52 protein-coding genes and 1 other RNA gene (2 of these 53 running past the window's edge) are annotated in these 57,671 nt (G+C 51.4%); 23 read left to right on the plus strand and 30 right to left on the minus strand.

Translation table 11 applies throughout. The annotated features are described in order from the left end of the window. Positions 1–1,280 carry the 3' end of a PAS domain-containing protein gene (locus FH871_RS05565; protein WP_138990363.1) on the plus strand. It extends 1,717 nt beyond the left edge of the window, so 1,280 of the gene's 2,997 nt are visible here — the last part of the coding sequence; its start codon lies off the left edge, out of view; it ends in the stop codon at positions 1,278–1,280. Between the two features lie 250 nt (positions 1,281–1,530). Then, positions 1,531–2,082, plus strand: coding sequence for a cupin domain-containing protein (locus FH871_RS05570; protein ID WP_138990364.1), 552 nt, complete (start codon positions 1,531–1,533; stop codon positions 2,080–2,082). Between the two features lie 53 nt (positions 2,083–2,135). On the opposite strand, the gene FH871_RS05575 is transcribed toward FH871_RS05570, so the two are convergent. The 3 genes from FH871_RS05575 to FH871_RS05585 all read right to left on the minus strand — a co-directional run bounded on the left by FH871_RS05575 (position 2,136) and on the right by FH871_RS05585 (position 4,574). Beyond that, positions 2,136–3,128, minus strand: coding sequence for an aldo/keto reductase (locus tag FH871_RS05575; protein ID WP_138990365.1), 993 nt, complete (start codon positions 3,126–3,128; stop codon positions 2,136–2,138). 108 nt (positions 3,129–3,236) lie between these two features. Next, positions 3,237–4,118 (minus strand): 1-aminocyclopropane-1-carboxylate deaminase/D-cysteine desulfhydrase, encoded by an 882-nt coding sequence (locus FH871_RS05580; protein ID WP_138990366.1) that lies wholly within the window; start codon positions 4,116–4,118, stop codon positions 3,237–3,239. A gap of 6 nt (positions 4,119–4,124) precedes the next feature. Then, positions 4,125–4,574: a hypothetical protein gene (locus tag FH871_RS05585; protein ID WP_138990367.1), complete on the minus strand. Its 450-nt coding sequence runs from the start codon at positions 4,572–4,574 to the stop codon at positions 4,125–4,127. Between the two features lie 140 nt (positions 4,575–4,714). Here FH871_RS05585 and FH871_RS05590 point away from each other — a divergent pair, with 140 nt between their 5' ends. The 3 genes from FH871_RS05590 (at position 4,715) to FH871_RS05600 (ending at position 8,624) form a co-directional block, all read left to right on the plus strand. Further along, a complete protein-coding gene (locus FH871_RS05590; RefSeq protein WP_138990968.1) occupies positions 4,715–5,755 on the plus strand; it encodes an RluA family pseudouridine synthase in 1,041 nt (346 codons plus the stop codon). Positions 5,756–5,916: 161 nt separating this feature from the next. Beyond that, a complete protein-coding gene (locus FH871_RS05595; protein ID WP_138990368.1) occupies positions 5,917–6,366 on the plus strand; it encodes a GNAT family N-acetyltransferase in 450 nt (149 codons plus the stop codon). Positions 6,367–6,431: 65 nt separating this feature from the next. Beyond that, positions 6,432–8,624 (plus strand): transglycosylase domain-containing protein, encoded by a 2,193-nt coding sequence (locus FH871_RS05600; RefSeq protein ID WP_138990369.1) that lies wholly within the window; start codon positions 6,432–6,434, stop codon positions 8,622–8,624. 21 nt (positions 8,625–8,645) lie between these two features. Here FH871_RS05600 and trmD read toward each other — a convergent pair whose 3' ends face one another. The 10 genes from trmD to fabG form a co-directional block, all read right to left on the minus strand. Continuing rightward, positions 8,646–9,320 carry a tRNA (guanosine(37)-N1)-methyltransferase TrmD gene (gene trmD / locus FH871_RS05605; RefSeq protein ID WP_138990370.1) on the minus strand — a complete coding sequence of 225 codons (675 nt, stop codon included), beginning with the start codon at positions 9,318–9,320 and terminating at the stop codon, positions 8,646–8,648. Next, positions 9,310–9,900 carry a ribosome maturation factor RimM gene (rimM, locus tag FH871_RS05610; protein WP_138990371.1) on the minus strand — a complete coding sequence of 197 codons (591 nt, stop codon included), beginning with the start codon at positions 9,898–9,900 and terminating at the stop codon, positions 9,310–9,312. The genes trmD and rimM overlap by 11 nt, the downstream gene beginning before the upstream one ends. A 123-nt stretch (positions 9,901–10,023) precedes the next feature. Then, complete coding sequence (locus tag FH871_RS05615) at positions 10,024–10,758, minus strand: 30S ribosomal protein S16 (RefSeq protein ID WP_138990372.1); 735 nt, start codon at positions 10,756–10,758, stop codon at positions 10,024–10,026. Positions 10,759–11,031: 273 nt separating this feature from the next. Beyond that, on the minus strand, positions 11,032–12,579 hold the full coding sequence (locus tag FH871_RS05620) for an OmpA family protein (RefSeq protein ID WP_229312067.1): 1,548 nt from the start codon (positions 12,577–12,579) through the stop codon (positions 11,032–11,034). Positions 12,580–12,687: 108 nt separating this feature from the next. Then, an RNA gene (rnpB, locus tag FH871_RS05625) (RNase P RNA component class A) lies at positions 12,688–13,142 on the minus strand. Between the two features lie 125 nt (positions 13,143–13,267). Further along, positions 13,268–14,668 carry a DUF4403 family protein gene (locus tag FH871_RS05630; protein ID WP_306439228.1) on the minus strand — a complete coding sequence of 467 codons (1,401 nt, stop codon included), beginning with the start codon at positions 14,666–14,668 and terminating at the stop codon, positions 13,268–13,270. 16 nt (positions 14,669–14,684) lie between these two features. Next, positions 14,685–15,698: a Smr/MutS family protein gene (locus FH871_RS05635; protein ID WP_138990374.1), complete on the minus strand. Its 1,014-nt coding sequence runs from the start codon at positions 15,696–15,698 to the stop codon at positions 14,685–14,687. Between the two features lie 15 nt (positions 15,699–15,713). After that, complete coding sequence (locus FH871_RS05640; RefSeq protein ID WP_138990375.1) at positions 15,714–16,676, minus strand: DUF2279 domain-containing protein; 963 nt, start codon at positions 16,674–16,676, stop codon at positions 15,714–15,716. Continuing rightward, entirely contained in the window at positions 16,663–18,747 is a 2,085-nt protein-coding gene (locus FH871_RS05645) for a vWA domain-containing protein (RefSeq protein ID WP_138990376.1), read from the minus strand. The genes FH871_RS05640 and FH871_RS05645 overlap by 14 nt, the downstream gene beginning before the upstream one ends. 94 nt (positions 18,748–18,841) lie before the next feature. Beyond that, on the minus strand, positions 18,842–19,588 hold the full coding sequence (gene fabG / locus FH871_RS05650; RefSeq protein ID WP_138990377.1) for a 3-oxoacyl-[acyl-carrier-protein] reductase: 747 nt from the start codon (positions 19,586–19,588) through the stop codon (positions 18,842–18,844). 198 nt (positions 19,589–19,786) lie between these two features. On the opposite strand from fabG, the gene FH871_RS05655 reads away from it, so the two are divergent. Next, positions 19,787–20,560: a phosphatidylinositol-specific phospholipase C/glycerophosphodiester phosphodiesterase family protein gene (locus FH871_RS05655; RefSeq protein WP_138990378.1), complete on the plus strand. Its 774-nt coding sequence runs from the start codon at positions 19,787–19,789 to the stop codon at positions 20,558–20,560. A 17-nt stretch (positions 20,561–20,577) separates the two neighbouring features. Here FH871_RS05655 and FH871_RS05660 read toward each other — a convergent pair whose 3' ends face one another. Further along, positions 20,578–21,723: a hypothetical protein gene (locus FH871_RS05660; protein WP_138990379.1), complete on the minus strand. Its 1,146-nt coding sequence runs from the start codon at positions 21,721–21,723 to the stop codon at positions 20,578–20,580. A 229-nt stretch (positions 21,724–21,952) separates the two neighbouring features. Between FH871_RS05660 and FH871_RS05665 the strand changes: the two genes are divergently transcribed. Then, positions 21,953–22,876, plus strand: a complete 924-nt coding sequence (locus FH871_RS05665; protein ID WP_138990380.1) for an alpha/beta fold hydrolase — start codon at positions 21,953–21,955, stop codon at positions 22,874–22,876. An 11-nt stretch (positions 22,877–22,887) separates the two neighbouring features. Here the strand turns inward: FH871_RS05665 and FH871_RS05670 are convergent, their stop codons facing one another. From FH871_RS05670 to FH871_RS05680, 3 genes are all read right to left on the minus strand, one after another. Then, complete coding sequence (locus tag FH871_RS05670; protein ID WP_138990381.1) at positions 22,888–24,036, minus strand: hypothetical protein; 1,149 nt, start codon at positions 24,034–24,036, stop codon at positions 22,888–22,890. Between the two features lie 152 nt (positions 24,037–24,188). Then, the gene (locus tag FH871_RS05675; RefSeq protein ID WP_138990382.1) at positions 24,189–26,717 is read right to left on the minus strand and encodes an ATP-dependent Clp protease ATP-binding subunit; all 2,529 of its coding nucleotides are present in this window, start codon (positions 26,715–26,717) and stop codon (positions 24,189–24,191) included. 65 nt (positions 26,718–26,782) lie between these two features. Next, the gene (locus FH871_RS05680; protein ID WP_229317081.1) at positions 26,783–27,502 is read right to left on the minus strand and encodes a WbqC family protein; all 720 of its coding nucleotides are present in this window, start codon (positions 27,500–27,502) and stop codon (positions 26,783–26,785) included. 49 nt (positions 27,503–27,551) lie between these two features. On the opposite strand from FH871_RS05680, the gene FH871_RS05685 reads away from it, so the two are divergent. After that, the gene (locus FH871_RS05685) at positions 27,552–28,427 is read left to right on the plus strand and encodes a lysophospholipid acyltransferase family protein (RefSeq protein WP_138990383.1); all 876 of its coding nucleotides are present in this window, start codon (positions 27,552–27,554) and stop codon (positions 28,425–28,427) included. Between the two features lie 150 nt (positions 28,428–28,577). On the opposite strand, the gene FH871_RS05690 is transcribed toward FH871_RS05685, so the two are convergent. The 7 genes from FH871_RS05690 to FH871_RS05720 all read right to left on the minus strand — a co-directional run bounded on the left by FH871_RS05690 (position 28,578) and on the right by FH871_RS05720 (position 35,573). Continuing rightward, on the minus strand, positions 28,578–29,612 hold the full coding sequence (locus tag FH871_RS05690) for a hypothetical protein (RefSeq protein WP_229317083.1): 1,035 nt from the start codon (positions 29,610–29,612) through the stop codon (positions 28,578–28,580). Positions 29,613–29,840: 228 nt separating this feature from the next. After that, positions 29,841–30,461, minus strand: coding sequence for an L-threonylcarbamoyladenylate synthase (locus FH871_RS05695; protein WP_138990384.1), 621 nt, complete (start codon positions 30,459–30,461; stop codon positions 29,841–29,843). Between the two features lie 155 nt (positions 30,462–30,616). Continuing rightward, on the minus strand, positions 30,617–31,663 hold the full coding sequence (locus FH871_RS05700) for a glycosyltransferase (RefSeq protein ID WP_138990385.1): 1,047 nt from the start codon (positions 31,661–31,663) through the stop codon (positions 30,617–30,619). A 259-nt stretch (positions 31,664–31,922) separates the two neighbouring features. Beyond that, positions 31,923–32,876, minus strand: coding sequence for a YihY/virulence factor BrkB family protein (locus FH871_RS05705; RefSeq protein WP_138990386.1), 954 nt, complete (start codon positions 32,874–32,876; stop codon positions 31,923–31,925). Positions 32,877–32,902: 26 nt separating this feature from the next. Further along, positions 32,903–33,322 carry a thioesterase family protein gene (locus tag FH871_RS05710; RefSeq protein WP_138990387.1) on the minus strand — a complete coding sequence of 140 codons (420 nt, stop codon included), beginning with the start codon at positions 33,320–33,322 and terminating at the stop codon, positions 32,903–32,905. Positions 33,323–33,422: 100 nt separating this feature from the next. Then, positions 33,423–34,460: an endolytic transglycosylase MltG gene (gene mltG, locus FH871_RS05715; protein WP_138990388.1), complete on the minus strand. Its 1,038-nt coding sequence runs from the start codon at positions 34,458–34,460 to the stop codon at positions 33,423–33,425. Between the two features lie 42 nt (positions 34,461–34,502). Then, positions 34,503–35,573 (minus strand): Ldh family oxidoreductase, encoded by a 1,071-nt coding sequence (locus tag FH871_RS05720; RefSeq protein WP_138990389.1) that lies wholly within the window; start codon positions 35,571–35,573, stop codon positions 34,503–34,505. Positions 35,574–35,748: 175 nt separating this feature from the next. Between FH871_RS05720 and FH871_RS05725 the strand changes: the two genes are divergently transcribed. From FH871_RS05725 to FH871_RS05765, 9 genes are all read left to right on the plus strand, one after another. Then, positions 35,749–37,368 (plus strand): DUF4139 domain-containing protein, encoded by a 1,620-nt coding sequence (locus tag FH871_RS05725; RefSeq protein ID WP_138990390.1) that lies wholly within the window; start codon positions 35,749–35,751, stop codon positions 37,366–37,368. Positions 37,369–37,500: 132 nt separating this feature from the next. Beyond that, positions 37,501–38,094 (plus strand): hypothetical protein, encoded by a 594-nt coding sequence (locus tag FH871_RS05730; RefSeq protein ID WP_138990391.1) that lies wholly within the window; start codon positions 37,501–37,503, stop codon positions 38,092–38,094. A 207-nt stretch (positions 38,095–38,301) separates the two neighbouring features. Further along, entirely contained in the window at positions 38,302–39,540 is a 1,239-nt protein-coding gene (locus FH871_RS05735; protein WP_138990392.1) for a 3-phosphoshikimate 1-carboxyvinyltransferase, read from the plus strand. A gap of 97 nt (positions 39,541–39,637) precedes the next feature. Beyond that, positions 39,638–41,176 carry an FMN-binding glutamate synthase family protein gene (locus FH871_RS05740; protein WP_138990393.1) on the plus strand — a complete coding sequence of 513 codons (1,539 nt, stop codon included), beginning with the start codon at positions 39,638–39,640 and terminating at the stop codon, positions 41,174–41,176. 114 nt (positions 41,177–41,290) lie between these two features. Further along, the gene (locus FH871_RS05745; protein WP_138990394.1) at positions 41,291–41,812 is read left to right on the plus strand and encodes a hypothetical protein; all 522 of its coding nucleotides are present in this window, start codon (positions 41,291–41,293) and stop codon (positions 41,810–41,812) included. Positions 41,813–41,914: 102 nt separating this feature from the next. After that, positions 41,915–42,835 carry an NAD-dependent epimerase/dehydratase family protein gene (locus FH871_RS05750; RefSeq protein WP_138990395.1) on the plus strand — a complete coding sequence of 307 codons (921 nt, stop codon included), beginning with the start codon at positions 41,915–41,917 and terminating at the stop codon, positions 42,833–42,835. Between the two features lie 17 nt (positions 42,836–42,852). Next, the gene (locus FH871_RS05755) at positions 42,853–43,209 is read left to right on the plus strand and encodes a DUF4180 domain-containing protein (RefSeq protein ID WP_138990396.1); all 357 of its coding nucleotides are present in this window, start codon (positions 42,853–42,855) and stop codon (positions 43,207–43,209) included. A gap of 57 nt (positions 43,210–43,266) precedes the next feature. After that, positions 43,267–43,725 carry a DUF1569 domain-containing protein gene (locus FH871_RS05760; protein ID WP_138990397.1) on the plus strand — a complete coding sequence of 153 codons (459 nt, stop codon included), beginning with the start codon at positions 43,267–43,269 and terminating at the stop codon, positions 43,723–43,725. Between the two features lie 104 nt (positions 43,726–43,829). Next, positions 43,830–44,249 (plus strand): DUF4260 domain-containing protein, encoded by a 420-nt coding sequence (locus tag FH871_RS05765; protein ID WP_138990398.1) that lies wholly within the window; start codon positions 43,830–43,832, stop codon positions 44,247–44,249. Here FH871_RS05765 and FH871_RS05770 read toward each other — a convergent pair. The 3 genes from FH871_RS05770 to FH871_RS05780 form a co-directional block, all read right to left on the minus strand. Continuing rightward, positions 44,185–45,222: an AraC family transcriptional regulator gene (locus tag FH871_RS05770; protein WP_138990399.1), complete on the minus strand. Its 1,038-nt coding sequence runs from the start codon at positions 45,220–45,222 to the stop codon at positions 44,185–44,187. The genes FH871_RS05765 and FH871_RS05770 overlap by 65 nt on opposite strands. A 41-nt stretch (positions 45,223–45,263) precedes the next feature. Beyond that, positions 45,264–45,941, minus strand: a complete 678-nt coding sequence (locus FH871_RS05775) for a hypothetical protein (RefSeq protein ID WP_138990400.1) — start codon at positions 45,939–45,941, stop codon at positions 45,264–45,266. Positions 45,942–46,126: 185 nt separating this feature from the next. Next, positions 46,127–46,642 (minus strand): DUF2911 domain-containing protein, encoded by a 516-nt coding sequence (locus tag FH871_RS05780; RefSeq protein ID WP_138990401.1) that lies wholly within the window; start codon positions 46,640–46,642, stop codon positions 46,127–46,129. 120 nt (positions 46,643–46,762) lie between these two features. Between FH871_RS05780 and FH871_RS05785 the strand changes: the two genes are divergently transcribed. Then, the gene (locus FH871_RS05785; RefSeq protein WP_138990402.1) at positions 46,763–48,031 is read left to right on the plus strand and encodes a hypothetical protein; all 1,269 of its coding nucleotides are present in this window, start codon (positions 46,763–46,765) and stop codon (positions 48,029–48,031) included. On the opposite strand, the gene FH871_RS05790 is transcribed toward FH871_RS05785, so the two are convergent. Next, the gene (locus FH871_RS05790) at positions 48,023–48,772 is read right to left on the minus strand and encodes an ABC transporter substrate-binding protein (protein ID WP_138990403.1); all 750 of its coding nucleotides are present in this window, start codon (positions 48,770–48,772) and stop codon (positions 48,023–48,025) included. The two genes, FH871_RS05785 and FH871_RS05790, sit on opposite strands and share 9 nt — an antisense overlap. A 36-nt stretch (positions 48,773–48,808) precedes the next feature. Here FH871_RS05790 and FH871_RS05795 point away from each other — a divergent pair, with 36 nt between their 5' ends. The 3 genes from FH871_RS05795 to FH871_RS05805 all read left to right on the plus strand — a co-directional run bounded on the left by FH871_RS05795 (position 48,809) and on the right by FH871_RS05805 (position 52,224). Beyond that, entirely contained in the window at positions 48,809–49,540 is a 732-nt protein-coding gene (locus tag FH871_RS05795; RefSeq protein WP_138990404.1) for a class I SAM-dependent methyltransferase, read from the plus strand. A 132-nt stretch (positions 49,541–49,672) separates the two neighbouring features. Further along, the gene (locus FH871_RS05800; RefSeq protein ID WP_138990405.1) at positions 49,673–51,355 is read left to right on the plus strand and encodes an ELWxxDGT repeat protein; all 1,683 of its coding nucleotides are present in this window, start codon (positions 49,673–49,675) and stop codon (positions 51,353–51,355) included. 92 nt (positions 51,356–51,447) lie between these two features. Then, positions 51,448–52,224 carry a hypothetical protein gene (locus tag FH871_RS05805; protein ID WP_138990406.1) on the plus strand — a complete coding sequence of 259 codons (777 nt, stop codon included), beginning with the start codon at positions 51,448–51,450 and terminating at the stop codon, positions 52,222–52,224. Between the two features lie 8 nt (positions 52,225–52,232). Here the strand turns inward: FH871_RS05805 and FH871_RS05810 are convergent, their stop codons facing one another. Both FH871_RS05810 and FH871_RS05815 read right to left on the minus strand, forming a co-directional pair. Further along, on the minus strand, positions 52,233–52,910 hold the full coding sequence (locus FH871_RS05810) for a response regulator transcription factor (RefSeq protein WP_138990407.1): 678 nt from the start codon (positions 52,908–52,910) through the stop codon (positions 52,233–52,235). Between the two features lie 108 nt (positions 52,911–53,018). After that, positions 53,019–54,527, minus strand: coding sequence for a HAMP domain-containing sensor histidine kinase (locus FH871_RS05815; RefSeq protein WP_229317085.1), 1,509 nt, complete (start codon positions 54,525–54,527; stop codon positions 53,019–53,021). Between the two features lie 111 nt (positions 54,528–54,638). On the opposite strand from FH871_RS05815, the gene FH871_RS05820 reads away from it, so the two are divergent. Beyond that, complete coding sequence (locus tag FH871_RS05820; RefSeq protein ID WP_138990408.1) at positions 54,639–55,475, plus strand: GLPGLI family protein; 837 nt, start codon at positions 54,639–54,641, stop codon at positions 55,473–55,475. A 9-nt stretch (positions 55,476–55,484) separates the two neighbouring features. Further along, on the plus strand, positions 55,485–57,671 hold the 5' portion of the coding sequence (locus FH871_RS05825; RefSeq protein WP_138990409.1) for an outer membrane beta-barrel protein. Its footprint extends 687 nt past the window's final position; 2,187 of the gene's 2,874 nt are visible here — the first part of the coding sequence; its start codon is at positions 55,485–55,487; its stop codon lies off the right edge, out of view.

Consider the following 57,671-nt stretch of genomic DNA (forward strand, 5'->3'; position numbering starts at 1 on the left):
TGGGCAAATATTACCTTGATTTTGAATATGCTCCCCTCTTTGGAACCGACCAAACGGTTTCCGGTATCATGGTTACCGTCAACGATGTGACGGAGAAAGTGGAAGCCCGCATTACCATTTATGAGGCCGAACAGCGATCCCGGCTGGCCGTTGAAGCCGCCGAAATGGGAACATACGACTGGGACATCGAGCATGGCCTCTTTAAGTATTCGGACCGGCTCGTGGAAATTTTCGGATTGGCCCCAAATCAGCCGCATCAGCATTCTGAATTTAGTGGAGCCATTCACCCGGATGACCTGCCAATTCGGGCCAAAGCGCACGAAGAGGCTTTCAGAACGGGTCGTTTGCACTACGAAGCCCGGCTGGCCCAACCCGACCATGGCGTTCACTGGATACGGGCAATTGGAAAAGTGATTTTTGATGCCCAACAAAAACCCGTCCGGCTGCTGGGGTCGGCCATCGACATTACGCAGCAGGTGGTAGCCCGGAAGAATCTGGAGGAAATTGCCGAGGAATTGGAAAAACGGGTGGCGGAGCGAACGCTCGAACTTCGGAATACAAACGCCGAACTGGTTCGCACCAACCACGAACTGGAGCAATTTGCCTACATCGCCAGCCATGACTTGCAGGAACCGCTGCGGAAGATCCAAACGTTTACGGAACTGTTAACCGACACTGCTCACGATGAAGAATCGTCGAAGCATCTGCTGTCTAAAATCAGTTCTTCGGCGCAGCGCATGTCGGCTTTAATCAAAGATGTGCTGGAATATTCGCGCCTTTCCAGAACGGATGAACTCTTTATAAAAACCGATCTCAATTTGATTTTGGCGAATGTTAAAACTGATTTCGAGCTATTAATTGAGCAAAAAAAAGCAGTTATTATTCAGGATGAATTACCGATCTTAAACGCAATTCCACAGCAATTAAATCAGCTTTTTTCCAATCTGATTGGCAATTCACTCAAGTTTTCGGAAAAGAATCCTGAAATCCGTGTTTCATCAACCCTTCTTTTGCCGGAAGAAGTTCGAGCTATGCCGAATCTACAACCCGACCGGGCTTACGTGAAACTGAATTTTAAAGACAATGGTATCGGTTTTGATCAGCAGTATGCCGAACAGATTTTCACCATTTTCCACCGATTAAACGGGCGAAAATCATACAGTGGAACGGGCATTGGCCTGGCATTATGCAAAAAAATTGTTGAAAACCACCAGGGATTGATCACCGCCGAAAGTGAATTAAACAAAGGAGCCTCTTTCACGATTTATTTGCCGGTTTGAGTTGGAATTCAACTTCATTATTCGTTATTCAACTTCGTTATTCGTTATTCATTATTCATTATTCGTTATTCATTACTTGCTATCCTTTATTTTAACTTCATGAATATTTTAATATCGAATGATGAATATTGAATAACGAATATCGAAGTTAAAACAAGGTCCTGGGGCTCAAATCATCAACCGCTTCCTAACAATGTCTTGGTATCTGCGAACAGGCCCTGCTATCTTCGCCTGACAACAAATACACACCATGGCACATAAAGGAAAAGAAATTCGGAACCCGAAAACCGGGCAGATCATTCAGTTTATCCAGACACAAGCCGATACCAACGGCGAGCTTCTGGAGCTGATAACGACTTATGAAGCGCATTCCAAAGAGCCCCTGGCCCATTACCATCCGCACCAGGACGAATATTTTGAAGTGTTGCAAGGCGCATTAACCATTCGTTTGGGTGGCAACCTTCAGACACTCCAGCCCGGCGACAAAATCCACATTAGAAAAAATACCGTTCATTCCATGTGGAATGCCACCGACGACAAAACCGTTGTTGCCTGGAAAACGATTCCAGCGATGGATACAGAATACTTGCTGGAGCTAAACACCGGGCTGGCGAGTGATGGCAAAACCAATGCCGACGGGGTGCCGGGCCTTTTGCAGGTAGCCCTCATGATGAATCATTTTGACCAGGTGTTCCGTCTGGCCAAACCGCCCTTTGCCGTTCAGAAAATTGTGTTTGGGCTCCTGACGCCGTTTGCATTGCTGCTCGGCTACCGGCCGTTTTACCGGAAATACCTGAAGTAACCCAACCCTGTCAGGGTCTTCGACCGTACGACGGCCCTGACAGGGTTGCCCTCTTAAACCAACGCAACCGCTTCCAGTTGCTGGTTGATAAAAGCCATCTCTTCCGCCGTCAGTCGGACGTCGATGGCTTTGGCGTTTTGAACCGCCTGTTCGGCGTTCCGGGCACCCACGAGGGCGACGGTGATGCCGGGTTGGTCGATCGTCCAGCGAATCACCAACTGACTCAGGCTTACCTGCTTCTGTTCGGCCAGGGGAATGATTTTATCCAGGAAGGGCCACACACGCGCGATGTTCCCGTCTTTGAAAGCCTTGTAGTTGACCCGGTGATCTCCCTCGGCAAACTGATGCCCCGGTTTGATTTTGCCCGCCAGCAAACCGCGTTCCAGCGGGCTGTAAGCCAGAATCGACTTCCGATTTTCGAGGCAATACGGCACCAGGCCGGCTTCAATCTCACGTTTGACCATGCTGTAGGAAACCTGATTAGAAACCAGTTTCAACGTTTGTTCAGCCTCCTTCATCTGCTCGACACTGTAGTTGGAAACACCGGCCTGCCGGATTTTCCCCTGCTCGATCAACCGGCTCACAGCTTCCATCGTTTCTGAAATCGGGGTGGTAACATCCGGCCAGTGAATCTGGTACAGGTCAATGTAATCCGTTCCGAGTCGTTTCAGGCTGTCTTCGCATTCTTTGATGATGCTTTCCTTCGCGGCATATTTGTACACATCGATCGGCGTTCCGTCGTTGTTTTTCGTATGAAAAGCCAGTGTTCCTTTCGCCAGGTCCCACCGCATCCCGTACTTGGTCAGAATCTGCACCCGATCGCGGGGAATGCTTTTGATGGCTTCTCCGACAATTTCTTCGCTCGTTCCCTGGCCGTAAACCGGGGCCGTGTCGATGGACGTAACGCCCAGATCATACGCTGCCTGAATGGCTTCGATGGCCTCCTTTCGCTCCGTTCCGCCCCACATCCAGCCGCCAACTGCCCAGGCACCAAAGGCGATGGCCGAAACCGTTACGTCCGACTCGCCCAATTTCCGATATTCCATCCGTTTATTCTGTGGTTATTGATTTTACTTTAAAAGAAGACTGGCTGATGATTTTACTTGTCTTCGGACCTGTCCTCAAAGCCCGGACAGAACGTTGGAAAGGAGGCTTTACCCATCCAGTTCGTTACTTCTTCCCTGCAAGCCGCCGGTGTGAATCGCGATAATTTTACTGTCTGGTAAAAAGATTTTTTTTCGGGCTAAATCGTAAATACCGTACAGCATTTTTCCGGTATACACCTGCTCGATTCGCACGCCGGTTTTCTGTTCAAAGCTGCGAAGGAAGGTCAGCAATTCGGGAGTCGTTTTGGCATATCCGCCAAAATGGTAATCAGTTTGCACATTTCCGGGCCGGTTTAGCTCAGGAATGAATCCTTTCAGAGACGAGAAGCCCAACACCTTCAAGCCATTCGGGGCCGATCGTTCCAGACCCGCCAGTGTTCCGCCCGTGCCGACCGGACAACAGATGTAGTCTGGTAAAGAACTGATTTGCTGCAAAATTTCCGGGATAATTTCCGCCGTTCCCCGCACGGCCAACGCGTTGGTGCCGCCTTCCGGCAGGTCGTAGTAGGTACCGAAGCGTTGCCGAAGATCCTGTTGAAAAACCGCATCGCTTAGGTTCCGGAACTGCTGCCGGGTGACGAAATGAAGCTGCATTCCCTGCGAACGGGCAAAGGCCAGCGTTGGGGTGTCACGCTCCCGGTGGTCTTGCCCCCGGATGACGCCAATGGTCGAAAAACCGTATTCGCGACCGGCGGCCGCAACGGCATAAATGTGGTTGGAATAGGCCCCGCCGTAGGTCAATAGCGTTTGGTGACCCAACCGACGCGCTTCGACGAGGTTGTATTTGAGCTTGCGCCATTTGTTGCCCGACACCGCCGGATGTAACTCATCGTCCCGCTTCAGGTAGAGCTGAACGGGCACCGCTTCCGGAAAAGGGTTCGGCAGAAATTGCAGTCGGGAAAATTCAGAAACCGCCGGCAAGTCATTCACGTGCGTTTATTTTCCGTCGCCCTGTTTTTTCGCGAAAACCGATCCGGCATACCCATTATGTCCATTGATGGAATAGCGCAGAACCAGGGTTTCGTCGATGAGTTCCCCCTCACCGGAAATGGTATACTTGTCACCTAAATAGTTGGTAAAAGCCTGGTCCACAATCACCAGTTTGTTGTTTGTTACCGTCGCCTGAAGCGGTTCTTTGACCAGATTGGCCAGATTTTCGATGGTAAATGTTTTCGCTTTTTCCGGATTTTTACGCAGCGTCAACAAATAACTTTCCTTCGGATCGGCTTCCTGCACGGTAAAAATACCGCCATATTCGATTTCTGGGATAACGACGGCATCCGGTTCGCAACTGGAAAGGGTCGTCAGTGCGAAGGGCAGAATGAGGGCAATTTTCAGACAGGTAGCCTTTAAAGGCCACATGCGGGGTGGGATAGACATTTTCATTTGTATCAGGTTGCAACACGTCGTTTTCCTTACGACGACACAAAAGTAACAAGGTCACGCGATATTTTAACAAAAACCAGTGACCGTTCGCTAAAACGTCTGATTCTTGGTACTTTTGTAAGATGTTACAACCTGAGACCATGGCCCGGCAGGACGAGGAGCCGGTGCTTGCTGACCCGGACGAAGACGAGCTTTACGAACATTTCCGCATCGTGGTCGATCCCGGCCAGAACCTGTTGCGGATTGACCGGTTTTTGACCGAACGATTGCCGAACGCAACCCGAACCAAAATTCAGAACGGAATTGATACGGAAGCGGTGAAGGTCAACGGCAACGCCATCAAGGCGAGTTATAAAATCAAACCGCAGGATGTCATTACGGTTTCGTTGCCCCATCCGCCCCGCGATACGGATATTCTGCCGGAAAACATTCCGCTGAACATCGTTTACGAAGATGATGAAGTGCTGGTGCTGAACAAACCGGCTGGCATGGTGGTGCATCCGGCGTATAGCAACTGGACCGGTACGCTGGTGAACGCGCTGGTGTATCATTTTCAGAACTTGCCCACCTCGCGCAACGGCAGCATCCGCCCCGGTCTGGTACACCGGATCGACAAGGACACGTCAGGTTTGATGGTGATTGCCAAAACCGAATATGCCATGACCCACCTCGGCCGCCAGTTTTTTGAACACACCATCGAGCGAACCTACAACGCCCTGGCCTGGGGTGAACTGAAAGAAAGCGAAGGCACCATCGATGGCAACATTGGCCGGAGTCTCCGCGACCGGAAAGTGCAGGCGGTTTTTCCCGACGGCAGCCAGGGCAAACGCGCCGTGACTCACTACAAAGTCCTGAAAGCACTGCATTACGTTTCGTTGGTGGAATGCAAACTCGAAACCGGGCGAACCCATCAGATCCGGGCGCACATGCAGTACCTGGGGCATCCGCTTTTCAGCGACGCCACATATGGCGGTGACCGCATTCTGCGTGGCAATGCCAACGGTTCCTACAAATCGTTTGTTCAGAACTGTTTTACCCTGATGCCCCGGCAGGCCCTCCACGCCAAATCGCTTGGTTTCGAACACCCCCGAACCCGCGAATGGCTCCAGTTTGACTCTGAACTCCCGGATGATTTCCGGTCGGTGCTGGAGAAATGGGAAAAATACCTCGAAAACCGGTAATTGCCTTATTCGATATTCGGTGTTCTTTATTCGATATTCACTATTTAAACACTGGTAAATAATATCGAATAATGAATAAAGAACACCGAATATCGAAATACAAATAACGAAACACCGAAAGTTTAGAAAATTCAATTTTGAACATTACCCCGTCTCTCCGAATGACCATCCGCAAAGGTATCCCCGCCGATGTTCCGCAGTTGTTTGAACTGGTTCAGGAACTGGCCCTGTACGAAAAAGCACCCCACGAAGTGACCAATACCCCCGAACAGATGCTGAAAGACGGTTTTGGCGACAATCCGCTTTTCGGAGTGCTGGTGGCCGAAATCGAAAACAAGATTGTGGCCATGTCGTTGTATTATTACCGGTATTCGACCTGGAAAGGCAAGCGGTTGTATCTGGAAGATATTATTGTTAACGAAAACTTTCGGGGCCGGGGGTTGGGTAAGGCGTTGTTCGATGCCACCATTACAGAAGGCCGCCAAACGGATTGTACGGGCATGATGTGGCAGGTGCTGGACTGGAACGAGCCCGCCATCCAGTTTTACAAGCAATTTAACACCCGCTTCGATACCGGTTGGTGGAATTGCCACCTGGATTTTGATAAATAGCCGTAACTTCGCACCACACCATGAAAGTGCCGGAATGCCTTTTCGGACCACTTTACTAGCTTACAATGCAAGTCAATAAAAAACGTATACTGATTATTTCAGGCTGGGTGCTGCTGGGATTTTTTGTTCTGGGGGCCATTGGAGCCGGTATTATCTACACCAAACGGGAAGCACTGCTGAAAGAAGGGCTCGCCAGAGGCATCCGGAAAGCGAAGCGGGACTATAACCTGACCGTTACCATTGGGAAAGCCCAATTTACGGGCTTATCAACCGTGGCGTTTTCCAATATCACCGTCGTACCGGATTCGCGCGACAGTCTGCTGCGGGTCGGCAAAACGGAAGTTGGGGTCAGCATCTGGCCGCTTTTGTTTGGTCGGGTAGCGGTTTCGTCCCTCACCCTGCAAAATGGCCTCGCCCACATCGTCCGGCGGGACAGCACTTCCAACATCGACTTTCTGCTCAAATCACAGAAAAAGGATTCGACGGCTTCGGCCAGTGATACCGAAACCAGCACGCGCCGGGTCGATCTGGCGGACGTGGCCGAAAATCTGGTCGATAACCTGCTGGCCAAGATTCCGGACAACATGGACATTCAGAATCTGGAACTTCGGCTGACCGACGACGACCGTCAACTGAGCTTTCTGACAGAAACCGCCACCATTGACGACGAAGAACTGACGTCGACCATTCGGATCAACGGCAACGAGTCGGTCTGGCACCTGATGGGCACGGTAGCGGCCTCGGATCAGGAAGCCAACGTGGCCCTCTACGCCGACGGAAAACCGCTCGAATTACCGTATCTGGAACAACGCTTCAAGTTGAAACTGCAGGCCGATACGCTGCGGGCCGAACTCCGCGATGTGGCCAGTTCCGGCGGTGAGTTCAAGATCGAAGGCGCCGGAGCCGTTCGGAATCTGCGCATCAATCACCCGGCCGTGGCGCTGGGCGATGTGGTGGTGGAACGGGCCGCCATGGACGCCAATCTTTTTTTTGGGGAGAATTACATCGGAATCGACAGTTCCTCCACCATTTACCTCGGAAAAGCCAAAGCCCGGCCTTTCATCAAATACACGGTTTCGCCCGTCAAAATCTACGACGTTCAAATTCACACCGACCCGCTCGACGCACAGGATCTGTTCGATGCCTTTCCGCAGGGCCTTTTTGAATCGCTGGAAGGCATGAAGGTTGCCGGCAAACTGAAATATGATGCGGTGCTTCACCTCGACAGCTCCCTCCCCGATTCGGTGCAGTTCAACTCCAGCCTGACCCCGGATCAGTTCAAGATTCTGAAATTTGGGAAGGAGGATTTCAGTCGGGTCAACAAACCGTTTGAGCATGAGGTCTACGAAAAAGACAAGCTGGTGCGCAAGTTCATCGTCGGCCCCGCCAACCCGGATTTCACGCCCCTCAACGCCATTTCGCCCAACCTGCGCAATGCCATTCTGACGGCGGAGGATTACAACTTTTTCACCCACAACGGTTTCAACGAGAAAGCGTTTCGGGTGTCGCTGGCAACCAACTTTAAAACCAAAAAGTTCAAACGCGGGGCCAGCACCATTTCGATGCAGTTCGTGAAAAATGCGTTTTTGAATCGAAATAAAACGCTTTCCCGGAAAGCCGAAGAAATCCTGATCGTGTGGCTCATTGAAAACCAGCGCATTATCAGCAAAGAACGGATGTACGAAATTTACCTCAACTTCATCGAGTGGGGTCGAAACATCTACGGTATTGGGGAAGCGTCGCGGTATTATTTTGCCAAAAGTCCGTCCAATCTCGACATTGGTGAAAGCATTCTTTTATCATACGTCGTTCCTTCGCCGAAAGCCACCCTGAGCCGGTTTTATCCGGATGGATCTGTCAGAACGTATTTGCGGGGTTATTTCAGGCTGATTGGCCGGATCATGGCTTCGCGGGGATTGACCCCCTATGACACAACGGCGTATGGATTCTACGGTGTGCGACTGCGGGAAGGATTGCGGCAGGAAGTGGCGCCGGTCGACTCCATCGAAATCGACTCGCTGATGATGCCGGAAGAAGAAACGGACGAAGCCGCCAACGGCATCAACGATTTCTTCCGCCGGGTTTTAGGACGCGACCGGGCCGAGCCTGAAGTAGTCACGCCCGAGCAGGAACCCGCCAAGGGAGCCGCCGTTCAAACCGATTCAATCCCGAAATCGCGTCGGCAATTGCGCAAGGAACGGCGGGAACAACGGCGAAAGGAAAAAGAAGCCCAGGAAAACAATCCGCCGTCGCAGTGAGCCAACGCCTGTCGCCCGGTTTCAGGACAGCAAGTCCGGGCGACGCTGTTTGGTCCGCTCCAGGGCTTTTTCAAACCGCCATTCGTTGATCTTTGCTTCGTGGCCTGAGAGCAGGATGTCGGGCACCGTATGCCCTTCAAATTCGGCCGGGCGGGTATAGACGGGAGGAGCCAGCAAATCATCCTGAAAAGAATCCGTCAGGGCCGAGGTTTCGTCGTTCAGAACGCCGGGCAACAAGCGGATGATGGCGTCGGAAATAACCGCAGCGGGGAGTTCTCCCCCCGACAGCACATAATCTCCCACACTGATTTCTTTGGTAATAAACAGCTCCCGAACCCGCTCATCGACGCCTTTGTAGTGGCCACACAAGATGATCAGGTTCCGAACTAACGAAAGCCGGTTGGCCATACGTTGCTCAAACCGCTCGCCGTCGGGCGTCACATAGATCACTTCATCGTAGGAACGTTCACTTTGGAGGGTACGGATGCAGCGGGCAATGGGTTCGATGGACATCACCATGCCGGCCCCGCCCCCAAAGGCATAGTCGTCGACCCGCCGGTGTTTGTCGAGCGTATAATCGCGCAGGTCATGAACAACCACTTCCACAAAACCGCCCTGCTGGGCACGTTGCAAAATGGAATGTGCAAAGAAACTGTCCAGCAAGCGGGGCAGGCAGGTTAAAATATCAATCCTCATCAAGCAATTCCTCTTCGTCGTCTTCGTTGGTTTTCTTCCCGATTTTAGCGGATGGTTCTTCGAGGTAAATATCGACCAGGCCATCCGGCAGTCGAACGTGCAGGATTTTGTGTACTTTATCCGCGGAGGGAGTCAGTTCGTCATTCACCGGAATCAGGACTTCCTTGCCCTGGTAATCCATCGAAATTAAATTCTGGGGAGCCACATTGTATACGGTACGAACCGTTCCGAGATCGCCCAGTTTTTCGTCCCGAACCAGAAAACCGACAATTTCGTGGAAATAAAACTGCCCTTCATCCAGTTCGTCCAGGTTGTCGAGGGGTAAAAACAAGTCACAGTTCACCAGCTTCTGCGCTTCTTCAATCGTCTCCACGCCTTCCAGTGCCACGATACCCCGGTTGCGGTTTACCGAAATCGACTCGATAAAATACGGAACCAGATCGCCTTTCACTTCGATCAGAACGGAATCCATTTCGGCGTAGAGTTCCGGCATATCGACATCCAGAAAGAACACCAGTTCGCCCCGAACCCCGTGCGTTTTCGTTATTTTTCCTAATTGAAAACAATCGTCTTTGGTCACGACTTACAACGTTTTGCATCCCGCCGATGGCTCGGGATAGGTCTATATAAAACAACAACTGACAGAATTCCATTTCAAGAAACAGACTTCCATCAGTTGTCAACTCAAATTTCTTACGAAATACTAAGCCTTTGCTTCACCCTCATCAGCGGGTTTTTCATCGGCGACTGGTGCTTCGGCAACCGGTGCTTCAGCAGCAGGGGCTTCAACAACCGGTGCGGCTTCAGCTACGGGTTCAGCAACCGGAGCGGCTTCAGCAACAGGTTCAACAGCAGGTGCTTCAACCGGAGCGGCTTCGGCTACGGGTTCAGCGGCTGGTGCTTCAACGGCGGCTTCGGCAACCGGTGCTTCCACTTCAGCTTCTTCAACCACTTCCGGTGCCTCAACAACGGGTTCTTCAACCACGTTTTTCTTGGCAATAGCCAGCGCACGCGCTTCGTTCACTTTTTTCTCAGCTTCCAGGCGGGCCTTTTTGGCGTCGGCTTTCAGTTGGGATTTGGTGTCGGCACTGCCTTGCTTCCGGCCTTCTTTGCCTTCTTTCCAGTCTTCGAACTTAGCATCTGCCTGTTCTTGCGAGATGGCGCCTTTGATGACACCTACTTGCAGGTGTTTTTTCAACATCACGCCTTCGTGTGACAAAATTGAACGGGCCGTATCGGTCGGTTGTGCCCCTTTCATCAGCCAATCTACAGCCCGGTCGCTTTTCAGGACCACGGTAGACGGATCAGTGTTCGGGTTGTACGAACCGATTTTTTCAATAAAGCTACCATCACGTGGTGCTCTGGCATCGGCTACAACGATGTCGTAAATAGCCAGTTTTTTGCGTCCCCGACGCGATAAACGGATTTTAACTGCCATTTTATTGGTTTGTTTTCTGAGGGATACGGTTGGCTCACAAAAGTGAGGCCGTCCTTCAGTAGAATTAGGGTGCAAAGGTACTAATTTTTTTCTTGAAACAGAGGGGCAAAATCAGAAAATGATAAATGTAAAATGAGGAGCGTCAAATGTAAAAGTGTTTTAAACGTTCCATCCTACTTTTACATTTAACGTTCCTCATTTTACATTTATCATTACCTACAAAACAACAAAACCCCGACAAATGCCGGGGTTTTGCATACTTGATTTCAAATATTATCTCGGTTCTCTTGAGTCGAACCGTTGACCGGACTGGTACGGAGACCGGAGCATGTTCATCGGCACAATCTTGATTTCGACCCGACGGTTTCGCTGGAGATTATCTCCCGATGTGTTTGGCGCAATCGGTCGATACTCACCGTAATACTCGACCGTCACCCGGCTTGGGTCGGTCAAACCGGCACGGGTCAAATACCGCTTGGCTGCATCCACCCGACGTTTCGACAATTGTATGTTGTACCCATAAGAAGCCCGGTAATCGGCGTGTCCAACGAGGATGATACCGCAGTTGGTTTTCAGGTTCAACAATTCAACCACCTTCTTCATGATGTCCTGCGAAGCCGGCCGAATCGTCGCTTTATCGGTATCGAATTCGATGTTACTAAACAGGGCTTCGCATTCCGGGGCGAATTTTCCGCGCAGGATCGAACTGATGATGCTGTCCAGGTTCATGGCAACCCCGGCACCGGATACGATACTTCCGGCTGGCGTAGCGGGCTCTTTGTCAAACAGGTCGGCAACACCGTCGTTATCCGTATCCGTATACAGACGGGGATCGACCGGTTTTGGCATGTTGGCTTTGGCAATCGAATCCGCATCGTTCATCGTTGGGTTGTAGGGTTCTTTCAGCAGATCTTTCGGATCGGCCCAACGCAGGTGGTAACGGCCTTTCGCAGGGTCATACACACCATCTTTTCCAACCCGAACCGCATCTTTCCCAATCTTGTAGGTCAGTGACAGGCCCAGACCAGCCCATTTGTCCAAACCGGAGTCACCCCGTCTCCAACCGTACACGTTACCCGCTTTCGAGTTATCAACTCCTCCGACGGTCATATCCAGTTTCTCGGTATTGACCATATACAAGGTTGCATCAAGGCCGATGTCCAGCCGCGACGTCAGTTCATAATGCAGTGCCGATCCCAGCGGGAAAACGAACTCACGGGTATAAACGGAACCGTCACTTTCCCATTTTCCCTGGGTAACGGAACTGTAGTCGCGCCGGTCGTTGCTATACCGGATCATTTCGCCGGTGGTCAGGTCATACACCCGGGTATCGAACCACATCAAACCGGCCCCGGCGTGCAGATCCCATTTCCAGCGTTTCAGCTTGCGGGTTCCAAACAGCAGTGATTTCATGTTGACGTTGGCGTTCAGCGTTCCCTGCAGGAAATTTGAACGGAACGAAGCATTGTAGAGTGACTGTTTCGACCCCCGCAGCGAGCCGATGTGGAAATCGGCCGAGGCCCCAAAAAGATGGCTAAGCTGTTTGTTGATCGACACGCCAAGCGCACCGGTGGTTTTGGTGTTAGGCCCTTTTTGCGGGAATCCTTTGTAAAAACCGTAATTGTCCAGGTCGCCAAAGAAACGGGTGAGCGCAGGTGTGACGGTCACTGACCAGGTGTTCATTTTGTAGTCGCCTTCGTAGGAGCGATTACGGTTCGATGTTCCGGCCGAGGAACGGGTGGTGGTGTCAGTTTGGGCATACCCGACAGCTTGCGTCAGTAACAGAAGCGTCAGAGAAGCGAAAATGGAAATTTTCTTCATGAGAACTCAGGTTTAATTCATAAGCCTTTAACGTAGAACAATCGCTCGGCAAGCCGGCGCTACGGCGGACCGTTTAAAAACTACTCTTTTTCATTCATCGGCAACTTTCCGCGAAGTAAATCTATAAGCCGGATTCTGTCTCCGATCAGATTGCCGAAACAACCCTCTTCGGGTTCTTATCATTTATCTCGATTCCGAATCACTCCGGAACTCTATCGATCTACCCGCATCAGCATCATTTCGACCGGGGCCAAAACTACGGGAACGAGTCGCCCCCATTCTGATGCCTATTTGATCTTTCAGCCCATAAGGTTTACCCTGCCCCGGCTGTCACCAGTCGGGCGGTGGGCTCTTACCCCACCTTTTCACCCTTACCGTCGATTCGTTTAGAAACTAAACGCAGCGACGGCGGTTCGTTTTCTGTGGCACTTTCTGTCAAATGGCCGTCAGCGCGAGCGCCTTCCACCACCTGCCTTCCCGTTAGGAAGTATGGTACTCTGTGCTGTCCGGACTTTCCTCCCCGGTTCGGTAAACCGTTCCGGAGCGATAAGACAATTTACCTCGCGTTGGTTGCCATTCCGTGATTACCGCAAATCTATAAATACTTAGGTTCTTTAAAAACCTGGTATCGAAAAACTGCAAATTTTTCGAGCCTATTGCCAAAAAAGATGCATCAATCCGGGTTTAACTATAATCCTTCGACCTTCAAATTGATTCGACCGGACGCATATACGACCGCCAGCATCGATTCCTGTGTCAAGTAAACCTGATCCGGCGATACTTGTTCGAGCTTCCCGTTGATAATAACTCCCTTTGTGATTTGATTGTTCGTTAATCGGGCCTGAAGCGACTTTCTGGCTTCATCAATTTGGCTGCCGACCGGAATCGTCAGTTGTTTTTCCAACGTGCGTGCAAAGCTACCCTGTAATAACCAACTCGCCGTTTTATACAGGATATTTTTTGTGTCCAGGTCATAATGCAGGTCCCGCAACGAGATCGTCCGGGTCTGCTGGTCATAAAAAGGTTGTCCCCGCAGATAAATAGCGCCGTTGATGCTGCCTTCCAGCGTGGCTTTGATGATTAAATTGTTGTTTTGTCCGTACAACTCGATGCCCCGGATCGTAATCTTGTAACGTCCGTCTCGAAATTCGTAGGACTGCCCCACAAATTCGTCCGAAACCACCTTCGCTGCTTCGGCGTAAGTCGCTTCGCTGAGCAAACCGATGCGAAACTGATCGGGGATGTCTTTTGTAACGATTAATTCCGGAATAGTAACTGCCGGTCGCACATCAGGTTTGGCTCCGGTCTGGGTCAAGGTATACCCTTCGATGCCAATTGTCGACCGAATGGCTCCCTTTTCAAACCGAAAAGGCGTGATTAGAATGCGTTTGGGAACTACCAGCAACCAGGTGCGGTATTTTTCGGAAACCAGGTAAGGCTGGCGGATGGTATTCCAGGCCGTCAGCACCGGGGTTCGAAGATCGATTTGCTTATGGATCTGTTCATCGAGGGCTTTGGTGATCTTGCCCAAGTTCTTATCGATGAGCCGTCCTACGATGTTGGTTACCGGAACGTCGAAACCCGCAATTTTTAAGGCCGGTTTTTTCACCCAGTCGTAGCCCTGAGCGGTGGTCTGGGTGCTGGCGGTCCAATCCTTGCTGATGGAAAACCGGGTGGCAAATTTAAGGTTCAGCTCAAATTCCGTCTCCTGGTATTTTGTAAAGCCCAGCACGGACATCCCGGCTTTGGCCCAGATTTTCAGCGGAACCTGAAAGAAAAAGAGACTATCCTGCGCCGTCACCTGGATGGGAGCCCGCTTCCAGACTTTGGTCATAAACTGATCGTCGTCGTTGTCGGTCAGGCTATTGTCTTCATACACCAGGCCGTTTACCTGACTGTTGATCTGCCGCTCGACGTCGGTCAGCGCAATGGATACAGGAATATTTACAGTCGATAAAAACTTGTCGTTCTGTACCTCCATTTTGGTTACCGAATAGGCGGCTTTCGGCGCCTTCGGATTTGTCGTAGCGGTGTGTTTGCAAGCCTGTACTGCCAGAAAAACCAGCAGTAGACTCAGGAATCGGGTCAATGTAGTAAAAATAATTTTATTTAATCTTAACCTTGGTCGCACCGTAGCCAAATTTTTCCTTCTGAGCATCTTCAAAATAGGCAACGCCGGGGTATTTGCCAAGTCGCCGATGGAGTTCGTTTCGCAAAACGCCGTTGCCAACCCCGTGAATAAACGTAATGTCGTCCATGCCGCTGGCAATCGCTTTTTCCAAATTTTTCTCGAACTCCTGAAGCTGAACCTCCAGTAACTCGGCATTGGTTCGGCTTCCAAATCCGTTGGGCAGCAGTTTATCAATGTGCAAGTCGATGATCGACGACGGCCTTACCAACTTAGCCGGTTCCTGGGCCGACAGTTCCTTTTTCCCGGTATTTCCCATCAAACTTTCGCGCAGAGCCGTGGCATCCAGCGGTTTGGCCGCTTCCTTCGTAACCGGTTTTTCTTCCTCGATATCCTCCACATCAAGCTGAAAAACATGACCCGTCTGGTTCAACACCGGAATCGGGCCACTATTGGCCTGAAACGACTGCGTGCGGCACTTGAGTCGCCGGATCAATGGTTCGCGTAACGAAACGGCACCACGCCGGTGCCAGAGCGCCTGAACCAAAAAAGTCGGCCAGTTCTCGAAGGTGGCCAGCGCATACGGCTGGCCCAGTTTAAAAAAGGAGCGCGCTTTCAGTACTTCCGCATAGAGACCCGAATAGCGGTTTTCGCGTTCTTCACCAATGGAAAAGGGCAAATCCCAGTCGGTATTGTTCACCAGATAGGCAACAACTATTTTCAGGTTACCGGGGCCATTTTGTGGAACAAAAGCCAGGTAAATGCCTGCACTGCTGATAATTTCGGGTTTCGCCGGTTTCTGGGCTTCGATACCGGGAGCGGACTGAAACCGCATTGATTCCAGGGCCGACACCACCACGATCTCCGACCGCAAAACCGGAATCCGAAAACCGTCTTCAATTTCAATTTCTACCTGATTGCCGGGCAGGAAGCGCGTAACGACCCCCTGTTCCTTCGCCCGCAACATGCGCACTTTATCACCAATATTCATAGCTAATGTACTCTACTAAAAGTATAACGCATGAAACTGAAAACCGTTCCGACCATTGTATTCCAGCGTCGGTGCGGGCATTTTCAGCGTATTCAACAAAAAGAACAACGTTTTCAAGCCTTTTTTTCGGGTGGGTATCCGGGTAAAATCAAGGTCCAGCGACAGGTAATACTGCCGGTAGGGCCTGTACCCTAGCTCGATGCTTTTTGACGTTTCCGCTGCGACCATATCCTGAATCCCATACCCCACGGCAATATTCAGCCATTTGGGCAATTTTGAGTCCCGCCGGGCAAAGGTCGACGGATTAATCGATAACCAATACGTTTGCCCGTTATAATCTTTCAGCCACCGCTCATTCCAGCGACTGCCCAGCAAGTTTGGCCGCACTTTCGCCAACGCGGTGTTGTGAAACGAAAATTTCGGCTGAATCCGCAGTTCACCCCAGGTCAGGTATTGTCCCGTATACAACGCGGGGCCTGCCATATTGGCAATCATGTCCCCCACCGAAAAACCGTATTCGGGCGAAAAACCGTCCAGGATTTCGATGGGTGTCTGGAAGACCAGACCAGTAATCCCGGCATAAATAGCCGCTTTCCGATCCGACAAACCCGCCCAGCGATACGCCTGTGCCGAAACGCGGGCAATCTGGTAGGCCGTCACCATGTGGCCCACCTTGTCGATTTGCAGCCACTCCCGGTTGTCGTTAAAAAATTGAAAATTGGTCAGCGGGTTGTCATACCAGGCCCGACTCAGGCCGTAAATGGTACTCCCGTAGACGACGGTTTCGGCAATGAGCAAATTCCGGAGACGGCAACGGTAGCAGGGTTCAGTCGACCTCAGGCTGGTCGTGTCCTGCGCAAAAGACGGGGAAATGGAAAAATGAAAGAGCGAAAAGAACACAATGCCCATCCAGACGTGTCGCCTTCTTTTCCCCATTCCGTTGCTTCCTCCAGCTTCATGCTTTCTAATACGCTCCATGATATTTGCGCAATCCCCACTCGGCACTGATCAGAATGACGATCAGGAAAAACAACCAACGTAAATTGATGAGTTCGTTCAGTTCTTCATTGCTGCTCAGCCGTCCGGGTGGTTTGTTCTTCACCAGATCATCCGCCAGCGATGCCAGCGTCGACGCATTGTAGAAACGGCCACCGGTTTGCTGTGCCAGCTGCCGGAGCATCATATGGTCGGCGGTGGTGTTGATGGCTTCAAACTGCTGCTCCCGCACGATGAATTCGCCACTGGCGGTTTCCGTCCGGCCGTTGAGTGAGGCTGTGGCGCGGAAACGATACACGCCCTCCGGCAAATTGCTCACCTCAAACCGGGAATTGCTGCCGGTCGGTGTATAGTTAAAACTCCGCGGAACCGCCCGCTCGTTGGTGATTTCCAGCCGAACCGGCCGATCGAACAGCTTTTCGTAAATGTCGTTGTACATCTCGGTCTCGAACGTCACTTTCTCGCCCGCCAGAAATTCGTTCCGAATCGGATACACCCGCAGTTTCCGGCGGTCTTCCTTGATCGAAACCAATTGCATCACCTTCTGGATCAGCTCGTCCACCACGGCCTGGTTGTCGGTCAGGGCAAACTCTTCGAGACGCCATTCCCAAAATCCCTCCCCCGCCAGAACGGCGGCTTTGCGTGGCGTTGTGATGTTAATGGCCAACAACGGTTTGCTCGTCCGAACGCTTCCAACCTGCTGCCACAGCACCACTTCACTACCCGGCGACAGTTTGTAGTCGCCGAACGGAACCAGCATGGGCGGCAGTCGATCCAGCAGGGTCAGTTTCTGCGCATCCAGGTTCAGTTGCCGGAAATCGGGATTAAACCGCCCAGTTACCTTGTCGGTCTGGCCACCACCCGCCACCACCTGAACCACCGGATTCAGGCCGTTAAACGATTGCAGGCCCGACTGAGTCCCCAGGATGAACAGCAGGGGCGTATTTTTTTGCATGACGCGCTGCACCACGGAAGCACCGGCATTCTGGTTATCCGGCAGTTGATGAAGAATCACCAGATCGTAGACTTTATCGGGAATCTCGGCGGTTCCGCCGTTCAGAATGCGGATGTCGAGCTCGTAGTTCTGGTTTTTCTCAATAATGCTGCGTAGGGCTTTCACGTCCGGGTGCGGACTCAGGGCCAGCAGCAGGATTTTCTCCTTGCCGTCGATGATGTCGATATACACATCCCGGCGGTTGTTGCGGGGCGTAAATTCGCCGTCCTGGGGCAGCACTTCGACGACGTAATGCTGCATGCCCTTCTGGTTCGAAAACGCCTGAAAAGTCAGTTGCTGAAAGGTTTCGGCCTGGCTGAAATTGACGGTTTGCCGACTCAGTTCCTTGCCGTTCTGCCGCAACACCACGGTTCCGCTACGGCCCTGAAAACCGTAGCTGACCACATCGGCCTGAATCGGAAACTGGTTGCCGAGGTAGGCGATTTTGTTGGCAACGGCGTCTTTCAGTTGTACATCGCGCTTCGGAATGGTGTCGCCCACGCCCACGGTGTGCAGGGCAAAATTATACCGCCCAAACGTTGGCGAAAGCCCCTGGTTGGCAATACCGTCCGAAATCAGCACCACGTCGGTCAGGTTCCGGCCTTCGTAGGCATTCCGAATGCCACCCAGCAGGTTCGACAAGTCGGTGGTTCGCTGGGTGAACGGAATCGTTTTCAGGTCACCGGTTACCAGGCTGTCGCCCAGTGTTTGCACCGAAACGTCGATGTCGTCGCTCGTCAGCCGCTCGCGCAGTTGGTTGGCGGCTTCGAGGGCGCGGTCGAGTTGGGGTCTTCCGCCCACCATCATCGACTCCGAATTATCAATCGCCAGAACCACTTTCGGTTTTTCGGTGATGGTCTGCGTACTGCGAATCAGCGGATTGAGCAGCAGAAAACACACGGTGCTGACCACCAGAAACCGGAACGCGGCCAGGGAGAGATTCATCCGCTGGCTCCATCCGGAATTCCGCTGATACAACGCAAACGCATAGGCTGCTCCCACCGCCAGACACAGCAGCAACCACCAGGGAGACGATTGGAAATAAAGTTCGGAGCGCATCTTTTTGAGTTATGAGTTAAGAGTTATGAATTAAGAGCTAAAAAGCGTGCGTTAGCCAACTCATCACTCTTCACTCATCACTCTTAACTAAATATTAAGTAAGCATTCCCCCGTCCACCTGCAGCACCTGGCCGGTGATGTAGCGGGAAAGGTCGGAAGCCAGGAAAACGGCGCAGTCGGCAACTTCTTCCGGTTGTCCACCGCGCCGGAGCGGGATCGACTGCTTCCATTCTTCTACGGCTTTTTCGTTGATTTCGCCGGTCATTTCGGTTTCGATAAAACCGGGTGCAATGGCATTCGAACGAATGTTGCGGGAACCCAGTTCCAGCGCGACCGATTTGGTAAACCCGATTATACCGGCTTTGGAAGCGGCATAATTGGCCTGACCAGCGTTACCCCGAATCCCGACCACGGAGGTCAGGTTGATGATGGAGCCTTTTTTGGCTTTCATCATCGGTTTGATCACGGCTTTGGTCAGGTTAAAGACTGACTTAAGATTAACGTTGATAACGACATCCCATTGTTCTTCGCTCATCCGCATCAGCAGGCCGTCGCGGGTAATGCCGGCATTGTTGACAACGGCATCAATGGTGCCAAAGTCGGTAATGATCTGGTTCGCCAGTTCTTCGGCGGCTTTGTAATCCGAAGCATCGGAACGATAGCCCTTTACCCTGACCCCAAAAGCCGCCAGTTCGGCTTCCAGCGCCTGCCCTTTTTCAACGCTGGAGAGGTACGTAAACGCGATATCGGCGCCCTCCTGGGCAAAACGAATGGCAATGGCCCGACCGATGCCCCTGGAGGCTCCGGTTATCAATGCAACTTTTCCTTGAAGTAAACTCATGGAGTAAAATGTAAGTAACGAGGCTTTGTAAGATTGGCCGCAAAAATAGTAGTATATATTCGATCATCCGACTACTTTTGCCCGAAACGTTGCAAAGAGTCGCATCAGCGATTTATTTTCCACTGCAAACGGGAAAGAAAATCCAATTTCTGTTGCGAAACGGATCCCTGTCCCTTCACCGAACATTCTCTCATCATTATGGCAAGGTTTATATGTATCTGTTTGATCGTTTGTTGGAGTCAATGGAGTGTTGCCCAGAAAGTTCACGCCCACAACGATTACGAAAAACCGGAGCCGTTAACGGCCGCAATCCGCAGTCAGGCCGGTTCCATTGAAGCCGACGTTTTTCTGGTTGACGGTAAGTTAATGGTTGCCCATGATAAATCCCAAATTCAGCCGGGCCGAACGCTGGATTCGCTCTATTTAAAGCCCATTGCCACCCTGTTCGGGCAAAACAAAAGCCGCCAGTCGGCCAATGGCTCGGTGAGCAAAGACCGCAAATATACGTTTCAGTTACTGGTCGATCTGAAGGATAACGGCGTGGAAGCCATTGAACAGTTGCAGAAAGCCGTGGCGCCCTACCGCACCTGCTTCGACCGGGCCATGAATCCGATGGCCATTCAACTGGTGGTCAGCGGCAGCCGTCCGCCCATTGCCAACTGGATCGACTACCCCGCCTACATCCTGTTCGACGGACGGCCCAGTGAATTATACGACGATGAAACGATCAAACACGTCGCCCTTTTCAGCGACACCTTTCAAACCTATTCCCGCTGGAACGGCGAGGGCGAAATGCCAGACAAGGACCGGGAAACGCTGAAACGGTTTATCAAACGGGCGCACGCTCAGGACAAACCCATCCGGTTCTGGGCCGCTCCCGACAATGCCAATTCCTGGAAACAACTGGCCAAGATTGGGGTCGATTACATCAATACCGATAAAGTGGAGGAGTGTGCCCAGGCGTTGAAGTAAACGCCTGGTTGTGTTTTCTAATCAAAAACGTAGTTGATGGTGAATCCGGGTTGTAATGAGGCCGAAAAATTGCCCGACCATACTTTAACCTTTGCATTTTCAGGGTAAAAAGTGCGATTGAATGAAATCTGGCCTAACAAAGCCTCCACGATAAAGCGGTCACCCAACATATATGCCAAACCTGCACGAGCTCCAATCCCGGCATCCTGTTGGGTAACCCCTTTATCTCCGTCCGAATTGCTCCTTATGGCCTTGTATGTTAGATTCCCATCGATGAAAGGTCGAAGTCGATTTTCTGTTATATATTTTTTCAGATACGGATTAAAGCCATACTGATAGATTGCCCCGTTTTTATTCCAGGAAACACCCAAGGGCAGTGAAAATCCAAGCAAAATGTTCTTTTTGACAAACCAGCCTGCTGATGGGCTGATTATGAAGGTATTCGACCGCTCTTCCAGCGCATTCTGCGTATTTGGTCTACTACCCTGTGTGTCAAATTCGAAACTTCCACCGACGATTCTCTTTCCCTTATTGGTTTGCGGAGCATCACTTTTTTCAAATCCAGAACGCTTATTTACCGAGGTCAAAACAACTAATCCGAGACTAAATCCATTGACTACCAAAGAAAATGAACCAGAACTTGCAGTCGCTTCAAGACCAATTCGGTCAGTTAGGTAATAATTTGCCCCAACCTGAGTAAAGGGCTTTACAGCAAAGAAATTTTTGTCTGGATCTGTAGAAGCAGTTGCTTCTTTGAAGGAAATAGTAGTATTGCTATAGTCGATTGACAGTCCTCCACCCAAAAAAACACGCCATTTTTCCTTTCCCCAATATCGACGAATATACCCACCCATTCCGGCCAAAAATCCATTCTGAGCAAAATAATCAGGCGAAGCTGGTACCGTTGAGTTGGCAACACCTCTTGCCCATGACAGTCTTAAATCACCGCCAACCTGCCAATTCTCCTTAAAAAATAAGCCCCGGCTAATCGAAACATTGCTATTTAGAATATATGTTTTTCCCTTGAGACTATTTTGGTTGGACTTAATTGAAAGATTATTAAAACCAAGACTTCCCGACCAGAACCCCTGGCCCTTTTCCGTTTGTCCTACTGCGAGTGTGGAAATCAAACACAAACTAGCTATCAGTACATAATTTTTCATGTTGCGGTGGTTTATCCGGAAAAGATAAAGGGATTCACTGACATATGTATAAAATTGCCTCGTTAAAAATAGTTAAGATCACTTTGACTGCTTTTACCTGATTTCTACCCGGTATTCTCCCGAATTTGCCAGTTGTCAGCCAATAGCCACCCGTTATTCATTGGTTTTAAATTCTACGGCAACGGAGCACTATTTTTGTTCCTTGACGCACACTCCAGCCAGAGTTAATATGCAACCACCCCGTCGTTCAACGTTTAAAAGCCCAGCCGAAGCCACTTTTTTTCTGGAAGACTGGAACCAGCAGGTGGAAGCCCTGAATGGGTTTAGGTACAAGCGGTTTACGGTTTCCACGTCGTTCGGCAACACCCGGATTTGGGGGGCCAATACGCATTGGCAGGACGCACCGACGATGGTGTTTTTTCCGGGTGCCCGGACCTGCGGCCTGTTCTGGGATCTGGACAATGCGTTGCAGCCTTTCCGCGAAACGTACCGGTATTTTCTGGTTGATGTCAATGGACAGCCCAGCCTGAGCGATGGGCAAAGTCCCGGCGTAAAAACCAACGAGTATGGGATATGGGCGACCGAACTACTCGACGGGCTGGGTTTGAAGACAACGACCCTTGCGGGAGCTTCACTCGGTGGACTGATCTGTCTGAAGCTCTGCCTGGAATCTCCGGAACGGATCAACAAGGCCATTCTGATCAATCCGGCGGGTATTCAGTCCTTTTCAACCTCAATCCGAAATCTCTACTACAACCTGCTGCCGATGGTGTTTCCGACACCGGGCAATTTGAACAAGTTCCTGGATAAGGCCATTTTCTGTCCTCCAAACCACACGGTTCCGCCCGCTTATCGACAACTTGTCAGCGATTACCTCCTGTATGCACTGGTGAACCACCGGTTTCGGGGCGACTATCCGGCTCCCCTCAGGAAAGAAGAGTTGCATCGGATTACCACAGACATTTACCTGATTCTGGGCGAAAACGACCCGCTCTTCCCGCCCGACGAAACCATTCGGCTGGCCGAAGAGCACATTCTGACGCTACAGAATAGCGAGGTTTTACGCCACACCGGCCACGGTATCGAAACGTCCAAAGAAGCGATTGATCTGTTGTATCAACTCGTTAGTAAAACCGTTTGCAAACCCTTTTAAACCGCCGGTTTCTAAAAAACGTACTGAACCGTAAAAGCCGGTGAGGTGGTCACCTGCAACCCCTGCAGCCACAGCCCGTTTTTCAACTCATTGTTTTGCGTCTGCTTGCTGACATTAAGGTTTAGCAGGTTGGCTTCGGCAATGAAATTCTGCCCGATCAGGTAGGCTAACCCGGCATTGAGTGTTCCCCCGGCGGTGTGGTTAATTTGTTCTTTCGGAAAAGGGTCCTGCTTAAAAGAATAGGCGGAATACGTGAACGTAGCTCCGACATACGGACGGAGCCGGGTGTTGGACAGGTAGGCCCGAACGTACGGTGCAAAGCCCAGGCTGGTTTCGCTGGTGGAGTTGGCTCCCTGGTTCTTGCTCCAGGTGATGGGAACCGAAAGACCTACTAAAAAATTATTGGCGACAAAAAAACCAAATGCCGGAGCAGCAATCAAGCTTTGGGATTCAAAAGTCCGAAGGTTTACGTCTTCTTTCGATCCCGAAAACACCACACTCGCCCCAACCGTAAACCGCCCGGCGCGGGCCTGGGAGCCAACCGTCGGAGGTGTTGCCGCCTGAATGTCCCGTTCCGACCGCGTCCGGCCGGTCATATAGATCAACCCTGCCGTTAACCCGCTAAACGTGAAAGGGAAAATGGTGCTGTTGGTCGAAACTTCCATCCCCCAGCGACCATCCAGAAAATAGACGCCCCCGATCTGAGTGAAGGGCGAAACCTGGTAGGTATTCGTACGGTTTTCGCTCCGGATGCTTGTTGTGGCATCATACACTTCCTGGCGGTACTGATCAAGACTGCCGCCGATACCGCCCCCGGCATAAATTCGCCAGTTGTTGGTGCCCCAGTATTTTCGAACAAAAGCCGACAAACCGCCCCTCGTATACTGCTGGTTGAGCGGAATGGTATTGGCATTCACCTGTTTGTAATGAGAACCGCTGACAGCCAGCCCCAGCATCCAGTTGTTTTGCAGAAAAACACCGTGGTTGATGGAAAAATTGAGTTGAGGACTACGCCGGGTATATCCATTAGGGTATTCTCCCGCGAGTTGTGTGGTATTGATTTGCAGATTACCGCTCCAGAGAGCCCGGCCCGGCTCCGTTTGGGCAAACGAGAGTTGGATGAAAAGAAGGCAAGAAGACAGCGTAGCCGTGAGTTTCATAAGAAGTTGAGTTACGGGAAGAATAGAGCAATAATAATACCGGTTCAACATTCCCAAACCAATCCGCTGCAATTCCCATCAACTTCAAAAAAAATAGGCTGAACTTGTGTTCAGCCTATTCGAAATTGTATCTTAATTGTTCTTAATTCGACTTATTCGGTTACCTGCTCGTGCTTCTTCACGGTGATGGTCAGGTTTTCACCGTTCTCTTCGTAGTCGGCCATGATCACATCGCCTTCCTTCAGATCGCCTTTCAGAATTTCTTCCGCGACGGGATCTTCCAGGAATTTCTGGATTGCCCGGCTTAACGGACGCGCACCGTATTGGGGATCGTAACCTTTCTCCGACAGGAAGTCTTTCGCTTTTTCCGTCAGTTCGACTTTGTAGCCCAGGCTCGTTACCCGACCAAGCAGTTTGCCCAGCATCAGGTCGATGATCTTGTGAATGTCTTCGCGTTGCAGCGAGTTGAACACAATCACATCGTCCAGACGGTTCAGGAATTCCGGCGAGAACGCTTTTCGCAGGGCATTCTGAATCGTGCTCTTCATGATCTCGTCCTGGTTTTCGGACTTGCCACGGGTGGCAAAACCGATTCCGGAACCAAAATCTTTCAGGTCACGAACCCCGATGTTCGACGTCATGATGATGATGGTGTTCCGGAAATCGACCCGGCGACCCAACCCATCCGTCAAAATACCATCGTCGAGCACCTGCAACAGAATGTTAAACACATCCGGGTGCGCTTTTTCGATTTCATCCAGCAGAACTACAGAGTACGGTTTGCGACGAATTTTTTCCGTCAACTGACCGCCTTCTTCGTAACCCACATAGCCCGGAGGAGCGCCAACCAGCCGGCTTACGCTGAATTTCTCCATGTATTCCGACATATCGATCCGCACCAGCGCATCGTCTTTGTCGAAGAGGTACGAAGCCAGTACTTTCGCCAGTTCCGTTTTACCAACCCCGGTTGGGCCGAGGAAGATGAACGAACCGATGGGTTTCTTCGGATCTTTCAACCCGACGCGCGTCCGCTGAATGGCTTTCACCAGTTTCTGCACCGCCTTATCCTGACCAATCACGCGACCGGTCAATTGTTCAGCCATGTTCAGCAACTTGGCGCCTTCGTTGGTGGCTACGCGACTGGTTGGAATACCGGTCATCATGGCGACCACCTCGGCTACGTTTTCTTCCGAAACCGTATACCGTTTTTTCTTGGTTTCTTCTTCCCAGGCCAGTTTAGCGCGGTCCAGTTGATCGATCAGGCGTTTTTCCTTATCGCGAAGCTGGGCAGCTTCTTCGTATTTCTGGCTTTTCACCACCTGGTTTTTCTCCTTCTTGATGTTCTCGATGCTGTCTTCCAGCCGCAGAATATCTTCGGGGACCGAGATGTTGGAGATGTGTACGCGGGCACCCACTTCGTCCAGAACGTCGATGGCTTTGTCGGGCAGAAACCGGTCAGAGATGTACCGCTCTGACAGTTTTACGGCCGCTTCCACCGCTTCCTGGGTGTAGTTGACGTGGTGGTGATCTTCGTACTTATCCTTGATGTTGTTCAGGATCTCGATGGTTTCTTCAACCGACGTGGCGTCGACCATCACGACCTGGAAACGACGGGCCAAAGCACCATCTTTCTCGATGTACTGGCGATATTCGTCCAGTGTGGTGGCACCAATACATTGAATGTCGCCCCGCGCCAAAGCCGGTTTGAACATGTTGGAGGCATCGAGCGAACCCGAAGCACCACCAGCACCAACAATGGTATGCAGCTCATCGATGAAGAGAATGACTTCCGGCGATTTTTCCAGTTCGTTCATCACCGCTTTCATGCGTTCTTCAAACTGCCCGCGGTATTTGGTACCGGCGACTAACGAAGCCAGATCCAGGGTTACCACGCGTTTGCCAAACAGCACCCGCGATACTTTTTTCTGAACGATCCGCAGCGCCAGGCCTTCCGCGATAGCGGTTTTACCAACGCCGGGCTCACCAATCAAAATCGGGTTGTTCTTTTTCCGGCGGCTCAGAATCTGGGCGACGCGTTCAATTTCTTTTTCACGGCCAATAATCGGGTCAAGTTTGCCCAATTCGGCGAGTTTGGTTAGGTCACGTCCGAAGTTGTCCAAAACCGGCGTTCTCGACTTTTCAGACCCTTTCGGATCTTTTCCCGACCCGGAGCTGCTGCTACCGAACATGCCGCGGTCGTTGTCGTCGTCGTCCGTTTCGGGGCCCATGTGCGGACGTGTACCGGAGGATTGATATTCCAGCATTTCCTTTATTACCTCGTAGTTGACATTAAATTTGTTCAAAATCTGGGTGGCCACATTGTCCTCATCACGAAGAATCGACAGGAGCAGATGCTCGGTGCCAATCAGCGGACTCTTGAAGATTTTTGCTTCCAGGTACGTGATCTTGAGTACTTTTTCAGACTGACGGGTGAGTGGTATATTGGCCAGATTTTTGACATTGTTGGTTGCGGTTCCTTTGGTTGCCTGCTCGATCGTCACGCGCAGTTCATCCAGAGAAATGCCCAATTTTTTCAATAACCCAACGGCTACCCCTTCGCCTTCCCGAATCATACCCAGCAGCAGATGCTCTGTACCTATGTAGTCATGACCCAGACGCAGGGCTTCCTCTCTGCTGAGCGAGATAACTTCTTTAACTCGGTTCGAAAATTTAGCTTCCATTCGCTTAGGGTTGTATCGTACTTAGTTGCGTCTTTTCGTAGTAACGAAAAATTTTTCGGTATTGTTCACGGGTTGAGAGACTGCTTTAAGACGTCGGTGGCGGCGGTTCCCTGGCAGAAAATCAAATCCAGAATGCTAAGGTCAGGTACAAATACATTGCCAAAGTTCTGCTGATACGAAACCGGGCGGTAAAAACTGCCATTTTGTTCATCGTTCCGATCAGCAATTTGGCCATGGGCGTCCAGAATTTCGCTACCTACCTGTTTTTCAAAGGCTTTTGTCATCGACAGCTTCTTTTGCCAGCGCAGCCATTTCAGACACAATGTCAGCAGTTCGAGATTCAGGTCAAACAGAAAGACCCATTTTCTGCGAAATACTGCTTCAAGTTCATCAGCATAATACTCAAAAAAAGGAGCTTTGCTGTAAGCCGTTACCAAACATCGCCAGTGACGATCGGTCCAGGCCTGACGGTCATCGATCCGCACGTCACGAATCGATTGCTTATGCGTACCATTGCGTACCGGAACCGTCAGTCGGTCGATGCCATTTGCCGTCAGGACATAACACCGATTTCTGTAACTTTGCTTTCCATAATGTTCGGCTGCTTCCAGCCAAACGGTATCGAAGGGTAAGAGGGCGGTAAAATAAGTCAGGCTGGGCAGATAGTGTAATTCAATCCGAATTCCCTGACTTACTTGACCAACGTGGTACTTTTCCAATATACTCGACGCGTTGATAGCACCAAATAAATGAATTTCGTATTGAACAAGCAAACGGTTTCGCAAAATTTTAATTTGGAGGTAAGGTTTTGCGAATCGGATTATCCATTTTCGAATGTCACTCTCTTTTTTTCGTTTCCTTTCCCGAGTCCCGATTGCCGCCCTGTATGTGGTTTCCGACGTTTTGTACTATTTGCTGGCGTACGTTATCCGCTATCGTAAAACAGTGATCGACACGAATCTAAAACGCTCATTTCCCGAAAAATCGGATACAGAACGCCGACAGATCGCTAAAAAATTTTACCGCAACTTTGCGGATGTGTTGGTGGAGACGTTCAAATTGCCGGGCCTGTCAGCCAACGAGCTACAAAAAAGGGTGCTGTTCACCAACAAGGAGCTGGTGCAGGACAAACTGGCACAGGGACAGGCGGTTTTGATTATGGCTTCGCACCAATGCAATTGGGAATGGGCGCCATCCGCATCCGTTGTGAATGGCATGCCCGCCGACGCCGTTTACAAAAAGCTGGCCAATCCGGCTTCAGAGCGGTTGGTTCATTTTATTCGTTCAAGCTTCGGAGCCAAACCGGTGCCCATGAAAGCCCTGCTCCGCCAGATGGTGAGTCGGCGGAAAGAACCAAGGCTGATTGCCCTCGTCGCCGATCAGATTCCCGACCAGCCCGAATACGGCTACTGGACGTCCTTCATGAATCAGGAAACGCCGTTTTATCCCGGCACGGAGCGACTGGCCCGGAGTTTTGGCTTGCCGGTTTTCTACATTGAAATGCAACGCGTCCGGCGGGGTTACTACACCATGACGTTCTATCCCATCGCAGAACCGCCGTATCTGGCCTTACCGGAAGGAGAAATCCTGAACCAATACCGCGACCTCCTGGAAAAAACCCTCCGAAAAGCCCCCTCCGACTGGCTCTGGTCACACAAACGCTGGAAACACCAACGCGACAAGTACATGAAGACGCAAGTGAAATGGTAACTATAGAAGCCTGAAAGGCTTACATCCACTACCACCGGGCATCGCCCGGGGCATCCCCAACCCAACGATCATCATGGAGGGCAGGGAAAGCCCCGGGCGATGCCCGGGGGTAGTGGATGCAAGCCTTTCAGGCTTTATTGTAAATAGTATTTATTGATATTGGATGTAGAGCGGTTTAGGCTCCAGGGCCAGTACCTCCGCAGGTTCCATGACGTGCGGGGTTTTGTGATTCGAGCGATGATCGACCTTTTTCTTGTCGTTGTAGTAAAACAATTTGAAACCGGTGTACTGCACGGGTTCTTTCACAATATAATCGCGGTATGAATCGATTTTCAGGGAAGGCGGGCCCCAGCCATCCATGTCGATCACAATCGCAACCCGCGGATCGAGCTTGATGTTCTTGTAGTTGGTAACCATGCGTTGCGTAAACCGGTGAACCACCAGCACCTTCGGCGGAATATTATTTTCTTTCACCACCCGGCTTAGAAACTGTACTGCATCATTGATATCAGCCGCATCGTAGGTCCCGATTTTGGTTCCCGGACGGGCGCCTGTTTTCATCGAAAACTCAGGGTCGATGCCGAGGTGAACATAGGGAAGTTTCAGGTACTTTTCGAGAAAAGCCAACTCGCCTTTCAAATCCGCCAGACCAACCTGGATGTCCAGAAACACAATTGCACCGTGCTGGGCACCCCAGCTAATAACTTTACGAATCGTTTTGTCACTCATCCGCAAGCGGTATTTCCCGTCCTTCTGGGGGGTGCCCTGGGCCGAGATCGCTACCAGATGCAGTGCCTTCTGAATGGGTTTCGACGGGTCGGCTTTTTGCCACCGTTCCGCTTCCCGATCCAGTTTTTGCAACATTTCTTTCCGTGGAAACTCGCCCAAAATACCCATTTTCTTGGAATGTGGGTTGCCGTAAAAGGCCAGAATCCGGTGTTTCGGCAGCAGTGTGTCCGGTAAAGTACCGGCAAATTGCAGGGTATCGGCTTTTAGCGGGTCTTTTTCTGTCGTATCCACCGCTACAGCCGCGGCTGGGGTTGCGGCCGGAACCGAATCCGTTACCGGAGCCGGGGTTTGGACCGCCGTACTGTCGGATTTTTTCGTTTCGTCTCCGCTTCCGTTGCTGCCCGAGCAGCCTGTTAATGCGTTGAATTGAATAAGAATTGAAGTTATTGCAACCAATTTCCATGCCGTTCGGCACGACTTACACCCTCCGTTTACCACTGTGCTTTGATGAATAAATGTGAACTATTACGTACCTGCGAACTTCAATCCGAAGGCCCTTTAAAATTAAATACAGATTAAAAATCCATAGATGCACCAAAAATAGAAACTCTGTTGTAAATCGGAAGGGTAAATCTGAAAATAATGAGTAACAGGTGCTTTTTTCCCCCCAATCTAAAAAAATAGTTATTCCTCGACTTCTCCCAGCCCCCGGCGGACAATTTCAAAGTCATCGGTAGTGGCATCGATAATGGTCGAGGGAATGTTTCCGCCCATCCCCCCGTCGATCACCAGGTCGACCAGGTGTTGAAACCGCTCAAAAATGATTTCCGGATCGGTGATGTACTGCACAATGTCATCATCGTCTTTGATGGTCGTCGTAATGATGGGATTGCCCAGTTCCTTCACGATGGCCCGTGGAATGCTGTGGTCCGGAATCCGGATGCCGACGGTTCGCTTGTTGGTGTGCAGGATTTTCGGCACCCGGTGGCTCACATCCAGAATAAAAGTGTAGGGGCCGGGCAACAGCCGTTTCATCATTTTGAAGGCCAGGTTGCTGACTTTGGCATAATCGGCAATATGACTTAAATCGTGACAGATAAACGAAAAGTCATTTTTCTGCGGTTTGATGCCTTTCATCCGGGCAATGCGCTCGATGGCCCGGGTATTGTGAATGTCACAACCCAGCCCATAAATCGTATCGGTTGGGTAGATGATAACGCCCCCGTCACGCAGAATATCAACAACATGGCGAATCTTTCGCTCTTCAGGGGTATCGGGATGTATCCGTAAAAACTCGGCTGACATAGGTTCAATGGCTTATGGGCTAAACTAACCTGGCGCATTTTGGTTGCAAATAACAAGGTCAGAAGACAAAAGAGAAGAGACAAGAGCATAAAGATCGAAGACGTACCCTCCTCTTCTCTTTATTCTCTCGTCTCTCGTCCGTTATTTCATGCTTGTCAAACCAATAACCGAACATCACCTTTAGCGATCTGCCGTTTTTGCTGCCACTCTGCATACCGCCGGTAAAGTGCATTGACCGGAATGTGCCATTTACAAAGACGCAAGATCAGGGCTGTTTGGAAGTCAGGCTTTTCAATGAATTCCAGCAGTTCTTTAAACCGGAATGCCAGTTCAAACTGTTCGGCGTAAAAGCATTGCCGGATAAACCAGCGAATTCGCTTGGCCAACGCCTGGTATTCTTCCGTTGTCTGGCATTGATCGAAGGCCTTGTAACACACTTTCAGCGTAGAACTCAGCAGGGAATTCTGCCGGTCGGTAAACAAAGTCGACAGGGAATGACGAACCATTCGTTTGCTCGTCAACACTTCGTCCTGGTAGTAATAGCGATAATTCCGGGCGGTGCGCACCCAGAAATCGAAGTCCTCATAACTCAGCGATTCGTCGTACCCCCCCAGGCTTTCCAGTACATCTTTCCGCATCATCATGGTGGGCGTCGAGACGAAATAGGAAGCGAGTATTTCCTTGAAGACCCAGCCCGAGGGCACTGGAATGGTAGACAGGCCGCTGGCATCGATGGGATAGTGATAGCCCGTCACTTGACCGTCTTCATCAATGTAGGCGGCATTGCTAAAGATCACCGCGTAATCCCCCGCCAGCCGCTCGAAACCGGCCACCTGCCGGGCAATGCGCTCGCGGTGCATCACATCATCGGCCGATAGATCAATAATATACTTTCCTTTGGCCAGTTTCAGGCCCTGGTTAAACGCCCGACAAATGCCCAGGTTCTCGGTATTGCGAATCAACTGAATTTGGGGATATTTTTGCCGGAGGTCTTCAATCCGATCGACCGACTGATCGCGGCTGTGGTTATCGATCACAATCAGTTCAACCATGGGGTACGTCTGGTCCAATACGGACCGAAGTGACTCGCTAATAAACCGTTCGTGGTTGTAACTGGTACAGATTACCGATACCAGCGGCCTGAGCGACGACAGGTAATCCGCCAGAAGGCCCTGGGATTCCACGGCAAGAGTTTCAGCCATAATGATGATGAAGGATAGGTAATTACCGGACAAAGAGACTGTAACTCTTTCTGCGACAATAGTATGGATTATTCAAACCATAAATGCAACATTTTTTAGCAAACGGTGAGCGGGAAGAATGCAAATGAGGAAAACCGCATACTAAGTATTCGGTGGGACTGGCACGGTTTTTATACTGATTGTCAGCAAGAAACAGTCAGAGTGCTTGCCGAGAGCTTGACTTCTGATTATTTTGGGTTAGGGTTATTGTAAATGCTCTCTAAGCGGTTTGGGGAGCATTTATTGTTTTCTCCCCTACCTGCGGGTTTTTGTCGCCCTCCAGTTGATACAGAGCCACATTCAGATCAAAGCCGATAATCAGCAGCAGGCAGACCAGGTTGATCCAGATCATCAGCACGATGAGGGTCCCGATGGAACCATAAAGTTTGTTGTAGGAGCCGAAATTGGAGACGTAAAACGAAAAACCATAGGTAGTCAGCACCACCAGCACGGAGGCAATGATACAACCGGGATTGACGAATTTCCACTTCATGTCGATGTCGGGCGCAAACTTGTAGATCATCGAAATAGCGGCAACAAAAACCGCGAAAACCACCAGATACCGGGCGATGTTCAGGAGCGTGGTTACCACCACATTATCCAGAATCCTGATATGCATCAGATAGTCCGTTAATACGCCCCCGATTACCAGCCCGGCAATGGCCAGAAACAGGGCCAGGGCCAGCATGATGGTTAACCCCAGAGCAATCAGCCGGGTTTTGAAAAAACCGCGCCGTTCACCGGTTTTGTGCGACGAGTTAAAGGCCATCATCAGCGACAGAATCCCGTTGGTGGCCGCATAGAGGGCGAGCAGAAAGCCAAACGACAGCACATTGCTGCGCGGTCGGCTAATGATGTCGTAAATCGTCGTTTTAACGGTTTCGTAGGTCGAAGCTGGCAATACCTGCGAGAAAAAGTCCATTACCTGTCCTTCCAGATTCGGGATCGGTATCATCGGAATCAGCGTAAACAGAAAAATAATAGCCGGAAAAACCGCCAGAATCAGGCTAAAAGCTACCGACGCAGCCCGCTCGCTGGTGTCATTGTCGGTCACTTTCGGAATAAAGGACTTGAGGAAATCGAACCAATTCTGCCGCGAATCAAAGGCCTGGTGTTTTTGCAGGTAGATGATAACCCGTTGAACCGAGTTATACCGCATCAATTTTTCCAACATGATGAAGATTCGTTACTGGACGAAAATTAAACCGTCGTTTCAAAAAAAGGTTTGAGTTTTTCGTTGAGTTCAGCCGGCGATTTGGTCAGCCGGCCCGTGACCGTCATCATAAAAACCAGCGTGGTTTCGCCCGTGTTCAGGTGCTCGCCGTTCTGGTTGTAAATATCATAATGAAAAACAATCCGCACGTTCGGTAGCTCCCGAATCGAGACGCGAATCGTCAGCAGATCGTCGTACCGCGCCGGGCGCAAATACCGCGACCGGTTTTCATATACGGGCATCATCACGCCCGACGCTTCCATTTCCTTGTAATGAAACCCCAGACTCCGCAAGGCCTCCACCCGACCGATTTCGTAGTACCGGGCGTAATTACCGTAATATACATACCCCATCTGGTCGGTGTCAGCATACCGCACTCGAATGGGTGGAACGTCGTAGGTGAACATTTAATGAATGATGGATTATGAATGATGAGTGATGAATACGGGCAATACCGTTTACAAAGACAGGTGCTTCATCATTCATAACTCATCATTCATCATTAGTTTATTTCATGATCCCCCGCTTGTTCAGCTCCGCGTGGTAAATTCGGGCGTTGTTGATGTGCTCTTCGTACGTTTTGGCGAAGGTGTGATACCCGGAAAAATCACTTTTTGCGACAAAATACAGGTAATCGTGGTTCTCATGATTCAAAACCGCATCGATTGAGCTGAGCGTCGGCAGGTTGATTGGCCCCGGCGGCAGTCCTTTAAACCGGTAGGTATTGTACGGTGAATCAATGAGTTTGTGAACGTTCAGCACCCGGCGGATGGAGAAATCGCGGTGGGCAAAAACCAGGGTCGGATCGGCTTCCAGCAGCATCCCTTTTTGCAGACGATTCCAGTATACCCCGGCTACGCGCGGTTTTTCGTCGGTCTTTTTGCTTTCCGATTCCACGATGGACGCCAGTGTCTGCACCTGGGTTTGGGTCAGCCCCATGTCTTTCGCTTTTTGCTGGCGCTCGGGCGTCCAGAATTTCTTGTATTCTTTCCCCATCCGATCCAGAAAATTCGTGGCGCTGGTGGTCCAGAAAAATTCGTAGGTGTTCGGCAGGAACATGCACATGATGGTCGTGGTATCGAAACCGTATCGTTCACACACGGCCGGGTCTTTCAGCAGCGAGTCCAGGGGTTGCGGACCAAATTCAAATTTGCGGCCCAGTTTGGCAATCAGTTCGTCTTTCAACCGGATGTTGTTGAACGTCAGCTTCATCGGATCCTGAGCACCCGACCGCAGTTTCCGAATTGCGTCCTGGTTGCTCATCTCCTTTTTGATCACATACCGGCCATTCTTCACGTTGTCGGTGTATTTCATGAAACGGGCCAGAAACCGGAATGACATTTTATCGTGTACCACATCGTGGGCATCCAACGAATCCATGACGGTTTTGAAAGTCGCCCCACGCGGGATGAACAACTCAAAATCCTTGTCGTTTTCACCCACCTGCAAATTGGGCGTTTTGAAAATCTGCCACCCGTAAAATGAAAAGGTGGCCAGTAAAACCGATGCAATAATCAGAATTGCCGTTACAACTGTGCGGGACATACAAGTAATGGTTGGGGCTACAAAGGTAGTAAGGAAGGTGTTCTAATCCCATTGCAATCCAAACCGCTCCGCCAGTTCCCGCAAACTCTGCATCACCGGTTCGATCAGCGGCAATCCGTTTGCACCGCGCTCGGCTTCCCAGTCGCGCTCCGGGTCGCCGGGGATGAGCACCTGCTTGCCTTCCACGGCGCGGGCGTTGCGGAACGCGCCAATCCAGTTGTCCATGTGCTGCTTGAATTCATCGGCGGGTCGGAACGCGTCGATGCGCATGGCACCGAAAAAGTGACCGGTTCCGGCCCCAACGCCTTCCTGTGCGGCCATGAAACCGGCAGTGGCAAAGGGCGGTACCCAGGGTCCGTAATTAGCGCCTGACAACACGCCGGAGAAAATATCGACAATGGCGCCCAAGCCGTAGCCTTTGTGACTGCCGTGTTCGCGGTCGGAACCCAGCGGCAGCAATGCACCACCATTTTTAATCGGATTTGAATCCGTCGATGCCTGGCCCTGCGCATCCTGTGCCCAACCCAGCGGGGCTTCCTGGCCTTTCCGCTGGAGAATCTCCATCTTTCCGTAGGCAACGGCGGTTGAAGCAAAGTCGGCGACAAAAGGCGGTTGGATCATGGCGGGCACGGCCACCGCAATCGGATTGGTTCCCAGCAATTTATCGAGTGAAAACGTGGGGGCTACGAGCGGAGCGGCATTGGTCATGGTCATCCCGATCATATCGTGTTCGAGGGCCAGCATGGCGTGGTAACCGGCAATGCCGAAGTGATTGGAATTCCGGACGGCCACCCAGCCCGTGCCAGCCACCCTCGCTTTTTCAATGGCAATCTGCATCGCCTTTGGCCCGACGACCAGCCCAACACCCCGGTCGCCATCCACCACGGCCGTCGACGGCGTTTCGTGTACGACCTGAATCGATGGCGTCGGATTCAGCCGGCCGTGATCATACAGTCGAACATACCCCGCCAGCCGGGCTACACCGTGCGAATCAACACCCCGCAGATCGGCCTGGACCAACACCGTGGTCGCCAGGTCGGCGTCGGCGTCGGAAAAGCCTATTTTCAGAAAAACCTGTTTGGTAAATGCCTTAAGTTGGTGAACTGGAATCATTTGAGTAGCGGTAACAACCGGAAATTTGCGTCCGGCTTGGCGGTTTTTACGAACTATTCGCTAAATCGAAACCGCATCGGCCCGACTTTTTTTTGCAAAAATAGCCGACAGACTAAACGAAACCGCTCCGAACGGTATCTATATTCTCGATTCATCATTTTTCCATCATCGTTCCATGAAAATAATCCTCTTTGCCATAACGATCAGCCTGTGGGTTTCCACTGCCCAAGCGCAGGAAGACGAACAGCGGGTCAGTTCGACCATTCAACACGTTACGGTTTTTCTGAACCGCGCCCAGATCAACGCCCAGGCCCGTGCCACGCTCATTCCGGGAACAACCCGGCTGATCATCGAGAATGCCTCGGCCCAAACCGATCCGCAAAGTATTCAGGTCAGCGGCAAAGGCGACGCGGTGATTCAGGGCGTTCAGTTTCGAACCAATTTCCTGACCAAAGTGACCAAACCGGCGTCGTTGCAACGCCTGGAAGATTCCCTGCGCATCGCCCGCGACACGTTCGATGGTTTGAATCTGCAAAAGGAAGTGCTCGAAAACGAAAAGAAAATGGTGTTGGCCAATCAGAAAGTGGGGGCCGAAAAAGGGACGGTGGTCGATGATGTCGAAGACATGGCCGACTTTTTCCGTACGCGGCTGACCGACATCGGCAAAAAATTGCTGGCCCTGGAAAAACTGGTAAAAACCCAGAAAGAAAAGGTCGACCGGCTCGAAGGACAAGTCAAAGAACAGCATGCAAAGCGCGAGCGGCCCGTTGGCGAAATCGAAGTGACCCTGTCGGCCAAAGCCCGAACCGCCGTGGATCTGGACGTAAGCTATGTGGTGGACAATGCTGGCTGGGTGCCGTTTTACGACATCCGGGTTCGCGATACGAAAAGCCCGGCGACGCTGGCGTACAAGGCCAACGTGTATCAGAATACCGGTTTCGACTGGCAGAACGTCCGGCTGACGCTGTCGACCTCGAACCCCGCCTTGCCCGGTACACAGCCGCAATTGGAAACGCAGTTTGTCAGCTTTTACGAACCCCGGCCCATCCCGGCGATGGCACCCGCTCAGGTAAAAATGCAGTTGCGAAAAGCGGATGCGAGCCCGGGTGGCGCAGCGCGGGAAGAAGCAGCCCCGGCCGCCGACCTGGCCACCACCGCCGATTTTACGCAGGTCAGCGAACAGCCGACGAGTGTCAATTTTGAAATCTCCACACCCTACACCATTTTGTCTAACAACCGGCCGCAGGTGGTTGCCATCCAGACCGGCGAGGTTCCGGCCACGTACCGCTACACGGCGACGCCTAAGGTCGAATCGGATGCTTTTCTGATTGCCACCCTGTCGGGCTGGGAAAAACTGAATCTGCTGAACGGGACCGCCCGGACGTATTTCGAAGGAACCTACGTCGGTGAATCACAGGTGAACCTACAACAGGCCGGTGACACGCTGACGCTGGGACTGGGTCGGGATAAGAAAATCATCGTGAAACGGGATAAAACGCAGGATTTCAGCAGCCGCAAGGGCCTGAGTTCAGCCGTTCGCGATTCATACAGCTACAAGATTACCGTACGCAACACCAAATCCGAACCAGTCAATCTGACGCTTTACGACCAGATTCCGGTTTCGACCGACAACCGGATTGAAGTTGAACTGGATGACAGCGCCGGAGCGGAACGCAACATCGAAACCGGGCGGCTGACCTGGAATCTATCACTCAAACCAAACGAAAGCCGGGATTTGCTGTTTAAATACACAATCAAGTACCCCAAAGGAAAACAGCTTGTCAATGCCCAGTAACTAACCACGAATCCCGCAAGGTCTTGAAGATGGGGTCGCCCAGACCTTGCGGTTTTTTGCGGGTTTTAATTGCAAAAACTCAAATTTGGCACGACTATGGGTATTTTTTCTCGAATTCAACGTTTAGAGAATATGATCCATCGTCTGCTCCTCACGATCTCTTTTCTGCTTTTTGCTTACGCCATTCAGGCCCAGAGCGATACGCTTTCTATTGATTCGCTGATGATCAAGCAGAAATCGCCGTATGTGGCAATGATCCGGCCGGGGCAGAAATATCTGGCGCTCGATGTAATGGGGCGGCTCGGCGGTTTTCATCGCTACCGGTATTTCCCGAATGAAGAAATCAAGTTCCGCTACAAGGGGAAAAAATACCGCGAACCGGTTTACGGGGTTACGGACTCGACCCTGATGCTGATTCTGGAAGATCCCAATACATTCCTGCCCGAAACCGTCCATTTTCGGATCGATCAGATTGAAAAGGTGTACGTTAACCGCCAGATTCCGTTCATCACCCAAGGCACCTATCTTTTTCCCATCGCCGGTACGCTTTTTTTTATTGCTGATGTCGTCAACCTTTCCCGAAGCGAAAAAAAACTGGCGGCCGATTCCCGCGCCTTAAAAGCCCCCGCCGTCATGATTGCGCTGGGTGCCATTTGCTACAAAATGAGCTATCCCCGCTACCGCATCAATAAAAACCACCGGCTGAAAGTACTGGAAACGTATTGATAGTCAACCAAATAATGAACATAGAATGTCGAATATTGAATAACGAAATTGGATGCAGCAAAACTTCGTTATTCAATATTTGTTATTCATTATTCGATATTACTCCTTTCCACTTCCCAACATTCCCCTTTTCATTATTTCCCTTTCCTTGTTCATTATCCATTCTCTGCACTAGTTTTGCGGAATATTAACCAATCGACTTCTGATTTGAACGCTGTACGTCTGACACCTCCTGCCGGGTCCGTCCGGGCCACGATTCCACTGGCTTCTTCCAAAAGCGAAAGCAACCGCGCCCTGATCATCAACGCCCTGGCAAACTTCCGGGGCACCTTACACAACGTGTCGGCGGCCCGTGACTCGCAGACGATGATCCGGCTGTTGCAATCGGACGATGCGGTGGCTGATGTGCTGGATGCCGGGACGACCATGCGGTTTTTGACGGCTTATTTTGCGGTCACGGGTCAACACAAAACGCTGACCGGAACGCCCCGCATGTGTGAACGGCCCATCGGTATTCTGGTGGATGCCCTCCGCGCGCTCGGTGCCGACATCGACTACCTGAAAAATGAAGGCTTTCCGCCCATCGCAACGAAAGGATTTTCGGGCAACGGCAATAACCGCCTGGCCATCCGGGGCGATGTGAGCAGCCAGTATATTTCGGCCCTGCTGATGGTGGCTCCCACCCTGCCCGATGGTCTGACGCTCGAACTGACCGGTGACATTGGTTCCCGCCCCTACATTGAAATGACCCTGCGGCAGATGGAACACTTTGGTGTTCAGACGGTTGCCGACTGGACAAATAAAACCATCACCGTGCCGCCAACGCCTTATACACCCGCTGATTACACGATTGAATCCGACTGGTCGGGCGCGAGTTACTGGTTCAGTATGCTGGCACTGGCCGAAGACGAGTCATCAGAAATTGAATTGCTGGGCCTGAAAGAAGCGTCTTTACAGGGCGATAGTGCCATTGTTGACATCATGCGCCCCCTCGGCGTCGAAAGTACGTTTACCGACAAAGGTGTCATTTTGACCAAAATCCCGGCACAACCGTCGCTGGCGTGGGACTTTACGGACTGCCCCGATCTGGCCCAGACCGTGGCGGTTTGCTGCGCCGTTAAAGGTATTCCGCTCACGCTGACGGGTGTGGAAAGCCTGAAAATTAAGGAAACCGACCGCATTTTTGCCCTCCAGACCGAACTTCGAAAAATCGGTGCGGAACTGGTGGAAGTAGAAAAAAATACGCGGTATGAAGTTCGAAAAACCGCAACAATCGATGCGGTTCCCACCTTCGCCACCTACGACGACCACCGCATGGCGATGGCATTTGCACCGGTGTCAATGCGTCAGGAGGTAGTGATCGAGGAACCCGGTGTTGTAGCCAAATCGTACCCCTCGTTCTGGGAAGATATGGCGCGGGTAGCTGGTGTCCATTTCGAGAAATAACCCATCGGGCTGGAGGGGCAAGGTGAAAAGTAGCGATGGCGTGCGAGACCTTGACGGTTTTGCGTACTTTTACCGCACTCACTGAACCTTGATACTGTTGGATTCTATTCTCGCGTTTTTGGGCAGCATTCCCTGGTGGGAATGGCTGCTGATCGGCCTGCTTCTGGTCGCCCTCTACGACATTACTCAGAAAAAACACACGATTCGGCACAACTTTCCGGTGGTCGGCAACATCCGGTATTTTCTGGAAAGTTTCGGCCCGGAACTGCGGCAATACATCGTGGCCAACAACCGCGAAGAACTGCCCTTCAACCGGCAGCAGCGGGCCTGGATTTATTCTTCAGCAAAACAGGAGAACAATTTTCAGGGGTTTGGCACCGATCAGGACATCACCAGTGCCGGGTATATCTTCATCAACCCGGCGCTGCTCCCCCTCAAACTGGCACCTGATAACCCCAATTACAACCAACCCTACACGGCTCCGGGGGCCAAAGTAATCGGGCTTTTTCACAAACGCCGGAAACCGTACCACCCACCTTCCATCGTCAATATCAGCGGCATGAGCTTCGGGTCGTTGTCGGCAACTGCCATCGAATCGCTGAACAAAGGCGCCAAAAAATTCGGCTGTTACCACAATACCGGCGAAGGCGGCTTGTCGCCCTACCACAAATTCGGCGCGGATGTCGTCGTGAACATCGGTACCTCCTATTTCGGAATCCGCGACAACAATGGCAATTTTGTCATGGAAAAACTTGTGAAGCTCGTCGAGGAAAACCCGTTTGTCCGGATGTTGGAACTGAAACTGTCGCAGGGTGCAAAACCGGGCAAAGGGGGCGTGTTGCCAGCCGCCAAAATCAGTGCCGAAATCGCCGAAATCCGTCACGTCGAAATGGGCAAGGATGTCATTTCCCCCGCTTCGCACAGTGCCTTTTCCGACATTCCGACGATGGTGGCTTTCATCGAGTCGATGGCGGCCGAAACCGGTCTGCCGGTGGGCATCAAGTCGGCGGTGGGCAAACTTGAGCTGTGGCATGAGCTGGCCGACTACATGCTGGAAACGGGAAAAGGCCCGGATTTTATCACCATCGACGGAGGTGAAGGCGGCACCGGCGCAGCTCCTCCCTCCTTTGCCGACCACGTGTCGCTGCCTTTCGTCTACGGTTTTTCAAAAATATACCAGATTTTTCAGAAACGCGGCTTAACCAGTCGCATCACCTTCATTGCTTCCGGCAAACTGGGGTTACCCGAATCAGCCATTATGGCGTTTGCGATGGGGGCCGACCTCGTGAATGTGGGCCGGGAAGCGATGTTGTCCATCGGCTGCATTCAGGCCCAGATTTGCCACACAAACCGCTGCCCGTCGGGCGTTGCCACGCAAAGCAAATGGCTGCAGTCCGGGATCGACCCGACCTTGAAAAGCGAGCGGTTTTACAACTACATCAAGACGCTGACCAAAGAAATTCTGGAGATTTCGCACGCTGCAGGCTACGAACACCCCTGTCAGTTTACGATGGAAGATGTCGATCTGGCGATGGGTGACAACAACCGGATTCAGCCACTATGCGATGCCTACGGCTATACGAAGGATGTGGTCCCGTTTACATCGATTGCGGATTTGCTGAAGATCCGAACATAGTGTTCTGTTCTACGCAATTCATATTATCACCGCTGACAGTTATGACGACAGCCCTGACAGCGGCTATTGATTAAGGTTTAAACGGCGAAAATTTAGAACAAGAAATGGATACTGATGAAGTCTTACCTCAAACGATTGACTACTAAAAAACTAGCTTTGGTCATACTTGGTTCTGTCATCTTCCTTGCCTTCCAGAAGCCTTGTCCGGGGGATTATTCCCAGTTAGGAGACGTTGAGCCTAAAGTACGCGCGGTCACAACCTTCATATTCTGGATCACTTTTACCGGTTTTCAAATTAAACGCCGTTTTTTTGGTGAAGACCTTTGGGCCGTTCGAGTTGGTGAAAACTTAATTTTTTTGTTCGCATGCTATACAATTAGCGCACTTCTCCAATTCAGTATAATCAGACTATATTGCTTGGTTGCTCCAACAAAAAAACATCAAATGTCTGGATCGGTAATCAAAGCAAAAAAGGCAGATAAAAGGAGCGCGGATTATTATTTTATGACCTTTCACACCAACGAAGGTGATTATGATTTTTACACCAGCCGAAAAGAAACCGTGGGTGACAGCCTAACCTTACACCTTTACGAAACGTCCTGGGGTGTCGTTTATGGAACCAGAATAAGTCAGTAAACGGGTCGATCGGCACATTTTGTCAGTCGGATTTTCGTTTTTCGTCATCACCTACCAGCCTTTTTTGCCGGACCTTTGATGTGTATTTAACCAGAAAAGAAAATGCAAACGATACTAGGCGCAGGAGGTACCATCGGCAGCGATCTGGCCAAAGAACTTCCTGCCTTTACGGACCGAATTCGGCTGGTGAGCCGGAATCCCAAAAAAGTGAACCCGACCGACGAACTGTTTCCGGCCGACCTCACCAGCCGCGATCAGGTTTTTAAAGCCGTGGAAGGCTCGGAGGTCGTTTACCTTACCGTGGGTTTCGACTACAACCACAAAATCTGGCGCGAAAAGTGGCCCGCACTGATGCGCAACACAATCGATGCCTGCCAGAAATGGGGTGCCAAACTGGTGTTCTTCGACAACGTCTATCTTTATGATGTGAATGCCATTGGCCACATGACCGAAGAATCGCCGATCAATCCCAGCAGCAAAAAAGGAAAGGTGCGGGCCGAAATTGCCGCCATGCTGATGGATGAAGTGAAACGGGGTACTTTAACCGCGCTCATTGCCCGGGCCGCCGATTTCTACGGCCCCAACAACGACAAGAGCGTGCTGGTGGAAACCGTCGTAAAAAACTTTCGGAAGGGGAAAGCCGCCAATTGGTTTGCCCGGCTCGACAAGGTTCACACCTTTACCTATACGCCGGATGCGACCAAAGCCACCGCCCTGCTCGGCAATACCGCCAGCGCCTACAACCAGGTCTGGCACCTGCCCACCGACGCCACCCGCCTGACCGGTCAGCAGTGGATTGAGCTGTTTGCCAAAGAGATGAACGTAAAACCGAAAGCCTCCGCTCTACCCATCTGGATGATTCGCCTGGTTGGGCTTTTCGTTCCGGTCATGCGCGAATTTCCGGAAATGGCGTACCAATACGACCGGGATTACGTTTTCGACAGCGATAAATTTGAAAAAGCCTTTCATTTTGAGCCGACAAAACCGGCAGAAGGCGTTAAACGGACGGTGGCAAATGGATAACGATGAAACAGCCTGGTATGAAAATTGAAACGCACGAGGTCAACGGGATTCGGATGGCCGAAGTAATATCGGACGATGTGTTGATATCCAACCCGGAAGACGGTTTGCAACTGGTCGTCGATTTGTATTACCAGGACTTTGATCGCATGATTTTGTATGAGAAGTCGATTACGCCGGATTTCTTCGATTTAAAAACCGGTCTTGCCGGTGAGATCCTCCAGAAATTCTCCAATTACCGCGTCCGGCTTGCGATCATCGGCGACTTCACGGCGTATACCAGCAAGAGTATCAAGGACTTCATGTTCGAGAGCAACCAGCGCCGACAGATCAATTTTGTTGGCACCCTAGACGAAGCCATGGAACGATTGTCGTAAATTCGGCCCGGCGACCCGGTTGAAAGGGGCCGCAAACGGTACCTGAACCTTACGATCATGGATTTACCCAACGTTTTCATCCAGGAAGTTTCCGAAAAAATCATTCAACGGATTGATCGGCTGACCCCCGACACCCTGCCCCATTGGGGGAAGATGGATGTGGCGCAAATGCTGGCACATTGCAATGTGACCTACGAATTAATCTACGAAAACATCCACAAAAAGCACAATGTTCTGATGCAGTTGATCATCAGGGCGTTTGTCAAAAAGCGGATTGTCGGGGCAAGCCCCTACAAACGCAACCTGCCGACCGGCCCGGCTTTTTTAATCAAGGACACGCGGGATTTTGAAACGGAAAAGAACCGCTTGAAAACGTATATCCGCAAAACACAACAACTGGGGGAAACCCATTTCGACCAGAAAGCCTCCCATTCGTTCGGCAAATTGAACGTCAATGAATGGAACAATATGTTTTATAAACACCTGGACCATCATCTCACCCAGTTTGGCGTCTGACTCACACTATTTTCGTTTTTCGTCACCCCGATTTTCACCTTCGGTCACCCCCAACCCGGCTTTTTTGGCGGAACTTTGTCCTATACAAAAACGCAAAAACTGCCATGAAAACGCTTTTAAAACTCGAAGAATTCGCTCAATTTAGTCTCTCCATCGTGCTGTTCAGCCAACTGCCGTTTGCCTGGTGGTGGTTTCCGGCCCTGATTCTGGTGCCGGATCTGAGCATGCTGGGGTATCTGTTCAACCCGAAAATCGGGGCTTATGCCTACAACCTGGTCCACCACAAAGCCTTCGCCATTGCCATTGGCCTATTGGGTTTGGTGCTGAACAGCCAGCCGTTGCTGTTGACCGGTGTTTTGCTTTTCGGCCACGCAGCCATGGATCGGATGATGGGATACGGCCTGAAATACCCGGACAGTTTCGAGCATACGCATCTGGGCCCGATCGGCAAAACGGCCGCTAGGCCGTTGGACGCAGCACCGCAGTCCGGAACGCACCGGGCGTCGAGCCTGTCCATTTCTTGAAGGTGCGGTAGAATACGCTGGGTTCCGAAAACCCGAGGAGGTAGGCAATGTCGGTGGTACTGAAATGGGGTTCGCGGAGGTGCCGAACGGCCAGGTCGTGCCGCACTTCGTCCAGCAATTGCTGATACGTGACGCCTTCCCCTTTTAAGTGCAACTGGAGGGTTCGGACGCCCATCGCCAGCCCATCGGCCACAGCCGCCAACGCAGGTTCTTCGCCTTTCAACAGCGCGAAGATTTCCTGTTTAACCCGAACCGAAAGCGCCGGAGAAACATCAGGTTTTGTCCGAAGTTTCTTCAATAATTCATCCGCATGTTGTTCGAATAAGCCAAAAAGGCTGGGATTGGCATTCAGAATCGGGGTTTCCAACCAGGCGGCATCCAGCACCAGGACGGTTTCGGCGGCATCAAATTCGACTTTCGCCGGCGCAAAAACCCGTTCGTAGTCCTGCCGGTTTTGGGGTGCCGGAAAGGAAAACCGGATTTCGTCGGCCACCACCCTCTGCCCCGTCATGGCCCGGAACGCCGACTGGTAAACGGAAATTTCAGAGCCAAAGGTATAGTCCGGATACTGAATGGCTTGGCTGGTCAACGTCAGGGAGAGGTGAAACCGGTCGCCGATCAGCCGCCCGGCGGTCAGCACGCCCTCACAGGCAATATCCTGATACTGACACAGTTTCTCGATCGCCTTGCCCAAAGTCGGGCAGTGCATCATGACGTACGACACCACGCCCATCGACAGGGGGTTGATCAACTCACCCACTTGCAGCGGCAAATCCGGTTCGCCGGTTGCCCGAACGGCTTCCTGCCAGAGTGCCTGCACGGCCCGAATCGGCACCCGCCCGTCGGGGTTTTTCAAAACCGCCGGATCGACACCCACGGCCTGGCATAAGGCCGACGAATCAGCGCCCCGCTGCCGGGCAGCATACAGAATGAGATTGAAAGAACCGGAAGAAAGGGTATCCTCAGTTGTCATGTCTACGAAGATACAACGGCTGACGAAATTCTTCACCCCCTTTATGGCGTTCGGGGCGTAATTTTCAGATTCGCAAAATCACCCCCGGAACCAGCTCCCACCCACAATCCGATTTTCCCATCCCGGCGGTCGTTCAACTTCTTGACGACCAGGCTGGGTTTGGCATGCTCGTTCACAAAAACGCTGACGGTTTCCTGGTCCACCACAATCCGGGCGTGAAACCAGGCATTCGGATCGGGAGCCGGTTCGATGGGCTGTTCGTATTGATCCGGAAAGTCTTTGCGCAAAACCGGCCAGTCGTACGTCGGAAGGGCGATATACTGAACGGCGTGGCTGTGACGAACGGGGTCAGCGGCCCGAAAATTGAACGGTCGAAAATAGATCGCATCGTAATTCCGCTCGCCGGAACCGTGAAACGCGATCCCGACAAAACTGCGCTGGAGAACATCTTTGCCGCGAATGTCCAGCTCAATTGTGCCTTCACTGAACGAAATGGCAGGTAGCCACGCAACCCCTTCCTTCGAATTTTGCTTCTCTTCCAGCCGCACTCCAGGCTTCGTTCCGTCCGCCAGAACCGTCAACGAACGGTTTTCAAGGATGTAGCTGTTTTGCTGCGCCAGCCCGACCAGATCTACGGTATGCTGGCCATATGTGAGGTTACTGACCAGCAGGCCAAGCATAATCCAGGTAACTCGATTCACGAAATTAGGTACGTTCATGTCTTATGTTGTTTAGCACCCGGCTGGAACCGGGTACGGTGAAACTTCAGGCAATGGTTATCCGAACCACGGTTTTAACCGGGGCTGAATAACCACTCCTCAAAAAAATCAATGAAAAATTGGGGAAGAAAAGAAGCTGTCTGTCAACCCTTCTTCTTGCTGTTTACCGATTCGGCCAGCAGGATTTACTTCACGTTGAAATCAACCTTCGTGTCGGCCCACACCATCGAGACATCTCCCTTCTTGGAGATATCGATCATAAATTTTTCCTGAAAGCTTTTGGCTTTTTTTGCCGGAACCGTTACGCGCACGACATCCTCCTCTTCCTTGTAGGTGAAGGCGCCCCATTTGATGCCCTTGTTGATGATAACCGTCCAGTCTTTTTCGCCGGGAATCGTAAAAAGTGCGTACTTCCCTTTGGCAACCGGTTTTCCTTCCAGCTTCACATCCTCCGAAAACTCGATGGTGGTGGTTTCGTTCGCGCCCGTCCGCCAGACTTTTCCGATTGGGGCTACTTTACCCGCCGGGTCCCAAACGTTCCGGCCTTTAACCGATGGCTGGCTGTAGTCGATGGTGATGGTTTTGCCACCCACCGTTTGCTGAGCCTGTGCGGGCGGGCTGGGGCGTTTCGATTTGTCGTCCTGGGCAAAAGTCGTTTGGGCGAGCAACAGCAATGTTGTGATAACGAGCAATTTTTTCATGTTGGTTTATGTAACTTTGGTTGTTGGAATAATGAACCGGACAAAGGTGGAAAAATCTTCCGAAAGTTGGTAGTCCGGCCCTTGTTCAAGCCTGTTCAAGTTGATTCACGCTGATTGCCAATGACTACCGAAGACGATAATTTACAGCAGTGCCGCCTGCTGATCGAAGAAAAAGTGGGTTGGGGCGACAGCAGCCAGTGGCAAAACCAGGATTTTGAAGCCCTGAGCGAACGCATTGCAGCCGAAACCGGCATCACCCTCAGTGTCAGCACCCTGAAACGCATCTGGGGCAAGGTTCGCTACGACAGTGCGCCAACCGCCACAACGCTTAATACGCTCGCGCAGTTTGTGGGCTACGACAACTGGCGGGAATTCCGGAAGCAGCCGGTTCTTACCGCTGAAGAAACCGCTCCGTCCCTTCCGGTTCAAAGCGCTCCCGTTCCGGTTTCCCGCCCTTCCGCGATCCGCTGGCCGTGGGTCGTTGGCGTGTTCGTGGTGCTGGGATTGGTCGGCATCTGGGCATTTCAGAAGCGGGCAAAACCGTTATACATTGGCGAAGTGACCTTCAGCAGTCGCCCGGTCGCCAAAGGACTTCCGAACACGGTTTTGTTCCAATACGACGCCACGGACTCCAACGCCGACAGTGTTTTTATCCAGCAAAGCTGGAATCCGAAACTGCGTTTTCGGGTCGATAAAGACGGACACCAATACGCCAGCACCTATTTTTACCCCGGTTATTTCCGCGCCAAGCTCGTGTTGAACGACTCCATCGTGAAAGAACACGATTTGTACATCAAAACCGACGGCTGGCTCGGCACCATCAACCGTGATTCGATTCCGGTGTATTTCCCGGACAAACAAATCCGGCGGAATGGCACCATTGAGCTGACCGAAACCGATCTAACTGAACAAGGTATCGATTTTCAGAAAAGCGTTCCGAACACCAGCCTGCATTATGTGCAACCCCTGGGCGAATTGTCCGGCAGTACGTTCGGATTTGAAACGGAAGTAAAAAGTACGTTCAACCGCTTCGATGCCGTTTGCCAGCATGTGGGCATTATGATGCTCTGTTCCAAAGGCATGCACTTTCTACAGTTGTCCCGAAAAGGCTGTGTTGGTGAATTGAATCTGTCGTTTAACGGAACTCACATTTCGGGAAAAACCAAAGACCTCTCCGGTTTTGGCGTCGACTTTTCCGATTGGGTAACCATTCGCTGCGAGGTAAAAGACAAACTGGCAAAGGTCTTTGTGAACGAAAAACTCGCTTACGAAGGCCGGTTCCAGGAAGATGCGGGCAAGATTGTCGGACTACGCTATTATTTTCAGGGCACCGGCGCGGTGAAATCGGCCCGGTTTTACGATCATCAAATCAATGCGGTTTTACTGTAACCCGAGGCTCTGTCGCAATTGCCGAATGTAACCTGCCGATTTTAATAACCGGCTTCCGTACCAGCTAAAAATTTCCCCATCGACCAGCACTATCTTCGAGCTTGGGCAAACTTCCTGTAGTTCGGTGGTGTGTTTTTCCGAAAATGGATACGGTTCCGACGATAGAAAAATCAGATCGGGTTGGGCGGTTTTCAGATCGCTTTCGGTCACTTCGGGGTAGCGTGTTAAGCCCCCAAATGCATTCTGAAAACCGGCCAGTTCCAGCATCGAATGAATAAAAGTCTGGTTGGCCGCGACCATGTACGGTTTTCGCCAGATGAAATACGCGACGGAAGGGCCAAAAACTGCTACAGATTTGAAATTGTAAAAAGTGTCTTCGATTTGCTTTGCCAATTCCTCCCCTTTCCGGCCTCTTCCGACGAGTTCACTAACCTCCCGAATCATCGCCAGCGCATCCGGGACAGTATTGACGTCCGTGACATGAACAGGATAATGACGTTGCAATTCTTCGATTTGTTCGCGGGTATTTTCTTCTTTGTTGGCCAAAATAAAGTCCGGTTTCAGGTCGTGAATTTGGTCAAGATGCAGTGTTTTTGTGCCACCAACCTTGAACTTATCTTTCACCTTGTCCGCCGGATGAATGCAGAATTTGGTAATCCCCACAATTGCCTGATCAAGCCCCAGATCATAGAGCAGTTCGGTTTGGGAAGGAACGACGGAAATGATGCGTTGGGGCTGCATTCTTTTGTAGCTTTGGGTAACAAATATCGATAATCCATGACTGGCAATCCCGAAACTATTTATGATCCGGAATATATCAAATCCCTGTTCGATAAAATGTCCAAAACGTATGGAACTGCCAATTATATTTCGTCATTCGGGTTTACGGAACGGTGGCGGGCAGCCTGTCTTAAAAATCTGCCTTCGATTGCCCCCAACTCCGTCGGTTATGACTTAATGACCGGAATGGGCGAAGCCTGGGGTCATATTCTTCCCAAACTGAATGCAGAAGGAACGCTGATTGCCGTTGACATTTCGCCCGTTATGATGCAAAAAGCCGCACTTCACCGCGAGAAAGTCAGAAACCGGGCGGTCGAATTGGTCCAGTGTGACGTTCTGAACAACCATTTTGAGTCGAACTCCGCCGATTTTGTTATCTCTACCTTCGGTCTGAAAACCTTTAATGATTTCCAAACATGGGCGCTTGCCCGTGAAGTTAACCGGCTTTTAAAACCCGGCGGTTCCTTTTCATTTGTAGAAATATCAGCCCCCAAAGGCTGGATCCTGCACGGTTTATACCTCTTCTACCTGAAAAAAATCATTCCATTAATTGGCAAATTATTTCTGAATAGTGCGGACGAATACCGCATGTTGGGTGTCTATTGTCAAAAATTTGAAAACTGTCAAAAATTCGCAACGTACCTGATGAATGAAGGGCTTGAGGTGACCTATCAATCGTATTTTTTTGGCTGTGCAACGGGCGTAGTGGGTCGGAAAACGAAACGGTAAATTCTGGCGTTTCTCCGCTTGCGTCATTCCCTTTGTTTCATCCTTCATCCGAATTGCCACAAGCTCAATTTATCTTTTTAAACCCACTGATAATCATTACGTTTATCATACCAATGCGTAAAGATAATCAGCATGAAATCACCCTACAATCTCTTCAAATGGGTCCTGGCCGGGTGCTTGGGCGGATGCGGATTGCCAGCCATCGCCCAGTTTACAGCCTTGCCGTCGTCGTACTACGTAACCCGGGTAAAAGACATTAATCCCGGTTCCGCCAATTCATACGTATCGGGTGATGGAACCACCGCTGTCGAAATGAATGGCACGGTTTATTTTGCCGCCAACACGGCGGCTAATGGAACTGAACTCTGGAAAACAACCGGCACGGAAGCCAGCACGGTTTTACTAAAAAATATCAACCCGGCCGGATCGTCCAATCCGGACTGGCTCACGGAAGTCAACGGTACGCTCTATTTTGTCGCCACCGGCAGTTCGGGCCGGGCGTTGTATAAATCGGACGGGACGGCGGCCGGAACGGTTTTGGTCAAAGACATTCTTCCGGGCGGAGACGCCAATCCGCGCGGCCTTACGAATGTAAACGGAACACTTTTTTTCGTGGCTACCGGCGCAACAACCGGCGAGGAACTCTGGAAGTCGGACGGAACCGTGGGCGGTACGGTTCTGGTCAAAGACATCAATCCAAGCGGCAATTCGGTTCCGAATTACATGCGAAAAATGGCGGTTCTGGGAAGCACTGCTTACTTTGTGGCCGATGACGGTGTCAATGGCGAGGAACTCTGGAAGTCGGACGGAACGGACGCCGGTACGGTTTTGGTCAAAAATATTCATCCGGCCGGTTCGAGCAATCTGTTCGAAATGGTGGTGATGAACGGAATGCTCTACATGACCGCCAACGATGGCACGAATGGGACGGAACTCTGGCAATCGGACGGAACGCTGGCCGGAACGGTAATGGTCAAAAATCTGGCAGCCGGTAGCAGCAGTGGTCAGCCGCAGGATTTGGAAGTGGTGAACGGAACGCTTTTTTTCCGGGCAACGGTCAATGGCGACACCGAACTCTGGAAATCGGACGGCACTTCGGGCGGTACGGTTTTGGTCAAAAACATCAATGCCGGGGGCGCGTCGTTTCCCTCCTATCTGACGCGCGTCAACAACACCCTCTATTTCACGGCCAACGACGGTATCAAGGGCACCGAACTCTGGAAATCAGACGGAACACCAGCCGGAACCGTTCAGGTAGTCGACCTTGTATTGGGGGCTGGCTCGACCCCATTTTCCAGCCTGCGTTCGGTCAACAACCGACTGTTTTTTCACTACCTGGAGCCGTGGAAATCAACCGGAACCGTCGTCGGCACTGCGATGCTCGACGACATCCACCCGACCGGCAATTCGGCTTCCACCGGTTTTATGGCGTTGAGCAGCACGACGGTTTTGTTCTGGGCCACCGACGGAACGTCCGGCATGGAATTGTACAAATACGCCCAATGTTACATTTGTCCGGCAGGCCGGGTGGCGGCTTCGTCAGAGGAAATTGCTCCGACCGCGCTCCAGTTGACTTTGCTGCCCAATCCGGCACAAAACGCGCTCACAGTCGATATTCGCGGAGCCGCCCATCAGCCAATCCAGCTTCAATTGGTGACTGTGAAAGGTGAACTGATTGAAACCCGGCAGATTGCCCAGCCCCGCGCCGTCGAGCGTCAGACGTTCGATGTGAGCCGCCAGCCAGCGGGGATGTTGTTGCTACGCGCCAGGGCGGGGGACCAGGAGCAGACGGTTAAGGTTTTGAAGTCGGATTGACGGGTATATCCGCCCCACCGGCCTTCTTAAAGATGCTGATAGATCTTGCCGAATGCCTATATTTGTCCAGCGAATCGAAGGTAAACAACAACATGCGTATTCAATCGGGCAATACCCCGTCGCCGTCCTCGGCGCTGACGGAATTAGGGCGGATCGCCGTGGGCGAGAAAGTGGAGCGGTCGGGGCAGGTGGTTCCGAGCAGCATCGACAGTTTTCGCATTCGCGGGGATCATGCCGAAGCCGTCCACAAAGTCTACGGCGAAACCATCACCGAATTGCCCATCCTGTTTTATTCCGATCAGGAAGAAATCGTCTGCAATGAGCGACTCGAAATCCGCACCGCCGACGGCAAGCTCTTTGGTTATGGCGACAATCACACCTTCCACATCTGGAACGACGAGCTAAAAAAATACGCCGTCACGACCGTCGAAAAACGCCCGCAAATTCAGGAGGAAACCGTCGCTTTTTTACAGAAAAACCTCCATCCCGGCAAAGCGAAACTGATCAAGTGGTTGCCGGTTTTGACGTTGCGGTTTGTCATTCGCGACATTCCGCTGCTGGGTTACTGGCAGTTCAGCACCCGCGCCGTCCAGACCACCATTCCGAACCTGCGCAACAAGTTCGATGAATACAAAAAACTCTTCGGCAGCGTGCAGTATTTGCCGTTTTTGCTGAAAGTCAAAAAGGTGAAGTCCAACAAACCGGGCATGGTGTATCAGTACCCGATTGTCGATCTGGTGCCGCAGTTTTCGTTCGAAACCGCCCACCGCCTGGCCCGTCACCTCCGCGAAAATCCGCAGGCCGATGTGAGTCACTGGCTGAGCGAAAATGGCGACAAACCGGAGCAATTGCCGACATCGTTGGAGTGATTGACATTTCACACAATCAACTTATACCCCACCCCTCTTACATTCACAATCTGCACCTGCGGATCATCTTTAAGGTAACGACGAAGTCGCGTAATGAACACGTCCAGGCTCCGTCCGTTGAAAAAACTGTCGTCTCCCCACAAATCCAGCAACACGACGGAGCGTTCCAGCACCTGATTCCGCTGTTCGTAGAGCCGCTTCAGTAGTTCGGCTTCGCGGTGTGACATCGGCGTTTCTTTTCCGTTGAACGCCAGTTTCTGTTTGGGATAATCGAAATGGTAATGCCCAATCGGCAAACGATCCGGCGTGGTCGGGCGAATGGCCTGGTTCCGGTTCAGCAGGGCCTGAATGCGGACAATCAATTCATCGATGCTGAACGGTTTTTTCAGGTAGTCATTCCCGCCCAACTCAAAACCCCGGACCACATCGGCGGTTTGGGAACGGGCCGTCAGGAAGATGATCGGAACGTACGGGTCGGTTTGCCGAATACGGGCGGCCAGCGAAAAACCGTCGAGTTTGGGCATCATCACATCCGCCACCACCACGTCGGGGGCGTGGGCGACAAACAACGCATAGCCTTCCTCGCCGTCAGCGGCAAACAAAACCGCAAACCCGCGAACCTCCAGGCTGTCCCGGACAATCAGGCCCAACGAAAGCTCATCTTCAATCAATAATACGGTTGCCATCGTTTTTGGTTATTACACAGAGTCGATCGGAGAAAATCAGAGGGTATCAGGGGTGTTTTTTTAACTTTTTCTCTGATGCCCTCCGATTAACTCTGTGTAACAACTCCTTTAATTCGGTATCCAGATTACAAACACACTCCCCCGCCCCGGTTCGCTCGAAACTTCGATGCGACCACCATGCTTCTCGACGACCTGCCGGACGTACGATAGCCCCAGCCCGAAGCCTTTTACCGGATGAAGGTTCCCCGTCGGAACCCGAAAAAACCGGTCGAAAATCACCTCGTGATACACTTTCGGAATGCCGTTGCCGTTGTCTTCCACCGTCAGCCGCCAGCCCGATTCGTCGGCCCGGCTGTTGATCAGGATTTGAACCGACTCCTGCGAATACTTGATGGCGTTATCAATCAGGTTGTTGATGGCGTTGCCCAGGTGCAGCCGGTCGGCCTGAACCTGGGCATTTTCCGGAACGGTTTCTACTTCAATGGCCACGAGTTTAACCGGTGCGCCCGCTGAGGCTTTCAACTGATGATTTCCGACCACCTCCTGAATCAGTTCGGAAGGCTTGAGCCACTCGCGGTTCAGTTCCAGTTCCTTTTTTTCGTCGACCGCCATGTTCAGCACCTTCTCCACCAGATCAGACAGCCGTTGCAGTTCATTTTTTGAAATGTTCAAATACGTGTGGGTTTTCTGTGCGTCATTCAGCGCCCCGAAATGCTGCATGGCTTCCACAGCCGCCGAAACCGTCGCAATTGGCGTTTTCAGTTCGTGCGTCATGTTGTTGATGAAATCGTTCTTGATTTCCGACAGCTTTTTCTGTTTCAGAATCGTCGACAGCATATACAGAAAACACCAGGTCGTCAGGGCCATCAACAGCGTCGAACCCGCCAGCAGCCAGTCCATCTTCCGCAGAATGTACCCCGTGGGACTCTCAAAAGACGCTTGCAGAAACTGGTTCTTTACCGGATTGATGGGCATCGGCGGAGTTTTGATGGGCGTACCGGTACGCATCGGGTTGTCCAACTGCTGACGGAATATATCCGGATTTAACTGAATCGTGTCCAGTTGATAAGTGGCCTCGACATCGCGCAGGCGCAATTCCGCCTGATAGGTCGAATCGAATTTTTTCAGGTTGAATTGATGGTCGCCCGCCCAGTTCAAAATCAGCATTTTAGTAATTTTCCGGGCCATTGTATCGATAAAAATACGGTCTTTCGACGAACGAGATTGCCGTTTAATCCGGTAATTCATCACCTGGACTCTTACCGGCTGCGAATCGGTGACGGTGACAAAAGCACTGTCAGTGCGCCGGTCAAATGCCATGCGACTTTCCGGGAGATCCTCTTCCGATTCCATCGGGCGAAAATGAAACCGCCGACGTGGTTCGTCGGAACGGATTTCGCCCCGAACCAGTTGATGGGCGTCGTTGAACTGCTGCTTTTCAACCGCCGAAATGAACGCACCCCGCACCGTCCGCCGAAACTGCTGCTCGTGCAATTGATAGCTGGTGTAGAGCCAGTAGCCCTGAAAACCAAGGACGCCCAGAATACAAACCGTCATCAGAACAAAAATCGACCGGATGCGCTGTTTCATCATGTACAAAAATACCCGCTTTTTCATCGGCTTTCCAATGATGTTAACACTGTTTAACACTAAATAACAGTGCTTTACATCCAATCGCCCCATCTTTGTTCCACCATTTTCCAGTCATCATTTCACTCCTTCATAGTCATGAAACAATTCAGAATCGTAACCGCTGCCCTCATCGGCCTTCATTTGGCGACCCAACTGGCCAACGCCCAGCCTACAGCCGGCAAGATTTCGTATGAAGTCATGCAAAAAATCGACTTTTCCCAAATCAAAATGGTAATCAACGGCCAGGAAGTACGGCCGGATGGTGCCGATGCCCCCGCAGGTATGCCCGAAACGCGGTCTTTTGTTCAGCATTTTATTTTCTCAGGGACCCACGGCAAGGAAGAACAGGACCGCAACAGCGGTGGCGGGATCATGGTCCGGCAGGTAATACAGGATGGTGGTGGCGGACCAGGCCCCGGACCCGGTGGCCCTGAAGGACGCGGAAATCGCAATTTCAATGGCCGCCCCTTCGAGCGTGCCGTGTATTACGATCTGGCAGCCCAGAAAACCGTCGAGGTGTTGGCGATCAAAAAAGATTCGGTCACCCGTTTCTACCAAACCGAAATTCCACAGAAACGGGTGACGGGCTGGCAGGAAACCGACAAAACGAAGAAAATTGCGGGCTATCTCTGCAAGAAAGCAACGGTTCCCTTCAAGAACATGTCTTATACCGTCTGGTATACCACGGAATTGCCGTTTACTTACTCCCCCATCAGCAGCCTGACGCCCGAAAAAGGCGTGGTTTTGCAAATCGAGAGTGACAACGAAGCCTTTAAAGCGACCAAAATTGCCGCCCAGGATGTGAAGGAAAGTGACGTTATGCTACCCCAAACCGCCCAGGTAGTAACACCCGAAGAGCTGAACACCATCCGGCAAAAAGCCATGGCCGACATGCGCCAGCAAATGATGAATACTTTTCAAAATCGGAACTGACCAACTACCATGCGCTCACTTCTCCCTGTCTTCTTTCTTTTAATCAGTCTGACGACGGCGGTCGCCCAGTCGCAGCTCCGGGGTGCGGTGGTCGACTCTACCACGCGAAAACCGCTGATGGAAGCGACGGTTTCCCTGCTGTCGGTGCGTGATTCGTCGGTCGTCACCTTCATGATTACCAACGGAGACGGGGAATTTACGTTCAAAAATGTGGCGGTGGGGACCTATCGGCTGCTGATTACGTATGTTGGGTACCGGAACAAATCAAAGCGGATTGCCATTACCGCCGACAAACCGGTGACCGACGCCGGAACACTTGAAATGACTACCCAGGCGGTCAACCTCAACGAAGTAGTGGTAAAACAGGAAGGGCCGCCGATTGTCATCAAACAGGATACGGTCGAGTTTAACGCCGGAGCGTTTAAAACCCAGCCCAATGCAATGGTGGAGAATATGTTGAAGAAACTGCCGGGCGTGGAAGTGGATCGCGACGGAACCATCAAGGCGCAGGGTCAGGAGGTAAAAAGGGTGTTGGTCGATGGAAAACCGTTCTTTGGCGATGACCCAAAAATGGCCACCCGCAACCTCCCTGCCGACATCATCGACAAAGTCCAGATGTACGATCAGCAGTCCGATCAGTCGCAATTTTCGGGAATTGACGACGGTGACCGAAACAAAACCATCAATCTGGTAACCAAAAAAGACAAGCGGAAGGGTTATTTCGGCCAGCAATCCATCGGTGCCGGACCGAACGAGACGAACGACGACGTCCGCTACGCGGCCCGGCTGAACCTGAACCGGTTCAACGGCAACCAGCAGATTTCACTGATCGGGCAAGCGAATAACATCAACCAGCAGGGCTTCACCGGGCAGAATATGTTTGGCGGGGGCGCCGGACTGGGTGCCAATTTTGGCGGTGGGGGCCTGATTGTGGCGAGTGGCCGGGGTGGCGGAGGGGGCAATGGCGGAAATACCAACGCGATCACCCGGACGCTGGCGGGTGGTTTAAACTACCGTGACCAATGGAGCAAGAAAGTGGATGTGGCCGGGAGTTATTTTCTGAACGACCTCAATACCGTAACCGATCAGCAAAGCCGCCGACAGTATGCGCTGCCCGACACTTCCTACCAGGTCAACCAGAACAGTACATCGCGTAATCAGGTCACCAGCCACCGGTTCAACCTGCGATTCAATTACCAGATCGATTCGTTGACGACGCTGCGAATCACCCCCGGCTTTACCCTACAAAATTCTGAATACCAGAGCATTAATCAATCGCAAACGCTGACCAATGACGCGATTTCCAGCGTCGAACAACTGGATTCAACGAACCTGATCAACACCAGCAACACGAATTACAATTCGACCGGAAACGGGATTTCGGGAAATAATAACGCGCTCCTGATGCGGAAGTTCAAACGCAAAGGACGGACGTTATCCCTGAACTGGAACATTGCCGTCAACAACCAGAATACCGATGGCATCAACCAATCCCTCAACCAGTTTTTCGGGCAAACCGGCGGCCGGAATAACCAGAACATCGATCAACGGAATGAACAAACCAGCAAGTCGGTGACCAACTCGATTAACCTGACGTATACCGAACCGCTTTCGCTCAGCAAAACGCTGGAGTTTCATTACAATTATTCCAACAACCGTAATACCTCCAACCGAACGGTAAACGACTACGATGAAGGGACCAAAGACTACACGGAATTTAACCCATCGTTGAGCAATAACTTTGTGAATAACTACATGACAAACCGGGTCGGTTCTACGCTGCAAAACAAACGGCTGAAGTACACCTACGCGCTGGGTTTTGACATGCAACAGGCTAATCTCCACAGCGATAACCAGACAAGAGACGTCAGTCTGAACAAAAGCTTTACCAACGTGCTGCCGAATGCGATGTTTACGTATAACTTCAGTAAAAACCGGACGCTGCGGTTCAATTACCGGAGTCGCACCAACGCTCCTTCCGTGTCGCAGTTGCAGCCCGTGGCCGACAACACCAATCCGCTGAACATCCGGCTGGGGAATCCGGATCTGAAACAGGAGTTTAGCAACACCGTTTCGCTGAACTACAACAATTTTCAGCAAACGACCTTCCGCAGCGTGTTCGCCATGCTGAATGCGACCCAAACCAACAACAAAATCGTGAATGCCACGACATTTACCAACCAGGGCGCGCAAACG

The sequence above is a fragment of the Larkinella sp. C7 genome, from assembly GCF_006149005.1.
In the GTDB taxonomy this organism is placed as follows: Bacteria; Bacteroidota; Bacteroidia; order Cytophagales; family Spirosomataceae; genus Larkinella.

Coding starts and splice junctions, on each gene's coding strand:
- FH871_RS05570 (WP_138990364.1), top strand. CDS start 1,531: ATGGCACATAAAGGAAAAGAAATTCGGAACCCGAAAACCGGGCAGATC.
- FH871_RS05575 (WP_138990365.1), bottom strand. CDS start 3,128: ATGGAATATCGGAAATTGGGCGAGTCGGACGTAACGGTTTCGGCCATC.
- FH871_RS05585 (WP_138990367.1), bottom strand. CDS start 4,574: ATGAAAATGTCTATCCCACCCCGCATGTGGCCTTTAAAGGCTACCTGT.
- FH871_RS05590 (WP_138990968.1), top strand. CDS start 4,715: ATGGCCCGGCAGGACGAGGAGCCGGTGCTTGCTGACCCGGACGAAGAC.
- FH871_RS05595 (WP_138990368.1), top strand. CDS start 5,917: ATGACCATCCGCAAAGGTATCCCCGCCGATGTTCCGCAGTTGTTTGAA.
- FH871_RS05600 (WP_138990369.1), top strand. CDS start 6,432: ATGCAAGTCAATAAAAAACGTATACTGATTATTTCAGGCTGGGTGCTG.
- trmD (WP_138990370.1), bottom strand. CDS start 9,320: ATGAGGATTGATATTTTAACCTGCCTGCCCCGCTTGCTGGACAGTTTC.
- FH871_RS05615 (WP_138990372.1), bottom strand. CDS start 10,758: ATGGCAGTTAAAATCCGTTTATCGCGTCGGGGACGCAAAAAACTGGCT.
- FH871_RS05620 (WP_229312067.1), bottom strand. CDS start 12,579: ATGAAGAAAATTTCCATTTTCGCTTCTCTGACGCTTCTGTTACTGACG.
- FH871_RS05635 (WP_138990374.1), bottom strand. CDS start 15,698: ATGAATATTGGTGATAAAGTGCGCATGTTGCGGGCGAAGGAACAGGGG.
- FH871_RS05640 (WP_138990375.1), bottom strand. CDS start 16,676: ATGGAGCGTATTAGAAAGCATGAAGCTGGAGGAAGCAACGGAATGGGG.
- FH871_RS05645 (WP_138990376.1), bottom strand. CDS start 18,747: ATGCGCTCCGAACTTTATTTCCAATCGTCTCCCTGGTGGTTGCTGCTG.
- fabG (WP_138990377.1), bottom strand. CDS start 19,588: ATGAGTTTACTTCAAGGAAAAGTTGCATTGATAACCGGAGCCTCCAGG.
- FH871_RS05655 (WP_138990378.1), top strand. CDS start 19,787: ATGGCAAGGTTTATATGTATCTGTTTGATCGTTTGTTGGAGTCAATGG.
- FH871_RS05660 (WP_138990379.1), bottom strand. CDS start 21,723: ATGAAAAATTATGTACTGATAGCTAGTTTGTGTTTGATTTCCACACTC.
- FH871_RS05665 (WP_138990380.1), top strand. CDS start 21,953: ATGCAACCACCCCGTCGTTCAACGTTTAAAAGCCCAGCCGAAGCCACT.
- FH871_RS05670 (WP_138990381.1), bottom strand. CDS start 24,036: ATGAAACTCACGGCTACGCTGTCTTCTTGCCTTCTTTTCATCCAACTC.
- FH871_RS05675 (WP_138990382.1), bottom strand. CDS start 26,717: ATGGAAGCTAAATTTTCGAACCGAGTTAAAGAAGTTATCTCGCTCAGC.
- FH871_RS05685 (WP_138990383.1), top strand. CDS start 27,552: ATGTCACTCTCTTTTTTTCGTTTCCTTTCCCGAGTCCCGATTGCCGCC.
- FH871_RS05695 (WP_138990384.1), bottom strand. CDS start 30,461: ATGTCAGCCGAGTTTTTACGGATACATCCCGATACCCCTGAAGAGCGA.
- FH871_RS05700 (WP_138990385.1), bottom strand. CDS start 31,663: ATGGCTGAAACTCTTGCCGTGGAATCCCAGGGCCTTCTGGCGGATTAC.
- FH871_RS05705 (WP_138990386.1), bottom strand. CDS start 32,876: ATGTTGGAAAAATTGATGCGGTATAACTCGGTTCAACGGGTTATCATC.
- FH871_RS05710 (WP_138990387.1), bottom strand. CDS start 33,322: ATGTTCACCTACGACGTTCCACCCATTCGAGTGCGGTATGCTGACACC.
- mltG (WP_138990388.1), bottom strand. CDS start 34,460: ATGTCCCGCACAGTTGTAACGGCAATTCTGATTATTGCATCGGTTTTA.
- FH871_RS05720 (WP_138990389.1), bottom strand. CDS start 35,573: ATGATTCCAGTTCACCAACTTAAGGCATTTACCAAACAGGTTTTTCTG.
- FH871_RS05725 (WP_138990390.1), top strand. CDS start 35,749: ATGAAAATAATCCTCTTTGCCATAACGATCAGCCTGTGGGTTTCCACT.
- FH871_RS05730 (WP_138990391.1), top strand. CDS start 37,501: ATGATCCATCGTCTGCTCCTCACGATCTCTTTTCTGCTTTTTGCTTAC.
- FH871_RS05745 (WP_138990394.1), top strand. CDS start 41,291: ATGAAGTCTTACCTCAAACGATTGACTACTAAAAAACTAGCTTTGGTC.
- FH871_RS05750 (WP_138990395.1), top strand. CDS start 41,915: ATGCAAACGATACTAGGCGCAGGAGGTACCATCGGCAGCGATCTGGCC.
- FH871_RS05755 (WP_138990396.1), top strand. CDS start 42,853: ATGAAAATTGAAACGCACGAGGTCAACGGGATTCGGATGGCCGAAGTA.
- FH871_RS05760 (WP_138990397.1), top strand. CDS start 43,267: ATGGATTTACCCAACGTTTTCATCCAGGAAGTTTCCGAAAAAATCATT.
- FH871_RS05765 (WP_138990398.1), top strand. CDS start 43,830: ATGAAAACGCTTTTAAAACTCGAAGAATTCGCTCAATTTAGTCTCTCC.
- FH871_RS05770 (WP_138990399.1), bottom strand. CDS start 45,222: ATGACAACTGAGGATACCCTTTCTTCCGGTTCTTTCAATCTCATTCTG.
- FH871_RS05775 (WP_138990400.1), bottom strand. CDS start 45,941: ATGAACGTACCTAATTTCGTGAATCGAGTTACCTGGATTATGCTTGGC.
- FH871_RS05780 (WP_138990401.1), bottom strand. CDS start 46,642: ATGAAAAAATTGCTCGTTATCACAACATTGCTGTTGCTCGCCCAAACG.
- FH871_RS05785 (WP_138990402.1), top strand. CDS start 46,763: ATGACTACCGAAGACGATAATTTACAGCAGTGCCGCCTGCTGATCGAA.
- FH871_RS05790 (WP_138990403.1), bottom strand. CDS start 48,772: ATGCAGCCCCAACGCATCATTTCCGTCGTTCCTTCCCAAACCGAACTG.
- FH871_RS05795 (WP_138990404.1), top strand. CDS start 48,809: ATGACTGGCAATCCCGAAACTATTTATGATCCGGAATATATCAAATCC.
- FH871_RS05800 (WP_138990405.1), top strand. CDS start 49,673: ATGAAATCACCCTACAATCTCTTCAAATGGGTCCTGGCCGGGTGCTTG.
- FH871_RS05805 (WP_138990406.1), top strand. CDS start 51,448: ATGCGTATTCAATCGGGCAATACCCCGTCGCCGTCCTCGGCGCTGACG.
- FH871_RS05810 (WP_138990407.1), bottom strand. CDS start 52,910: ATGGCAACCGTATTATTGATTGAAGATGAGCTTTCGTTGGGCCTGATT.
- FH871_RS05815 (WP_229317085.1), bottom strand. CDS start 54,527: ATGAAAAAGCGGGTATTTTTGTACATGATGAAACAGCGCATCCGGTCG.
- FH871_RS05820 (WP_138990408.1), top strand. CDS start 54,639: ATGAAACAATTCAGAATCGTAACCGCTGCCCTCATCGGCCTTCATTTG.